Annotated in this window: 38 protein-coding genes, 3 tRNA genes and 2 pseudogenes (1 of these 43 only partly in view); 21 read left to right on the forward strand and 22 right to left on the reverse strand. The window is 70.9% G+C overall.

Annotated elements, in window-relative coordinates:
- Window positions 1–297 precede the first annotated feature (297 nt).
- The gene (locus tag V5O46_RS19055; RefSeq protein ID WP_332885829.1) at window positions 298–960 is read right to left on the reverse strand and encodes a lysophospholipid acyltransferase family protein; all 663 of its coding nucleotides are present in this window, start codon (window positions 958–960) and stop codon (window positions 298–300) included.
- A 123-nt stretch (window positions 961–1083) separates the two neighbouring features.
- Window positions 1084–2484 carry an aminopeptidase P family protein gene (locus V5O46_RS19060; RefSeq protein ID WP_332885830.1) on the reverse strand — a complete coding sequence of 467 codons (1401 nt, stop codon included), beginning with the start codon at window positions 2482–2484 and terminating at the stop codon, window positions 1084–1086.
- 243 nt (window positions 2485–2727) lie between these two features.
- Here V5O46_RS19060 and V5O46_RS19065 point away from each other — a divergent pair, with 243 nt between their 5' ends.
- Entirely contained in the window at window positions 2728–5181 is a 2454-nt protein-coding gene (locus V5O46_RS19065) for a collagenase (RefSeq protein WP_332885877.1), read from the forward strand.
- A 208-nt stretch (window positions 5182–5389) separates the two neighbouring features.
- Window positions 5390–6136 (forward strand): GntR family transcriptional regulator, encoded by a 747-nt coding sequence (locus tag V5O46_RS19070; protein ID WP_332885831.1) that lies wholly within the window; start codon window positions 5390–5392, stop codon window positions 6134–6136.
- On the opposite strand, the gene V5O46_RS19075 is transcribed toward V5O46_RS19070, so the two are convergent.
- A complete protein-coding gene (locus V5O46_RS19075) occupies window positions 6102–7262 on the reverse strand; it encodes an alkaline phosphatase PhoX (RefSeq protein ID WP_332885832.1) in 1161 nt (386 codons plus the stop codon). The genes V5O46_RS19070 and V5O46_RS19075 overlap by 35 nt on opposite strands.
- Window positions 7263–7419: 157 nt before the next feature.
- Window positions 7420–7890, reverse strand: a complete 471-nt coding sequence (locus tag V5O46_RS19080) for an excalibur calcium-binding domain-containing protein (RefSeq protein ID WP_332885833.1) — start codon at window positions 7888–7890, stop codon at window positions 7420–7422.
- A 202-nt stretch (window positions 7891–8092) separates the two neighbouring features.
- On the opposite strand from V5O46_RS19080, the gene V5O46_RS19085 reads away from it, so the two are divergent.
- The gene (locus tag V5O46_RS19085) at window positions 8093–9016 is read left to right on the forward strand and encodes an oxidoreductase (RefSeq protein ID WP_332885834.1); all 924 of its coding nucleotides are present in this window, start codon (window positions 8093–8095) and stop codon (window positions 9014–9016) included.
- An 88-nt stretch (window positions 9017–9104) separates the two neighbouring features.
- On the opposite strand, the gene nirD is transcribed toward V5O46_RS19085, so the two are convergent.
- The 3 genes from nirD to V5O46_RS19100 are packed head-to-tail and all read right to left on the reverse strand — an operon-like array spanning window position 9105 to window position 13389.
- Window positions 9105–9500, reverse strand: a complete 396-nt coding sequence (gene nirD, locus V5O46_RS19090) for a nitrite reductase small subunit NirD (RefSeq protein ID WP_332885835.1) — start codon at window positions 9498–9500, stop codon at window positions 9105–9107.
- Window positions 9497–12121: a nitrite reductase large subunit NirB gene (gene nirB, locus V5O46_RS19095; RefSeq protein ID WP_332885836.1), complete on the reverse strand. Its 2625-nt coding sequence runs from the start codon at window positions 12119–12121 to the stop codon at window positions 9497–9499. Before nirB ends, nirD begins: the two co-directional genes overlap by 4 nt.
- The gene (locus V5O46_RS19100) at window positions 12121–13389 is read right to left on the reverse strand and encodes an NAD(P)/FAD-dependent oxidoreductase (RefSeq protein WP_332885837.1); all 1269 of its coding nucleotides are present in this window, start codon (window positions 13387–13389) and stop codon (window positions 12121–12123) included. Before V5O46_RS19100 ends, nirB begins: the two co-directional genes overlap by 1 nt.
- 178 nt (window positions 13390–13567) lie before the next feature.
- Here V5O46_RS19100 and V5O46_RS19105 point away from each other — a divergent pair, with 178 nt between their 5' ends.
- Window positions 13568–14350, forward strand: a complete 783-nt coding sequence (locus tag V5O46_RS19105; protein WP_332885838.1) for a sulfite exporter TauE/SafE family protein — start codon at window positions 13568–13570, stop codon at window positions 14348–14350.
- Window positions 14351–14716: 366 nt separating this feature from the next.
- Window positions 14717–15850, forward strand: coding sequence for an IS110 family transposase (locus V5O46_RS32075; protein ID WP_456300721.1), 1134 nt, complete (start codon window positions 14717–14719; stop codon window positions 15848–15850).
- Between the two features lie 143 nt (window positions 15851–15993).
- On the opposite strand, the gene V5O46_RS19120 is transcribed toward V5O46_RS32075, so the two are convergent.
- Entirely contained in the window at window positions 15994–19047 is a 3054-nt protein-coding gene (locus V5O46_RS19120; protein WP_332885839.1) for a VCBS repeat-containing protein, read from the reverse strand.
- 421 nt (window positions 19048–19468) lie between these two features.
- On the opposite strand from V5O46_RS19120, the gene V5O46_RS19125 reads away from it, so the two are divergent.
- A complete protein-coding gene (locus tag V5O46_RS19125; RefSeq protein ID WP_332885840.1) occupies window positions 19469–25861 on the forward strand; it encodes an RHS repeat domain-containing protein in 6393 nt (2130 codons plus the stop codon).
- Between the two features lie 249 nt (window positions 25862–26110).
- On the opposite strand, the pseudogene V5O46_RS32080 reads toward V5O46_RS19125, so the two are convergent.
- The 3 genes and pseudogenes from V5O46_RS32080 to V5O46_RS19135 all read right to left on the reverse strand — a co-directional run.
- Window positions 26111–26328, reverse strand: a pseudogene (locus tag V5O46_RS32080) (hypothetical protein); the annotation flags it as partial.
- Between the two features lie 196 nt (window positions 26329–26524).
- Window positions 26525–27145 (reverse strand): class F sortase, encoded by a 621-nt coding sequence (locus V5O46_RS19130; RefSeq protein WP_332885879.1) that lies wholly within the window; start codon window positions 27143–27145, stop codon window positions 26525–26527.
- A gap of 108 nt (window positions 27146–27253) precedes the next feature.
- On the reverse strand, window positions 27254–27781 hold the full coding sequence (locus tag V5O46_RS19135; protein WP_332885841.1) for a hypothetical protein: 528 nt from the start codon (window positions 27779–27781) through the stop codon (window positions 27254–27256).
- A gap of 354 nt (window positions 27782–28135) precedes the next feature.
- On the opposite strand from V5O46_RS19135, the gene V5O46_RS19140 reads away from it, so the two are divergent.
- A complete protein-coding gene (locus V5O46_RS19140) occupies window positions 28136–28720 on the forward strand; it encodes an NADPH-dependent FMN reductase (RefSeq protein WP_332885842.1) in 585 nt (194 codons plus the stop codon).
- Window positions 28721–28866: 146 nt separating this feature from the next.
- On the opposite strand, the gene V5O46_RS19145 is transcribed toward V5O46_RS19140, so the two are convergent.
- A complete protein-coding gene (locus tag V5O46_RS19145; RefSeq protein ID WP_332885843.1) occupies window positions 28867–30510 on the reverse strand; it encodes a M4 family metallopeptidase in 1644 nt (547 codons plus the stop codon).
- 156 nt (window positions 30511–30666) lie between these two features.
- Between V5O46_RS19145 and V5O46_RS19150 the strand changes: the two genes are divergently transcribed.
- On the forward strand, window positions 30667–31137 hold the full coding sequence (locus tag V5O46_RS19150; RefSeq protein WP_332885880.1) for a gamma-glutamylcyclotransferase family protein: 471 nt from the start codon (window positions 30667–30669) through the stop codon (window positions 31135–31137).
- Between the two features lie 12 nt (window positions 31138–31149).
- Here V5O46_RS19150 and V5O46_RS19155 read toward each other — a convergent pair whose 3' ends face one another.
- Window positions 31150–33624 carry a molybdopterin oxidoreductase family protein gene (locus V5O46_RS19155; RefSeq protein WP_332885844.1) on the reverse strand — a complete coding sequence of 825 codons (2475 nt, stop codon included), beginning with the start codon at window positions 33622–33624 and terminating at the stop codon, window positions 31150–31152.
- Between the two features lie 116 nt (window positions 33625–33740).
- Window positions 33741–34427 carry a SanA/YdcF family protein gene (locus tag V5O46_RS19160; protein ID WP_332885845.1) on the reverse strand — a complete coding sequence of 229 codons (687 nt, stop codon included), beginning with the start codon at window positions 34425–34427 and terminating at the stop codon, window positions 33741–33743.
- A gap of 187 nt (window positions 34428–34614) precedes the next feature.
- Here V5O46_RS19160 and V5O46_RS19165 point away from each other — a divergent pair, with 187 nt between their 5' ends.
- The 4 genes from V5O46_RS19165 (at window position 34615) to dnaG (ending at window position 40097) form a co-directional block, all read left to right on the forward strand.
- The gene (locus V5O46_RS19165; RefSeq protein WP_332885846.1) at window positions 34615–35442 is read left to right on the forward strand and encodes a sirohydrochlorin chelatase; all 828 of its coding nucleotides are present in this window, start codon (window positions 34615–34617) and stop codon (window positions 35440–35442) included.
- A 36-nt stretch (window positions 35443–35478) separates the two neighbouring features.
- Window positions 35479–36783 carry a deoxyguanosinetriphosphate triphosphohydrolase gene (locus V5O46_RS19170; protein ID WP_332885847.1) on the forward strand — a complete coding sequence of 435 codons (1305 nt, stop codon included), beginning with the start codon at window positions 35479–35481 and terminating at the stop codon, window positions 36781–36783.
- 90 nt (window positions 36784–36873) lie between these two features.
- Entirely contained in the window at window positions 36874–38139 is a 1266-nt protein-coding gene (locus V5O46_RS19175) for an NAD(P)/FAD-dependent oxidoreductase (RefSeq protein WP_332885848.1), read from the forward strand.
- Between the two features lie 41 nt (window positions 38140–38180).
- Complete coding sequence (gene dnaG / locus V5O46_RS19180) at window positions 38181–40097, forward strand: DNA primase (RefSeq protein ID WP_332885849.1); 1917 nt, start codon at window positions 38181–38183, stop codon at window positions 40095–40097.
- A gap of 493 nt (window positions 40098–40590) precedes the next feature.
- On the opposite strand, the pseudogene V5O46_RS31965 reads toward dnaG, so the two are convergent.
- Window positions 40591–41164, reverse strand: a pseudogene (locus V5O46_RS31965) (hypothetical protein); the annotation flags it as partial.
- 179 nt (window positions 41165–41343) lie between these two features.
- Between V5O46_RS31965 and V5O46_RS19195 the strand changes: the two are divergent.
- Window positions 41344–42669, forward strand: coding sequence for an RNA polymerase sigma factor (locus V5O46_RS19195; protein ID WP_332885851.1), 1326 nt, complete (start codon window positions 41344–41346; stop codon window positions 42667–42669).
- A 3-nt stretch (window positions 42670–42672) separates the two neighbouring features.
- On the opposite strand, the gene V5O46_RS19200 is transcribed toward V5O46_RS19195, so the two are convergent.
- The 6 genes from V5O46_RS19200 to V5O46_RS19225 form a co-directional block, all read right to left on the reverse strand.
- On the reverse strand, window positions 42673–43089 hold the full coding sequence (locus V5O46_RS19200; protein ID WP_332885852.1) for a universal stress protein: 417 nt from the start codon (window positions 43087–43089) through the stop codon (window positions 42673–42675).
- A 1-nt stretch (window position 43090) separates the two neighbouring features.
- The gene (locus tag V5O46_RS19205; RefSeq protein ID WP_332885853.1) at window positions 43091–44584 is read right to left on the reverse strand and encodes an APC family permease; all 1494 of its coding nucleotides are present in this window, start codon (window positions 44582–44584) and stop codon (window positions 43091–43093) included.
- An 87-nt stretch (window positions 44585–44671) separates the two neighbouring features.
- Entirely contained in the window at window positions 44672–46600 is a 1929-nt protein-coding gene (locus tag V5O46_RS19210; RefSeq protein WP_332885854.1) for an ABC transporter ATP-binding protein, read from the reverse strand.
- Window positions 46600–48333, reverse strand: a complete 1734-nt coding sequence (locus tag V5O46_RS19215) for an ABC transporter ATP-binding protein (RefSeq protein WP_332885855.1) — start codon at window positions 48331–48333, stop codon at window positions 46600–46602. The genes V5O46_RS19210 and V5O46_RS19215 overlap by 1 nt, the downstream gene beginning before the upstream one ends.
- A 190-nt stretch (window positions 48334–48523) precedes the next feature.
- Window positions 48524–49978, reverse strand: a complete 1455-nt coding sequence (locus tag V5O46_RS19220; protein WP_332885856.1) for a xylulokinase — start codon at window positions 49976–49978, stop codon at window positions 48524–48526.
- A gap of 82 nt (window positions 49979–50060) precedes the next feature.
- A complete protein-coding gene (locus V5O46_RS19225; protein WP_332885857.1) occupies window positions 50061–50366 on the reverse strand; it encodes a YtxH domain-containing protein in 306 nt (101 codons plus the stop codon).
- A gap of 144 nt (window positions 50367–50510) precedes the next feature.
- Between V5O46_RS19225 and V5O46_RS19230 the strand changes: the two genes are divergently transcribed.
- From V5O46_RS19230 to V5O46_RS19255, 6 genes are all read left to right on the forward strand, one after another.
- Window positions 50511–50583, forward strand: a tRNA-Asn gene (locus tag V5O46_RS19230).
- A 5-nt stretch (window positions 50584–50588) separates the two neighbouring features.
- A tRNA-Asn gene (locus tag V5O46_RS19235) sits at window positions 50589–50661 on the forward strand.
- 190 nt (window positions 50662–50851) lie between these two features.
- Window positions 50852–50925: transfer RNA gene (locus V5O46_RS19240), tRNA-Ile, on the forward strand.
- Window positions 50926–51193: 268 nt separating this feature from the next.
- Window positions 51194–51349: a hypothetical protein gene (locus V5O46_RS19245; RefSeq protein ID WP_332885858.1), complete on the forward strand. Its 156-nt coding sequence runs from the start codon at window positions 51194–51196 to the stop codon at window positions 51347–51349.
- A 375-nt stretch (window positions 51350–51724) separates the two neighbouring features.
- Window positions 51725–51904 (forward strand): hypothetical protein, encoded by a 180-nt coding sequence (locus V5O46_RS19250; RefSeq protein ID WP_332885859.1) that lies wholly within the window; start codon window positions 51725–51727, stop codon window positions 51902–51904.
- A 288-nt stretch (window positions 51905–52192) separates the two neighbouring features.
- Window positions 52193–52663, forward strand: coding sequence for a hypothetical protein (locus V5O46_RS19255; protein WP_332885860.1), 471 nt, complete (start codon window positions 52193–52195; stop codon window positions 52661–52663).
- A gap of 63 nt (window positions 52664–52726) precedes the next feature.
- Here V5O46_RS19255 and V5O46_RS19260 read toward each other — a convergent pair whose 3' ends face one another.
- Window positions 52727–53020, reverse strand: coding sequence for a transposase (locus tag V5O46_RS19260; RefSeq protein ID WP_332885861.1), 294 nt, complete (start codon window positions 53018–53020; stop codon window positions 52727–52729).
- 483 nt (window positions 53021–53503) lie between these two features.
- Between V5O46_RS19260 and V5O46_RS19265 the strand changes: the two genes are divergently transcribed.
- Both V5O46_RS19265 and V5O46_RS19270 read left to right on the forward strand, forming a co-directional pair.
- Window positions 53504–54889 (forward strand): integrin alpha, encoded by a 1386-nt coding sequence (locus tag V5O46_RS19265; RefSeq protein WP_332885862.1) that lies wholly within the window; start codon window positions 53504–53506, stop codon window positions 54887–54889.
- 53 nt (window positions 54890–54942) lie between these two features.
- On the forward strand, window positions 54943–57671 hold the 5' portion of the coding sequence (locus V5O46_RS19270) for a LamG domain-containing protein (RefSeq protein ID WP_332885863.1). The gene runs 856 nt beyond the window's last position; only the first 2729 of its 3585 coding nucleotides appear in the window; it begins with the start codon at window positions 54943–54945; the stop codon falls past the right edge of the window.

The raw sequence follows: 57671 nt of genomic DNA on the forward strand, positions 1-57671 counted from the left end.
GTTCACCTGCTGTGCCAGTTTCGTCGGCGTCTCTCTGTGCTGGGTTCACCCTTGCGGTGTCCGTGGCGCGGGTCCAGTGCGCTTCTGATGGCTCTTGGTCGGCCGCCGGGGCGCGATCACCGACGCTGCGCGGACACCGTGTGAGGCACCGATGCTCTCTCCTGGCACGTCCGCGAGCCGCGCTCGACGCCGACCGGCGCCGCACGGGGATGCTCGACTCCGGCCTCGCGCTGCACACGCCCGAGGAGGTCGGTGCCGTGCTGTGCGGCTGATTCCGGCCCGGCGGCACGGGCGTTCTCAGGCGGCCAGTGCCGCGGGCTCACCCAGATGTGCGGCGGCGGTCCTCCACGCCGCGGTGACGGCGAGATGGGCCCGGGCCGTGACCGCGGGTCCGTCGCCCTCCAACCGCAGCGGGGACCCGACGTGGACGTGCAGGCGCGGGCGGCGCAGCGGGGCGGTGGCCAGGCCCGCGAGCTGCTTGGCTCGCGACCCGGAGGTGATGCGGCGAGCGCCGGCCTGGCCGACCGGGATGACGGGTGCGCCGGTGCGCTGCGCGAGCCGGGCGAGCCCGTGCCGGAAGGCGCCCGGCGCGGCTTCGGTCGCGTCCTTGCGGGCCGGGAGTCCGCCCTCGGCGTAGATGAGGAGGTGCCGGCCCTGTTCCAGCGCCTCGTGGGCGAGGTCGAGGGCCTGGGGTGCGCGGGGGTCGCCGCGGTGGACGGGGATGTGGCCTTCACGAGAGAGGGCACGGCCGAGCAGGGGCACGCGCCAGAGTCCGGCGGTCGCCATGATGACGGGCCGGACACCGAGGCGCTGCAGTCCGGCCAGGACGACGGCGGGATCGGCGAGCGAGCTGTGGTTGGCGGCGATGATGCCGGGCGGGAGGAGGCCGGTGCCCTCGTCGGCGGTGACCGTCAGCCGTCCGACGGCGGGGACCAGACGATCGGCGAGGCGGCTGAGCATGCGGGTTCTCCAGTTCGGTCGGGACGGTCCTCATCGTCGCCGACCGGTCCGCGGTGCGCCTGAGCACGCGTACTCATCCCTCGTGCGTACCGGTGCGCGGGCGCCGGGCAGGACGCCTGCGGCCTATCCCGGCAACAGGGTTCCCATCCACTCCTCCACGGCCTCCGGTGTCCGTGGCAGTGCGGAGGACATCAGGTGGGCGCCTTCCGCGGTGACCAGGAGGTCGTCCTCGATGCGGATGCCGATGCCGCGGAGCTCCTGGGGGAGGGTCAGGTCGTCGGGCTGGAGGTACAGGCCCGGCTCGACCGTCAGGACCTGGCCCGCCTCCAGGACGCCGTCCAGGTACGTCCGTGCCCGCGCCTGGGCGCAGTCGTGGACGTCCAGGCCCAGCATGTGGCCGCTGGAGCAGAGCGTGTAGCGGCGGTGCAGGTCGCCTTCCGCGTCCTTCAGCACGCCCCACTCGGCCAGGCCCTCCGCGATCACCCGCATCGCCGCCTCGTGGAAGTCGCGGAACCTCGCGCCGGGCCGCACCGCGGCGATGCCCGCCTCCTGGGCGGCGAGGACCAGGTCGTAGACCTGGCGCTGTACGGGGGAGAAGCGGCCGGAGAGCGGCAGGGTGCGGGTGATGTCGGCGGTGTAGAGGGTGTCGGTCTCCACGCCGGCGTCGAGCAGCAGCAGGTCGGAGGGGTCCAGCGGGCCGTCGTTGCGGGTCCAGTGCAGGACGCAGGCGTGGGCGCCGGAGGCGGCGATCGTCTCGTAGCCGAGGCCGTTGCCCTCCGCGCGGGCGCGCAGCCCGAACACGCCCTCGATCCAGCGCTCCCCGCGCGGGTGGGCGAGGGCCTGCGGGAGGGACCGTACGGCGTCCTCGAAGCCGGTCGTCGTGTGGTCGACGGCGAGTCGGAGCTGCTCCACCTCCCAGGCGTCCTTCACCAGGCGCAGCTCTGAGAGGGCCGCCGCCAGCTGCGGGTCCGTGCCCGGCTCGCGGCCCGGGGGCAGGGCGCCGCCCAGCTCGGCCAGGCGGGCGCAGCGGATCCCGGTCAGCCGCTCGGCCTCGGCGAGGTCGGGGCGGCGGCCGACCCAGAACTCGCCGTAGCGGCGGTCCCGGTAGAAGGCGTCGTTCCAGCCGCCGTCGCCGTCGCCGTCGGCCGTACGGGGGGAGCGGGGGCGGAGGTACAGCACCGCCTCGTGGCTGTGCGGGCCCGACGGCTCCAGCACCAGCACGTGCCCCGCCTGGTCCTCGCCGGTCAGTCCGGTCAGCCAGGCGTACCCGCTGTACGGGCGGAAGCGGTGGTCGACGTCGTTGGAACGGGTCCTCAACTCCCCGGCGGGGATGACGAGACGGTCGCCGGGGAACCGCGCCGACAGCCTCGCGCGGCGGGCCGGGGTGACCGCACGGGCCGGGACGCGGCGCTCCTCGGAGAGCGGGGTGGGCTCCCATCGCTCCGTCATGAACCGGGCCAGGTCGGTGGAGACGGACAGGTCGTGGCTGCCGGTGCGGCGGCGGTCGGCGGTGCTGTCGGTCATCGCGGGCTCCAGGGAATCGCGCTGAGGGGTTGTCAGTGCAATGTCACATTACTATGTTACGGGTCACATTGCAGTGGCGTGGACGCGTCAATACTCCCGTTCTCCTCAGGGACGATCCGGCGTCAGCTCGTCACCGCCATGCGGACGTCCGCGCCTCGGGAGGGGGCGGGGGCGACTCCCCACATCACCTCCCACTCACCCCACAGGAGCCGAAAGGTGTCCCAGAAACCGAGCGAACACCGCATGTCCCCGCGCCCGTTCCGCCCCAGATCCCTCCGCGTCGCCCTGCTCGCCGGGGCCCTCTCCACGGCGCTCTCCACGGCGCTGCTGGGCACCGCCGCGGGCGGCACGGCACACGGTTCGCCCTCCCGGGCCGCCGCCTCCGCCGCCTCCGCGGCCTCCACCTCCGCCTCCGCGGTCTCCACCCCCTCCACCGTCCCCACCGGGACGGCCGGTGCCACCGGGCCCGCCGCCTCCGGCGGTTCCGACCCGCACGACGAGGTGCTCCACCTCGGCAAGGCGCCCCAGCCGGTGTCCGTCAGCCGGACGTCCCCCGGCGACGGCGCCCTCGCCGACGGCCGGGTCCCCGGCCGGCACACCGGCGGCGAAGTCAGCGGCACCGCCGCGATTTCCCCGCACACCGCGGCCGCCACGGCCGTCCTCACCTCCGCCGACGTCCCCTGCACCCTCGACGGCGTCACCGGCCTCGCCCCCGAGGCCTTCGCGGACTTCCTCGGCGACCCGTCCGTCACCCTCGACTGCGTCGACCGCATCGTCTGGACCTGGGACGCCCGCCTCGCGCCCGTCATGTCGGACGGGCACGTCCAGGCCGTGTCCCACCGGGCCAGGGCCCTCGCCGCCGGACACGACGGCCGGAACGGCAGCAACCTGCTGGAGATGTTCACGTATCTCCACGCCGTCGCCTACCACGACTTCGCGCGCGACGAGATCGACGTCACCGATCCCCCGACCACCGAGGCGATGCGGCGCGCCATCCACTACTTCGGCACCGCGTCCCGCACCTTCGACGCCACCGGCACCAACGCCCGGACCCTGCGCGAGGCGCTCTACGCCGGCAGCGCGCCGGGCCTGCGCCACTCGCAGCTCGGCCTGATCCGCAAGGTGCTGGCCACCATGGACCAGTACCACCCCGAGACCAACCAGGACCCCGACTGGGGCGGCGCCGCCCTGGCCGCACTCTCCGTCAACTACCTCGGTATCTACCCGGGCAACGACGACCGTGCCTTCCGCGCCCTCGCCGCCCGCGACACCGCCTACCGGGAGAGCTTCCGGAAGTTCGCGCAGCACACCCACCTGCAGGGCACGCGCAACGAGTGGACCGTGCGTGACGCGCTCTCCGAGTACGCACGCTTCGGGCAGATCGACTCCCTCCGGGACGGGATCGTCACCGACCTCGGCGCCCTGCTCGCCCCGGTCGTCGCCGACTGGGGCAAGGGCAGCGAGCCCTGGGCCAAGATCGCGTCCTGGCTCAACCACTACGACGCGTGCGAACCGTACGGCGTCTGCCGGGACGACATCGAGCGGGAGCTGTTCCCGCACACCTACACCTACGACAACGGCGACCTGAAGGTCCGCACCGGGCTCGACCGCGCCACCGTCGACCAGCTGTACTACGCGAGCAAGCAGGTCGAGGCGCAGTTCCACCGCGTCCTCGGCACCGAGGAGCCGCTGGCCGGCGACCCCAACAGCACGCTGAACACCGTGCTGTACGCCTCCCGCGCCGACTACGAGACGTACCACCCGCTGCTGACCGGGATGGGCACCGACAACGGCGGCATCTACATCGAGCGCGGCGCCACCTTCTACACCTACCAGCGGCGCGTCCCGCAGGACTCGCGGCTGACCCTGGAGGAGCTGTTCCGCCACGAGTACGTGCACTACCTCAACGGCCGCTGGGCGGTGCACGGCTTCTTCGGCGAGGGCCCCTGGTACCAGAACGATCGCACCACCGCCATGGACGAGGGCACGGCCGAGTTCTTCGACGGCGCCACCCGCGACGACGGTGTCGCCGTCCGCAGGTCCCTGGTGCAGTCGATCATCGACGACACGGCCGGCGGCGGCCCGCGGATGACGGTCGACGAGATCCTGCACGCCACGTACGAGGGCGACGGCTTCCGCTTCTACAGCTACGCGGGCACCTTCTTCGAGTATCTGTGGACCGAGCGGCCCGGGGTCCTGAAGGAGATGTACCGGCACCTGCGGGCCGACGACCCGGCCGCCTTCGACGCCTGGCGCGGCCGGCTCGGCCGGGACCCGGCGGTCCAGCGCGAGTACGACGCCTTCCTCGACCGGCAGATCCCGCGGGTGGACGAACTCTTCGTCCCGGACACGAAGTACACCCCGAACGAGGCCCTGCGCGAGACCACGTCCGGCGCCGTGCGCTCGGCCTTCGCCGACGCCACGTACAGCACCCCCGAGTGCACGGCCAACGGCGACAGCGCAATGCCTCGATTCGTGTGCACCGGCCGCATCACGGCGCGCCTGACCCGGGCGGGCGACCCGGACCAGGTCTTCCAGGACATGTCCGAGACCGTGGACTACTTCCTCCTCGACCGGGCGGGCCCCGCGTCCCCGAACCTCGCGGACATGAACTGCTCGTTCGGTGAGGTGGAGATCTGGTCCGACCGCACGGCCGGCACCGCCCCGTACACCTGCGACGGCCCGCTCAGGCGGTGAACCGGGCCATGACCGGTCGGAGCAGGTGAACCGGGACCGGCCGATCACGGGCGCTCGACCGGGACCGGCCGATCGCGGGCGGTCCCGCCGTCGCACCCGGCGGGACCGTCCGTACTGTGCCGCCCGGCGCCCTCTTCCCTCTCGGGTGTCCTTACGCTGAGGTGCTGCGCATCGCAGCGGAGCAGAGGCAGAGAACGAGAGGCGGGCCATGGGTGGCCATCTGAAGCAGTCGAACCTCATCACCGCGCAGGAGCGCCTGCGCGACCAGGTCGCCCATGCCCTGCGCGCCGCCCTGATCTCCGGGGAACTCCAGCCCGGCCGGGTCTACTCGGCGCCGGCCCTCGCCGCCGACTTCGGCATCTCCGCCACCCCGGTCCGGGAGGCCATGCTGGACCTGGTCCGCGAGGGCCTGGTCGAACCTGTGCGGAACAAGGGCTTCCGGGTCACCGAGGTCAGCGAACGGGACCTCGACCAGTACACCGAGCTGCGTGCCCTGATCGAGGTCCCGACCGTCGGCGCGGTCACCCGCTCCGCCCGCCGCGAGGAACTGGAGGCGCTGCGCCCGGTGGCCGAGGAGATCGTCACCTCGGCCCGCGGGCACGACCTGATCGGCTACCTGGACGCCGACCGGCGCTTCCACCTCTCGCTGCTCGCCCTGCACGGCAGCGAACGGCTCGTCGAGACCGTGGGCGACCTGCGCAAACGGTCCCGCCTGTACGGGCTGACGGCACTGGACGAGCGCGGCAGGCTGGTGGCCTCCGCCGAGGAGCACCTGGAACTGCTGGACCTGATGCTGGCCGGTGACGCCCCGGCCGCCGAGGCCTGTATGTCCCGCCACCTCGGCCATGTGCGGTCCCTGTGGGCGGCCGACGACACCACGCCCGCGACCACCCCGGCGACCCCCGCGACCGCACCGGCAGCTACGACCGGAACGGGCCCGTCACCTCGTAGGTGATCCCGCCCGAGGAACTGCCGCTGGTGCCGCGCTGGCTGGAGAAGTACAGCCGGCTGCCGTCGGGGGAGAACGCCGGGCCCGTGATCTCCGAGCCGGACTGGCCGTCGATGCGCAGGAAGGGGGCCACCACGTCGTCGGGCGTGATGATGCAGATCTCCATGTTGCCGCCGTCCTCGGCCACGAACAGGTCGCCGGAGGAGGACCCGGTGACGTTGTCGACGCCGGTGAGCGGCGCCGAGCCGCCGGTCACCAGGGAGTCGTCGTAGGCCAGCTCGTAGGTGCCGGCGGTCAGGTCGACCTGCCAGACACGGTTGTCGCCCTTCGTGGTGAACCACACCGTGTCGTCGGCGTAGTGGCAGCCCTCGCCGCCGTTGAAGGACTTCGAGCCGGAGACCTGACTGCGCGTGCTGCGCGGCGAGCCGTCCGGGTCGGGCACGTCGGCCCAGCCGAAGGAACCGGACGTACCGGAGCCCGCGACCATGACCTGCAGGGTGCCGGAGGACAGGTCGCCCCAGGCCGCCGGGACGAACCGGTAGAAGCGGCCGTTCGACTCGTCCTCGGTCAGATAGATCACCTCGCGCACCGGGTCGGCGGCGGCCGCCTCGTGCTTGAAGCGGCCCATCGCCGGGCGGCGCACGGCCGCGGCCACGCCCCACGGGTCGGTCTCGTAGACGTAGCCGCGGGAGACCTCCTCGCAGGACAGCCAGGTGTTCCACGGCGTACTGCCGCCCGCGCAGTTCTGCCGGGTGCCGGACAGGATGCGGTACGCCGCGGTCACCGTGCCCGTCGAGGAGAACCTCACGGCGCTCGCGCCGCCCGACGGGTTGATCTCCGAGTTGGACACATAGATCCAGCCCGGCCCGTCGGCGTAGCAGGCGCCGCCGTCCGGCGCGTTGTGCCAGGTGTAGGACGTGCCGGGTACCGTCCGGCCGGACCGGGCGATCACCCGGCTGGAGAAACCGGACGGGAGCCGGATGCCGTTGGCGTCGGGCGAGCCCAGCGGCCCGTACGGGCCGGGGCCGGGCTGGGCGGGGGCGGCGTACGCGGCGCCGCGCCACAGGGTTCCGCCCAGCGCGGCGGAGGAACCGCCGAGGGCGACCGCACGCAGGAGGGTACGACGTTCCACTCTCACTCCAGAGGTGCCGTGACCGCCCCGCCGCCGGTCGGCGGCGGGGTCGCGCGGTCAGGGACCCTAGGGGAGCGCGGTGGACACGGCATGGACACGCCGTGACCGGTCTCCGTACAGCCGTCGCGCGTGCGCCCGGGCGGACTCTGGCGGCACGTCAGCCGTCGCCCCGCCGCCTGCGGGACGCCATCAGCAGACCGCCGCCCGCGACCAGCACGGCCACGCTGCCCGCCGCGATGTACGGCGTGGCGTCGGAGCCGCCGGTCGCGGCGAGGTCGGTGTCCTTCTGCCCGGCGGCCTCGGTCGTGTCGCCCGCTCCGGTGCCGGAGTCGGAGCCGGCGTCCTGGCCACTGCCCGAGTCGTCGCTGTCATCGGCGTTGTCGGCGTCCTCGGCGGGGACGAAGTCCGCCGGGGGGTTGTCGCAGCCGACGCCGTCGTTGTCGCGGTCGAGGTGCTTGCCGTAGTGCTCCTCGTCGCTCGCCGGGATGTTCGAGACCCCGTTCTCGTACGCCTCGGTGCAGTTCTTGAACGGGTGGTTGCCCTCGTGGGCCTGCGCGGTGGTGGCGGGCAGGGCGGCGAGGGCCAGGGCGGTGACGGCCACGGTGACGGGCTTGCGGAGCATGTGCACGGAAGATCCCTCGGATCGGTTCGGTGTGTGATTGCGGGATTTGAGGTGACGAACGTATTGAGGGACGGGCGGTGCGGCGGGGAAATGAAAGAGCCGTGATGCGAACGTGACGTGACCGGACGGTAGCTCTCCGCTCCGGTGGGCAGGGTCGTGGGCGTACGGTGAGGGGCGTCCGGCGCAGGCACTCGGGAAGGAGTCAGGGTTGACCGGCTGGAGTGTGCACGACATCCCCGACCAGAGCGGGCGCGTCGCCGTCGTCACCGGCGCCAACAGCGGGCTCGGCTATGTCACCGCGCGTGAACTGGCGCGCAAGGGGGCACGGGTGGTGCTCGCCTGCCGCAGCGAGACGCGCGGCGCGGCGGCCGTACGGCGGCTCGCGGCCGAGGTGCCCGGCGCGCGTGCGGAACTGCGCCGGCTGGACCTCGGCGATCTCGCCTCGGTACGGGAGTTCGCGGGCACCCTGCCCTACGGCCATGTCGATCTGCTGGTCAACAACGCCGGTGTGATGGCGCTGCCCTACGGTACGACCGCGGACGGGTTCGAGACCCAGTTCGGCGTCAACCACCTCGGCCACTTCGCCCTGACCGGACTGCTGCTGCCCGCGCTGCTCGCCGCCGGTTCCGGCCGCGTGGTGAACGTCTCCAGCCCGTTCCACGCGCTGGCCAACATCGATCTCGACGACCCGCACGCCCTGCGCCGCTACCACCGCTGGCCCGCCTACGGCCGGTCCAAGTCCGCCAACCTGCTCTTCACCCACGAGCTGGCCCGCAGGCTGGCGGCACACGGCACGGACCTGGTGGCCGCCACGGCCCACCCGGGGTACACGGCCACCGAGCTGCACACCGCGGGCTCGCGGGCGGAGGGGCGCCGGGCCGCGGAATGGACCATGCGGACGGGCGCCCGCCTCCTCGCCCACTCCGCCGACGTCGGCGCGGTCCCGCTCCTGTACGCGGCCACCGCCCCCGGCGTCCGCCCCGACTCCTTCACCGGACCGGCCTACATGTTCCGGGGCCGGACCCCCGCCCCCTCCTGGCGGGCCCCGTGGACCCTCGACGACCGGATGGGCGAGCGGCTGTGGACCGCCTCGGAGCGGATGACGGGGGTCGGGTACGACGCCCTGAAGTGAGAGCTACGACGCTCTGAAATGAGAGCTACGAAGCCTGCAGCGAGGGTTACGAGGTCTGGAGCGAGGGCTACGAGGCCTGAAGTGAGGGTTACGCGACCCCGCCGGGCCCGGCCGTCCCGGCTGCCTCGGCTGCCTCGGCTGTCGTCACCTCATACGTCGTCACCCGCACCGACTCGTCGTCCAGGCACTGCCCCGACGCCAGGTCGAAGCGCTGCTTGAGCAGCGGGGAGGCGACGAACGGGCGGCCCTGGTGGGTGCCGGTCAGGCCGCGGGAGAGGACCGCCGCCCCGGTGAACGGGTCGCGGTTGTCGATCGCGTACAGCTCGCCGGTGCGGTCGCGGAACAGGGCCGCCTGGCCGCCGTCGGGCAGCAGCACCGCCACGCCCCGGCCGGGGAGCAGGGCGCTCAGGTCGCAGGCCGTGAACCAGCCGTCCGACAGCCGCAGTCGGATCGACAGTTCGGTCGTCTCGGGTGCCAGGGTCATCGCTTGGCGCTTCCTTCCAGGACTTCGTCCGTGACGGCGGACGGCCGCATGCCGATGTCCAGCAGCGGCAGGTCGGGCTTCATCTGGTCGCGCTCGGGCACGAAGGCGACCACCGGGTCGGGGGTGTCGGGCGCGTTGACGAAGGACACGAACCGGGCGAGCTTCTCCGGGTCGTTGACGGTCTCGGCCCACTCGTCGCGGTAGTGCGCGACGTGCGCGCTCATCAGCCCCTCCAGCTCGTCGCAGATGCCGAGCGAGTCGTGGACGACCACGTCGCGCACGTGGTCCAGGCCGCCGGGGATCCGCTCGAGCCAGGTCGAGGTGCGCTCCAGCCGGTCCGCGGTGCGGATGTAGAACATCAGGAACCGGTCGATCAGCCGGACCAGTTCGGCGTCGGACAGGTCCTGCGCCAGCAGGTCGGCGTGGCGCGGGGTGGCGCCGCCGTTGCCGCCGACGTACAGGTTCCAGCCGTTGGACGTGGCGATCACGCCGAAGTCCTTGGACTGGGCCTCGGCGCACTCGCGGGCGCAGCCCGACACCGCCGACTTCAGTTTGTGCGGCGAGCGCAGGCCCCGGTAGCGGAGCTCCAGGTCGATCGCCATCCGCACGGAGTCCTGCACCCCGTAGCGGCACCAGGTCTGCCCGACGCAGGACTTCACCGTGCGGAGCGACTTGCCGTAGGCGTGGCCCGACTCGAAGCCGGCGTCGACCAGCCGGGACCAGATCAGCGGGAGCTGTTCGACGCGGGCGCCGAACATGTCGATGCGCTGTCCACCGGTGATCTTGGTGTAGAGCCCGAAGTCCCGGGCGATCTCGCCGATCACGATCAGCTTCTCCGGGGCGATCTCACCGCCGGGGATGCGCGGTACCACCGAGTACGAGCCGTTCTTCTGCAGGTTGGCCAGGAAGTGGTCGTTGGTGTCCTGCAGCGCCGCCTGCTCGTCGTCCAGGACGTAGCCGCTGGCGCCGATCGTCGGGGCGAGGGAGGCGATGATCGAGGCGACGGCCGGTTTGCAGACCTCGCAGCCGTCGCCGCCGCGGGCCTCCTCGCGGCCGTGCCGGTCCAGCAGGTCCCGGTAGGAGGTGATGCGCAGGGCGAGGACGATCTCGTAGAGCTCCTCGCGGGTCTGGCCGAAGCAGCCGCACAGGCCCTTGTCGACCTCGACGCCGCTCGCCTCCAGCTCCGAGCTGACCAGCTGGCCGAGGACCTTCACACAGCTGCCGCAGCCGGTGCCGGCCTTGGTGCACTTCTTCACCTCCGGCACGGTGGTGCACTGGTGCTCGGTGACCGCGCCGCGGATCGTGCCCTTGGTGACGTTGTGGCAGGAGCAGATCACCGCGTCGTCCGGCAGCGCGCCCGGGCCGAGCTGTGCCGGGCCGCCGGCTCCGGCGGGCAGCACCAGCGACTCGGGGGCGACCGGCGGCACCGAACCGGTCAGGGCGCGCAGCGTGCCGTACGCCTCCGCGTCGCCGACCAGGACGCCGCCGAGCAGCGTGCCGTCCCGGCCGATGACCAGCTTCTTGTACAGGCCGGCGCGGGAGTCGGCGTAGACCACGTCCAGGCAGTCCTCGGCGGTGCCGTGCGCGTCGCCGAAGGAGGCCACGTCCACGCCGAGCAGCTTCAGCTTGGTGGACAGGTCGGCGCCGGTGAACGACGCCTCCTCCGCCTGCGCGATGGCCGCCGCCGCGGTCTCCGCCTGCTCGTAGCCCGGCGCGACCAGGCCGTACACCCGCCCGTCGGCGGCGAGCGCGCACTCGCCGATCGCGTACACATGCGCGTCGGTGACGGTGCGGCACCGTTCGTCGACCGTGATGCCGCCGCGCTCGCCGACCGCCAGGCCCGCGTCCCGGGCGAGCTGGTCGCGGGGACGGACACCGGCGCTGAACACCACCATGTCGGCGGCGAGCTCGGAGCCGTCGGACAGCTTCATCCCGGTGACCGCGCCGTCCGGGCCGGTCACGATCTCCTGGGTGCCGGTGCCGGTGTGCACGGTCAGGCCCATGTCCTCGATGGTGCGCAGCAGCGCCGCGCCGCCGCCCTCGTCGACCTGCACGGGCATCAGCCGCGGCGCGAACTCCACGATGTGCGTGGTCAGCCCGAGTCCCTTGAGCGCGCCCGCGGCCTCCAGGCCGAGCAGCCCGCCGCCGACCACGGCACCGGTCTTCGCCCTCGACCCGGCGTACTCCTCGATGGCCAGGAGGTCCTCGATGGTGCGGTAGACGAAGCAGCCCTCGGCGTCCTTGTTGGGGACCGGCGGCACGAACGGGTAGGAGCCGGTGGCCAGCACCAGCACGTCGTAGCCGACGCTCAGACCGGAGCGGGCGGTCACCGTGCGCGCCTCGCGGTCGATGTGCTCGGCCGGGTCACCGACGTGCAGTTCGATGCCGTGCTCGTCGATGAAGGCCATGTCGGTCATCGACAGCTCCTCGGGCGTCCGCCCGGAGAAGTACGAGGTGAGCTGGACGCGGTCGTACGCCGGGCGCGGCTCCTCGCACAGCACGACCACGCGGTGCGTGCCGGTCAGGCCGCGCTCGGCGAGCGCCTCCAGGAAGCGCTGGCCGACCATGCCGTGCCCGACGAGCACGATCGTGGGGCGGGCACGAAGAGTCGTCGTGGACATCAGGAGCCTCCGTCATGGGTGAGCAGGTGGAGCAGGGGGCCGCCGTCGGACGGGAGCGGCTCTGCTCCCTCCCAGGCACGGGCGAGCGCGCCGACGGTGCCGAGTTCGCCGACGAGGACCCCGCCGACCAGGCGGTCGCCGCGGACGACGACCTTGCGATAGGTGCCGCGGGTGGCGTCGGCGAGTTGCACGACGTCGTCGCCGGGGCGGGCCTCGGTCTCGCCGAACGCGGCGAGGTCGAGCGGGCTGTGCGGGCCGGGGCCACCGGGGCCACCGGGGGTGGCCGGGAGGCCGGGCCGGTCCGGTCCGGTGAGGGTCAGCCGGGTCAGCGAGCGGGTGCCGGTGTAGCGGGCGCCGGGGTCGCCCGCGAGCTGCTCGGCGAGGACCTCGGCCTGCTCCAGCGCGGGTGCCGCCAGTCCGTACAGGGTGCCGTCGTGCTGGGCGCAGTCCCCGATTGCGCGGATGTGCGGGTCGGAGGTGCGCAGCTCGTCGTCGACGAGGACGCCCTGGTGCACGGCCAGGCCCGCGTCCCGGGCGAGTCCCACGCGCGGCCGGACGCCGCAGGCCAGCACCACCAGGTCGGCGTCGAGGGCATAGCCGTCGGCCATCTCCACCGAGCGCACCGCGCCGCCGGTGCAGCGCACGTCCCGCACCCGGCACTCGGTGTGCACCTCGACGCCGAGGCCGGTCAGATGCCGGTGGACCAGCTTCGACGCGGCCGGGTCGAGCTGGCGCTCCATGAGCCGCTCCGACTGCTGGGCGAGCACGACCTGCGCGCCGCGCACCGCCAGCGCGCGGGCCGCGGAGACGCCGAGCAGCCCGCCGCCGATGACGACCGCCCGCACCCCCGGCCGTACCGCCTTGGACAGGCCCAGGCAGTCGTCCATGGTGCGGAAGGCGTGCACGCCCTCGGGCAGCTCGCGCCCCGCGGTGAACAGACCGCGCAGTGGCGGCAGGACGGGGTTGGAGCCGGTGGCCAGGACCAGCGTGTCGTATGCGATGCGCGAGCCGTCGGCGCAGTGGACCGTCCGGCCGTCCCGGTCGATGCCGGTGACCCGGTCCCGCAGCAGTCCCGCGGGCGCCGGCAGTCCGATCACCTCGGGGCTGTAGCGTCCCGCCAGCACCTCGGCGAGCAGCACCCGGTTGTACGGGCGGTGCTCCTCTTCGCCGACGGCCAGCGCGGGCGTGCCGAGCTCACCGAGCCGCCGGGCGAGTGTCACGCCCGCGAGGCCGGCGCCGATCACCACCACACGCGTATTCGAGGTCATGGCATCGAGCGTGCGGTGCCGGTGTTACCCGGCGGCATCACCTCTGTTTCCCGCGGGGAACGCTGCCCTCAGCGGAGCAGGTCGAGGGATGTGAGTCTCCCGGACCCCGCAGGGGCCGACCTCAGAAGTACCTCATCTCGATGGACGCCACATCCATCTCCTCCGTAGGGTCGCGATCATGCCCGACATATCGCTGACCGTGGTGGCCCTGCTGTGCCTGGCGGCGCTCGCCGCCGGCTGGATCGACGCCGTGGTCGGCGGCGGCGGACTGCTGCTCCTGCCCGCCCTGCTGCTCGGCCTGCCCGCCGGCACCCCGGCCGCGCACGCCCTGGGCACCAACAAGGCGGTCGCGATCGTCGGCACCACGGGCGCGGCGGTCACCTACGCCCGGAAGGCACCGGTGGACGTCGGCACCGCCGTCCGGATCGGGCTGGCGGCGCTGGCGGGCTCCTCGGGCGGCGCCTTCTTCGCCGCCGGGATGAGCACCGACGTCCTCCAGCCGGTGATCATGGTCGTGCTCCTCGCCGTCGCGGCCTTCGTCATCCTGCGCCCCTCCTTCGGCACCGCCCCGGCCTCCGGTCCGGCCACCCGCCGCCGGAAACTCGCCGCGATCGCCCTGGCCGGCGTCGGCATCGGCTTCTACGACGGACTCATCGGCCCGGGCACCGGCACCTTCCTCGTCCTCGCCCTCACCGGCCTGCTCCACCTCGACCTGGTCACCGCTTCCGCCACCGCCAAGATCGTCAACTGCTGCACCAACGCCGGCGCCCTCGCCATGTTCGCCTGGCAGGGCGCGGTGCTGTGGCAGCTCGCCGCCCTGATGGCCGCGTTCAACCTCGCGGGCGCCACCCTCGGCGCCCGCACCGCCCTGAAGCGCGGCAGCGGCTTCGTCAGGGTCGTTTTGCTGACGGTGGTGCTCGCCCTGGTGGCGAACCTGGCGTACGAGCAGTGGGTGGCGTAGGACGCGAGCAACGGGGAAGGCGCACCGCCCGTGCCTACACGCCCCGCAGCAGCGTGGCGTCGTCCACGACCTGAATCGCCAGGACGCATTGTCGGTCATGAAGGTCAGGCCTGAACGTGGCGAATGGGTCTGACATTGATGCTGATAGTCAGGTTCCGGCGGCCGTGGCTCGGGGTCTGACTGACGCCCTGCTGGGCTGTCCTTGTGTTGTCTGTCCGGCCGCCGGAGTCTGTTCTCATGGCTCCGGCCGGGCGGAACATGACCTGATAGGAGCCCGGCCAGAAGCCCCACCGATGTCCTGTATGCGCCACCCGGCCGGTGCCCACCTCCGGTTGGGAAGGCACCATCAGCATGACATCAGAGGTTGTGGAAGACTCTGCGGACCAGGACGTGTTCGGCGGGGTCGACTCCCACGCCGACACCATCCACGTCGCGGTCATCAGCGACAAGGGTGGCCACCTCGCCGACGCCGAGTTCGCCACCACCGCTGCCGGATACACTGAGGCCCTGGCCTTTCTGAACACCCACGGCCGTGTGACCGCGATCGGCGTGGAAGGTACCTCCTCCTACGGCGTCGGCTTCACCCGCGCCGCCCGCTCGCAGGGACACCCGGTCATCGAGGTCAACCGGCCCGACCGGGCCGAACGGCGCCGCATCGGCAAGTCCGACCCCATCGACGCCTACGCTGCTGCCCGCGCCGCCCTGTCCGGGCGGGCCTGCGGCGTTCCCAAGGACGACACCGTCGCCGGTAAACGCGCCCTGCACAACGCCGCCCGCTCCGCCGTCAAGGCCCGCACCGCCGCCCTGAACCAGATCACCAACCTCCTCGTCACCGCACCCGAAGCCATCCGTGCCAGATACGTGCAGCTCAAAGGGACAGACCGCACGGATGTCCGGGCCCGGCTGCGGCCGACCGGGGACGCGGTGCACAGCGCGGTCCTCACCGCGCTGAAGAGCCTTGCCCGACGCGTCAAGGAGCCCACCCCCGAACACGAGGCCCTGACACGAGCCCTGGACCGAGGTCAGCGCGCACAACCCCGGTCTGCGAGCCGCCTACGGCGTCGGCCCCGACACCGCGGAGCAGCTGCTGGTCACCGCCGGAGGAAAACCCGAACGTATGCGGACCGAGGCATCCTTCGCAGCCCTGTGCGGCGTCGCCCCGGTCCCCGCCTCCAGTGGCAGAACGATCCGGCACCGTCTGTCCCGGGGCGCGGACCGGGATGCCAACGCCGCTCCTACCGCATCGCCCTCGTCCGCATGTCCAGCGACGCCAGAACCCGCACATACACGGCACGGCAGACCGCAGCCGGCCGGACGAAGAAGGAGATCATCCGGCTCCTGAAACGAGCAATCGCCCGGGAGATCTTCCGCTGCTTCACCACTACTGTCACCATCCCCGGCATCGCCGACCTGCGGCCCCTACGGCAAGCCCAGGAACGTCACCCTCGAGGACGTCGCCCAGCACTTCGGGGTCTGGCCCACCACTATCTCCAGACTTGAACGAAGCCTCAGCCGAGACGACGCCTTGCTCATGCCTACCACGACTGGATCCAGACTGCTTGACAGCAATAGGAGCTTCAATATCCCGGCCTACGACAGCAGGGCGGCTCCCGTGTAGGAGCCGCCCGGCGAGCGTCGTATTGTCAGCTCACTGCCTGGAAACCCTCGAAGTCCGTCGATGCTTCCTTGTAGGTGGTGTGGCCCGTGTCAGCTTCGTGGTTGCCGAGAAAGCGCAGCAGGCCCGATCCGGGGGTTGTGCACCAGAAGTCCAGCGGGTTGCCGCTGTGGTCCGCATCGGGTGTCAGGGTGAACAGGGGAACGGTGTTGGATCCCCAGTTCCAGCCGATCTTGGTGCGCTGCTGAAGGCTGATGTCGTAGTTCCCGAACTCGTTCTGTCCGGCGTGGAAGACCCAGAGCGTGCCCCCGATGTCGGACCGTTCGTAGCGGACCACCAGGTCGGCCAAGCCGTCCCCGTTCCAGTCTCCCGGCGCACCGAGAGTCACTTCGTTGATCGCGGAGCCATCCGCTGAGATCGGGTCGTCGGGGCCTGCAAGGAGTACGGGTTCGCGGTCGCTGTCGAGGCGCCTGTCGCGGTTTCCGTAGTAGAGCCAGATGAACTCGCCGTCGTTGACGAGGAGGTCGGGGTAGCCGGGGACGTCTTCGGTGCCGTCGCCGTCGGTGTCCATGCCGCCATCGACGTCACCGATGCCGAGGATCTGCTTGGCCCCGTCCTTCCAGTGGTTGTTGGCCGGGTCGTAGACCGTGAGCTCCTGGCGTGTTGAGCCGTGCGTGCAGGCGGTGCAGGCGTATCCGTAGCCGTTATTGGGCTGGATCCACAGGCGGTTGGTGTCGAGCGTGGAGTCGTTGCGCAGGGCGATCAGGTCTTCGTATCCATCGTCGGTCCAGTCGCCTCGGTGTGTGATCCTGGCACTGGTCCAGTTTTCGTTGGAAGCGTTTGCGTATGCCTCGGCCAGTTTGCCGTCGCCCGAGCCGTAGAAGCGGCGCAGTGTGCCGTCCTCGTCGATGGCCCACAGGTCGGCATTGCCGTCGCCGTTGATGTCACCGGGTTTGTCGGGGGTTTTGGGGCCGTTGGCGTAGAGGAGGTAGACGGCTGTGTCGGAGGAGTTCTGCGCCTTGTCATAGCTCTTGACATAGACCTGGTTGGCGCCCATGACCGTTGGCGTCAGTTCTACGGAGACGGAGCCGCCTGCCGAGCTGGGGGTGGCGGTGCGTCGGGTGCTGTCCCAGCTGGTCCAGTACTCGTACTTGGTGACGTCTGCGATACCGCCGCTGGTGAACGTGAAGGTGCCCTGGGAGCGGACGCTCGCCGTGTTGTAGGGCCAGCCGCCGCTTCCGTCCGGGAACTGTGTGGAGGCGACGCCGGGCGGGTTGCTGGGGCGAGTGGCGTCGAAGCTGAAGTGACATTGAGTGCTCCACGCGCTGACCAGAGCACCGTCTTCGGCACGGACCTGCCAGCTGAATGTTCCGGTTCCGGTGACTCCCGCATCTGTGAGGAGCTTCGCGAGTGCTGCTTTTGTCGCTTTGAGCTTGGCGACGGTTCCTGACGCCGCCGAGACGGTCTGGTTGATCTCGTTTTCGGCTCCGCCGTGCCCGGTGGGCCAGAGGAGGAAGCGGGCTTTCACGGTGCCGCCGTCACGGTCGGAGACCTTCGCGGCCAAGGTGACGTCCGTGTTGCCGATCACGGTGTAGGGCGTGGTGGAACCGCAGTTGGAACCGCTGCTCGGTGACGTGTAGAGGCCGGACGGCCTGTCCGGGACGGTGTTGTAGGTGGTGGACAGCACTGCGGTCTTGATGTCGAACTTCTTCCAGGCATACACGTCGGTCTCACTGGCTGCGCGCAGGCCCAGGGTGATGTTGTTCCACCTTTTGGTGACCGACTCCTTGGCCGCCGAGGTGACGTCGAAGGCCAGGTTGCCTGCCGGGCAGGAGGAGTTGTAGCCCTTGGAGTCGTTGACCGAGTCCAGCTTCCGTGCCCAGGAGGGCTGGTGGTTCCAGGTGGTGGAGGAGCTGATGGAACCGGTCAGCCAGACTTCCGCGGTCCGGTTCGAGCAGGACCAGGACCAGCTGTTCTTGATTCGGAAGATGGACTTGGAGATGACCTTGTTGGTGTTCCACAGGTTGTTGGAGTCCATCCGGAAGAAGGAGCGGGCGGTGCCGTTGGTGTGGTTCTCGTATCCGATGCGTGCCAGGGAGGTGCCGACCGAGCCATCGGAGTTGTGCCAGTTCTTGCCGTTGTAGTAGCTGGAGGTCGGATACCGCTTGTAGGCGATCGTCCAGGCCTCGCGCGATCCGCTGACCGAGGGGTCGATGTAGACCGGGTAGTTGGTGTCCTTGCCGGTCAGCAGCTCCTGGTCGGGGGTGAGCGCCAGGGTCTGCTCGGCGACTGTGACCGGTACTGTCGCTTCTTTGGCTCCGTTGCCCGCTTCGAACTCATCGCTGGGTGGTGCGACAGCAGCGGACCGCAGTGCGGGGAGACCTTTTCCCTTGCCGCTGTCCCACATGCGAGGTGGAGAGGCAGTGAAGAGTTCCTGCCCAGCCGGGTTGACGGCCTTGAGGTTGCCGTGCTTGTCGGTGGAGACCTCCACACCGTCGGCGTCGAGTGTGAGCCGGAGGCTTTTCAGATCCGGGTTGGCCGCGGCTGCAGTGTCCTTGACGACGAAGAGCTGACCGAAGCCCCCCGAGCCGGCTCGGAGCTTCAGGTCGACGCCGGGCATGACGTCTCGGTACGTGGCCTCGTTCAGCTCAACCTCGGGAACAGGCAGGGGCTTGGGCCAGGACCAGGACATGCTGCGACCGTCACGGGTAACCGTCACCAGTGGCCCGCTGCCCCCGCCGGAGAACTTCACCCCCACTTCCGTGGCTCTGGTGACGAGTGAGCCGTCGCTGCCCTTCCTCAGGGTCGGGTCGATGTCGACCAGCTTGTTGTTCTGCCTGACCCACTGCGGCACCACGTAGGTGTCCTGCGTGAAGCCCCCGTCCGGATTGGCGAACAGTTGCGATGTCTCCGTGCGCTGAGACACCACCTCGACCGGTGCACCCGAGTCCTCGGCCTTCTCCAGTGCTGCAGCCTCCTCCGTGCTGTGCTCCGCCCCGGCGGCGGAAGTGGATGGGGCTGCGTCGTTCGCAGTGGCCGGAACGACACACAAGGGTGCTGCCAACGCGACGACGAGCGTCACCCCTAGACATCTGCCGCGTCGGCGGGCCGGTTCACGCCTTCGTCCGCGCATTGCGTTCATTTTCGATCCCTTTTCAGTTCCTTCACGGGCTTGAGTGGTGGTTGACGCAGCAGACACGCGAGCCCGTCAAATGGTTGCCCTGCTCAATGGAACGTCCAAATATGTCCGTTAAAGTGTCGGTCGGGGTTGCCTGCCGGGAGTTCATGCGAATCTGCCCTGACCCCCGAGCCCTCTGGCCTGTATGGGGTCTCGAGTGAGTGTCGCCGGGAGCGCGAGGCGGAAGGTGACCATCCGATTCCGGATTGGAAAAGCCGACATTTGTGGCCTAGTTGCAGGAAGTCATTGCCCAGCTGGCTTTTGTGCAGCGACCCCCTTTCTTTCTTGTAGTGGATACTGTTACGGTCGCCGCTGCTTTTCATGTGTGATCATCCTGTGGGGGGAAGCGGTGCCCGGAAAGCAGCGTGCGGCGTTCCAGCGCCCTGTCCGTTCATTCGGCAGACGTGCGCGACTGGTTGCGTTCTCGCTGGTCGCCTACCTGCTGGCCGGCCTCTTGGGAGGTCCGGTGGCCGCGGCGGCCGAGTTGGAACTGCGGAAGCTGGCCAAGCCGGACCCGGTGCCTGTGGCCAAGGTGTCGGGCAAGGGCGTGAACAAGCCTGACGAGGTTGCCGAGAACTTGTGGAAGCCCGATGACAGGGCGGGCCGTTGGCCCACGGCCGGGACAGCATCTGTCGACGTACCGGAACCTGGCAAGAGCTCCCGGCAGAGGAACGCCGGTTCCGTTCCGGTGTCAGTGAAGACTCCTGGACGCGCTCAGCCAGCAGTGGGCGCTGCCGTGGCCGATCAGGTCCAGGTTCAGGTGCTGGACCGGTCAGCGGCGAAGGCAGCGGGCGTGGACGGCCTGCTGATCGCGGTTCGGGGACACGCGGGCACCGCATTGCCGAAGAACAGCGAACAGAAGAAGAGCCGCATCGGGCTGGAACTGGATTATGCCGACTTCGCCGGTATGTACGGCGGCGACTGGGCCTCGCGACTGACCTTTCGTGAGGTACCGGCATGCGCCCTGACCGCACCAGGCCAGAAGGACTGTGCCCCCGGCGATGTCATCAAGACGCATAATGACCGCAAGAACAAGACGCTGTCGGCCGAGATCGCTACGGGCGTAGTGGCGAAGCCTTCGCAGAAGACCGGCCGACTCGTGCAGCCGTCCTCCCTCACCAGCAGCAGCCGCATAAGTTCGCTGTCTCAAGGTACGACCCTGCTGGCAGTAGCCGCCGCACCCTCGGGCGCCACCGGTGACTTCACCGCCACCTCGCTCGCACCTTCAGGCCAGTGGGAAGTCGGCGGCTCCTCCGGAGGTTTCAACTGGTCCTACGGCATCAACACGCCGAGCGTTCCCGGAGGGCTGGAACCCAGCCTCGGCCTTTCCTACTCATCGCTGTCCGTAGACGGTCGTACGGCGGCCACCAACAACCAGGCCAACTGGGCCGGCGACGGCTGGTCCCTGTCACCCGGGTTCATCGAGCGCCGCTACGTGGCATGCGAGGACGACAAGAAGGACGGCAACAACCCGTCGAACAGAGTCGGCGACCAGTGCTGGAAGAAGGACAACGCCATCCTGTCGCTGGGCGGGTCAACAAGCGAACTGGTCAGGGACGACACCACCGGAGAGTGGCGGAAGAAGACCGACGACGGCACCCGCGTGGAGCTCTACCGCAGCTCCGCCAGAGCCAACGGTGACAACGACAACGAGTACTGGCGGGTAACCACCTCGGACGGCACCCGCTACTACTTCGGCTTCAACCGGCCCAAAGGCTGGAGCGAAGGCAAAGACGAGACCAACTCCACCTGGACCGTGCCCGTCTTCGGCAATCACCCCGGAGAACCCTGCCACTCGTCCGCGTTCAAGAACTCCTGGTGCCAGCAAGCCTGGCGGTGGAACCTCGATGCCGTCATCGACCCCGCCGGCAACGCCATGACGTACTACTGGGCCAAGGAGACCAACCACTACCAGCGCGCAGTCGACGTCTCGTACAAGGGCACACTCACCGGCTACACCCGCGGCGGCTACCTCAAGCGCATCGAATACGGCCTGCGCGCCAGCAACTTCTACGGCACCCCCGCAGCCAAGGTCGATTTCACGGTCGCCGAGCGGTGCCTGCGCACTGCCACCTTCGACTGCGCGGCTGACAAGTTCACCGAGACCAACGCGAACAAATGGCCGGACGTCCCCTTCGACCAGTACTGCACCGCCGAATCCGAGTGCGAGGGCAACTCCTCGCCGTCCTACTTCACCCGCAAACGGCTGACGAGCATCACCACCTTGGTGCTGGACGGCGGAACCCACAAGAAGGTCGACTCCTGGGCGCTGACCCACCAGTTCCCGTCCACCGGGGACGGCATAGACCCGGCGCTCTGGCTGGCCTCGGTCACCCGCACCGGCCACACCGCCGCCACCCCCGTCACGCTTCCGCCCGTGACCTTCAAAGGGCAGCAACTACCCAACCGCGTCGAAGGCGCGGTCGACCCGGTTCCCCCGTACAACCGCTACCGTGTCTACGCGGTCAACACCGAGACGGGCGGCACCGTCGGTGTCACCTACTCCGCACCTGAGTGCACAGCAATCAGCCTTCCCACGCCCGCAACAAACATCAAGCGCTGCTATCCGGTCATCTGGTCTCCGCCTGACGCGCCGGCCGACGGCTACGAGCCCTACCAGGACTGGTTCCACTCCTACGTGGTCACCCAGATCCTCGAGTCCGACAACACCTCCGGTGCCCCGATCAAGCGCACCGACTACTCCTATCCAGGTGGGCTGGCCTGGGCCAAAGGCGACGACGAGTTCACCAAAGCCAAGCACCGCACCTGGGGCGACCGCAGGGGATACGGACGTGTCCAGGTGCGCACAGGTGATCCCACTGAAGGCACCCAGGCACTGAGCGAGATCCGCTACTTCCGCGGAATCGAGGGGGTGAAGGTGGCCGACAGCCAAGGCAACGAACTGGTGGACCACCAAGCGTACGCCGGCATGGTGCGGGAAACCGCCACCTACAACGGCTCGGGCGGCGCCCTGGTCTCCGCCACAAGCCACACCCCGTGGCGCTCAGCGGCGACCGCCAGCCACTCTCGCAGCGCGGACAGCCTGCCGACGGTGCACGCCTATCGCACTGGCATCCAGAAGGACCAGACGCGCAGCACCATTACGGGCGGCAACCTCAGACGCACGGAAACAGTACGACAGTTCGATGAATTCGGCCTGATCTCGTCTCTCTCCGAAACGGGCGACACGGCCAAGAGCGGCGACGAGCGATGCACCACAACGTCGTACGCGCGCAGCACTGCCAGGAACATCCTGGGCTTGGTCGCCGAGACCAAGAAGGTCGCCAAGCCCTGTGGCATCGCCCCGACCCTGCCTGGTGACCTGATCAGCACCACGCGCTACTACTACGACGGCGCGACCACGCTCGATGCCGAGCCATCGGCCGGCAACGAAACCCGCCGGGACGAGAACGACGGCGTGGGCACAGGCCTCGTCACCGTGAACACAGCCACGTACGACTTCTACGGCCGCCAGACCTCGTCCACCGACGCCACGGGCGCGAAAACAACCGTTACCTACACGCCCAGCTCTGGCCAGAGTCCCACCAAGACTGTCTCCACGAACGCACTCGGACACACCAGCACCGAGTACACCGACCCCCGCCGCGGAGTGATGACGGCGGCCGTCGACGCCAACTCCAAACGGAGCGATGTCGAGTACGACGCGCTGGGCCGGGTCGTCAGGGTCTGGGGACCGGGTTGGATCAAGGCGGACCATCCCACCGTTCCTTCGGCCCAGTTCAGCTACCGCATCTCCCGCAGCGAGCCGAACGTGGTCACCTCCAAGGTGCTCAACCACCTCGCCGAGTACGACACCTCGTACACCTTCTACGACGGCATGCTGCGAGCTCGCCAGACCCAGACTCCGGCCATCGGAGCTCCCGACGGGCGCGTGGTGACCGAAACCCATTACGACACCCATGGTCTGGCCTGGAAGACCTACGGCTCCTACTACGCGGCAGGCAAGCCCTCCAGCACCCTGGTCGCCGGTGACGACACCAAAGTCCCGGCCGGAGTGGAGAAGGAGTACGACGGTGCGGAACGCGTCACCGCCGAGATTGCACTGAAGTACGGCGACGAGACCAAGCGCACAACCACCCAGTACGGCGGCGACCGCACCACGGTCATCCCGCCCAGAGGCGGCACCGCCACCACGACGATCCTGGACGTCCGCGGCCGCACGATCGAGCAGCGCGCCTACACAGACTCGGCACGTACCGCGTACCAGTCCACGAAGTACACCTACAACGAACACGACAGGCTGGCGAAGCTGACCGACCCGGCCGGAGTGTCCTGGGCGTGGACTTACGACGCCCGGGGCCGCCAGATCAAGGTGGACGACCCGGACAAGGGCCCGACCACGACCACGTACGACAGCGCGGACCGTCCGGTGAAGAGCAGCGACGCCCGAGGCATTGAACTCACCACCGCCTACGACGCACTCAGCCGCCAGAAGGAACTCAGGCAAGGCACCACCGTGCGCGCCTCCTGGACGTACGACACGGTGGCCAAGGGCAAGGCAGCTTCCGACACCCGATACGTGGACGGCCAAGCCTACACCACGAAGATCAACAGCTACAACGACCGCTACCAGCCCACCTCCTCCACAACCACACTCCCTGAGGCAGCGGGTTCGGTCGCGGGTAGCTACACCTGGACCTTCGGCTACAACCCGTACAACGGCGTCCAGGAGTGGACCAAGCACCCGGCCATCGGCAACCTGCCCGGCGAACGGGTCACCACCAATTTCAACAGCCACGGCCTGCCCACGCAGACAACAGCCGGCGGCGTAGCCCTGGTCAGCAACGTCAACTACGACGTGTACTCGCGCCCCCTGCGCACCGAGTACGGCACCCTCGGCCGCAAGGTGTACCACTCCCGGGACTTCGACGAACACACGGGCGCCCTGACCCGCAGCACTGTTGACGGCGACGTTGCCCTGCGTATCGAGGACACCCGCTACACCTACGACCCCGCAGGCAACACCTCCCGCATCTCCAGTACCTCCGGCCAGGACGAAGCAGCCGTCACCGACACCCAGTGCTTCGCACTCGACGCACTGCGCCGGATGACCGAGGCATGGACCACCAAGTCCGCAACGGACGACTGCACGACAGGCCCCTCGGCCACCACAGTGGGCGGCCCCGACGCCTACTGGCACTCCTACACCTACGACGTGACCGGTAACCGAACCAAGGAGACCCAACACGCCACCGGCGGCGCCTCCACCACCATCACCCGCACCTACAGCCTGGGCGAAGCCACGGAAGACGTACCGCACGCGGTGCGCTCAGTCTCCACGGTCGGCGGACCGGACAGCGGCAGGACGGAAACGTTCGGCTACGACGAGACGGGCAACACAGTCTCCCGTAAGGGCGGTTCACGTGACCAGCAGCTGAGGTGGGATGCCGAGGGACATCTCGCCGAGATCACCGAGAACGGCAAGACCACCGAGTACCTCTACGACTCCGACGGCGACCGGATGCTGGCGCGCAACGCCGACGGCTCCGCCATCGCGTACCTGCCCGGTGGCAACGAACTCAAGGTCACAGCCACGGGCTCGAAGACCGCCACCCGCTACTACACCCACGGCGGCGAAACCGTCGCGGTCCGCACCTCGGCCGGCTTCTCCTTCCTGTTCGGCGATCACCAGGGCACCGCGCTGATCGCGGTTGCCATGGGCGCTGCACAAGGGGTCACCCGCCGTAAGCAACTCCCCTTCGGCGGCCCCCGCTCCACCACCGGCAGCACCAGATGGCCCGGAGAGCACGGCTTCCTGGGCGGCACCACCGACCTGACCGGCTACACCCATCTCGGGGCCCGCGAGTACGACCCCGCCATCGGTCGGTTCATCTCCGTCGACCCACTCCTGGTCACCGACGATCCGCGGCAGCACAACCCGTACGTCTACGGCAACGCCAACCCCGCGACGTTCACCGATCCCACCGGCACGATCATCGCCGAATGCTGGACAGGCGAGATCAAGTGCAGCGGCGGAAAGCCGGTTACCAAGCCCAGTCCCCCCGGCAGCGACAACTGCTACACCGGCAATATGTCCGCGAGTTGCACCTGGGCGAACCCTGACCACAACAGCCCCGAAGGCAAGCGCCGGTCCAGGGAACTCGCGGCAGCCATCGATGCCCCGAAGTACTGCTACGGAGGCAGCCAGTCCGCCAGCTGCTTCGGCAACGGCTCGTCACCGTCCAAGCAGCAGTCGGACGCAGCGAAACGACGGGTAGACCTCGAACGAGCGATAGAGCAGCAAAAGAAAAATGAACAGGATGGCGACTACTGGAAAGGCTTCGGTCACCTCTGGGACAATACTGCTGGAAAGGCAGTAACAAACGTAGCGAACGCTGGACGAGCCGTCGGTGAGCACTTCTCCAAGCACTGGCGAGACTATCTGGCGAATGGTGTTCTGGTTGCAGGTGCTCTTGGCGGTCTGGCCTGCGTGGCCTCAGCAGTATGCGGAGTGGTTGCTGCTGTAGCGATTGGCTCCGCAACGGCCGCCGCTAATTACGCGGCATCCAATGCGGGGACGAGTAACTGGAACACCACGTCCTTCGTAATCAATACGGCTACCGGCGGGGCTGTTGGATGGCTCGGGGGGACGAGTGCTGCCGGTAAGATCGTGGCAAGTCGAATGTCGTTCGCCCGAATGGAACGAAGTGTGAAGCGAATTGAGAATTTGGTTAACCGGATGAAAGAAGATCAGTGAAGCCGCTGCGACATGAAATCTTGAAGGCTGTCGTTCCGCTGATTATCCTGACGGTAGTCGTTACCGTTATTTCTCGAGCCATCGGAGGGTGGATTGCAACCGCGGGCCCTCCTGTGATCGTAATAGGCGCAGGGATGCTGTGGGGGAGGGTGCTGAGGAATAGACGGGCCCATGACGGTGATGAGAAAGGTCTGCGCGAGTAGTTCCTGCGACGATGTCCCGTATGAGCTAGTGATCACCAAGTGGCCCGATGTCCGGAGGTTGGCGAAATCGCAGAGCGCCGGCCTCGTCCCACGCCTGCTGCCATCGCTGCACCGAGCGGACGCTCGCCCGCAGGTCTTTGGCGATCACGCGCTCGCCTCATCCCGGGCGAACCGTCCCGCGGCCTGGAGCCGTAGCTCCTCGCAGGATTGCCGGCGTTCGGCGGTCGACCCGCCCCCCTTGTGGTCACCGCATGCCCCGGTGATACCGCGGGGGGCGGCCAGCCGTCAGCCCCTACGGCACCAGGAGGTCAACCTCAGTAACTGGGAGTGCTGGCGTGACCAAGCCGGGCATCCCTCGCAGTCCTGACTTATCTGAACGCGGCCCGGGCCGCCGTCCGTGCATCGCCGGAGCGCGGGACGGTGCGCGAGATGGGCCTCCTGATTGGCTACTACATGCCCGTCAGCGGCTGCCGGTCAGGTGGGCGAAGACGACCACGTTGCCCTGGTAGCCGGTGGAGCGGGAGTAGCCGCCGCCGCAGGTGATGACCCGCAGCTCGGGGCGGTGCGCAGCGCCGTAGACCTTCTCGTCGGGGAAGTTCTGCGCCTCGTACACCTCGACGGCGTCCACGCGGAACACCGCGACGGAGCCGTCGCGCCGGTCCACCTCGATCAGGGCGCCCTTCTTCAGCGCGCCGAGCCGGTAGAAGACCGCGGGGCCCTCGGTGTTGTCGACGTGTCCGGCGACGATCGAGGTGCCGCGCTCGCCCGGGGTGGTGCCGGCCTCGTACCAGCCGGCGAGGTTGTCGTCCGCGGCGGGCGGTACGTCGAGGCTGCCCGTGCGGGTCAGGCCCAGCCCGGTCAGCGGGGCGTCCACGCCGATCGCCGGGATGCGGATGCGGTCGGGCGGCGAGGGCGGCAGCGCCGGGGCCGCGGGTGCCTGCCGGGCCTGCCCGGTGCGGGCCTCGGCGGCCGAGGGCTGCGGCGGGGTCGCGGTCTCGGAGCCGCTGCTCAGCAGCCACGCCCCGGAGCCGAGGGCGATCACGGTGACCGCCGCTATCGCGGTGTTGCCGACCCTGCGCATCACGACCCCTCTCCTTGCGGCCCCGGCCCCCTCCGGGCCGCGAGGGGCGTCGGACCCGGAGGGGGTTGGGAAGTGCGGTACCGGCGGACGGGCAGCGGAGGGTGCCCGTCAGATCCCGTCGCCTCTCGCCCGGCGATGCAGGAGCCAGGTACCGCCCGCGGCGGCGACGGCCAGAGCCGCCACACCGGCCGCGGTCTGCACGGGATCGGGGCCCAGTGCGCCGCCGACCCCCGTCTTCACGCTTCCTCTGGGGTGCACCTGACCGCGTACCGGGGTCAGCGTGACCACCAGGTCGCCCGCCACCTTCCGGTCGTCCGCGGCGCACCGGGCGACGATCTCGTACGTCCCCGGCTGCGCGCTCGGCGGCACCCTGAACCGCCCGACCGCCTCACCCGCGTGGGCACCCGGCGCCAGGGTGAACTGCCCGGCGCCCACCGCACCCGCGTCGCCCGCCGCCGTACCGCGCTTGCCGCACGCCGTCGTGGTGACGGTGGCGTGCTCGCCGGGGACCACCGAGGACGGGAACACCTCCAGGTCACCGGTGTGCGCACCGGCGCCGTACGCGGGTGCGGCGACCAGGCCCGCCGCGGCCAGGGCCAGGGCGGGACCGGTCAGCAGGCGGGCGGTACGGCGCATCGGTGCTCCTCGTGCTCTGCGGTGGCGTGGGGCTCTGCGGTGGCGTGGGGGAGTGCTCGTCGGCGGCCCTGCCCTACCGAGCAAAGTGGCAGCTGCCCCGGCCCGCTCCCCGAGAACGCGCCGCGAATGTGGTGAACGGGTGTCGCCCGATGCTCCGTCAGCCCCGCGAGGCACCCCGTTTCGCCAGGTCACCGACGTACGGCGGGCACCGTGCGGAAATGCACCCGAAGGGTGGCGCCGACGCGGGGTGAACGGGTGACCCCGGTGCCGTGCCGGATCCCGCCCCCGGTCACTCCGGATCCCGCGCCCCGCCCCGCTTGACCTCAATCATGGTTGAGGTACGAGGGTGGCGGCATGAAGACCTTCACCGATCCCCTCCGGGTGACCCTCGTCGTCGGCAGCAACCGCCACGGCCGCTTCGGCCCCGTCGTCGCCGACTGGCTGCTGGACCGTATCCGCGCCCACGAGGACCTCGCCCCCGAGGTCGTCGACGTGGCCGCCGCCGACCTGCCCACCACCCTCGCCCCCACCTCCGACGCCACCGCCGCGCTGGCCGGGATCACCCCGAAGCTGGAACGGGCCGACGCCTTCGTCGTGCTCACCCCCGAGTACAACCACTCGTTCCCGGCCGGGCTGAAGAACCTCATCGACTGGCACTACACCGAGTGGCGGGCCAAGCCCGTCGCCCTGGTCTCCTACGGCGGCATGGCCGGCGGTCTGCGCGCCGCGGAACATCTGCGCCAGGTCTTCGCCGAACTCCACGCCGTGACGGTCCGCGACACCGTCTCCTTCCACAACGCGGGCGCGTCCTTCGACGACGCGGGCACGCTCAAGGACCCCGCGGGCCCCGACGCCGCGGCCAAGGCGATGCTGGACCAACTGGTCTGGTGGGGGCGGGCGTTGCGGCAGGCGAAGGAACAGCAGCCGTACGAGGGCTGATCCGCTGCGCCGCCTCATCCGCTGTACGGGCCTCGGACACCCGACTTCGGCCCGGAGCCGCCCGGCCCGGCGCGGGACCGGCCGGCACCCTGCCACGAGGGCCAGGGTGCCGGCCGGTCCCACTGACCGCGTACCGCGTACCGCGGTCAGTGCACGTTCACCGCGCTCCACGCCGCCGCCGTCGCCGCGGTCTCGGCACCGTCCTCACCGTAGAGGTCGGCGGCGGCCCTCAGGGTCGCAGTCCGGGCCCCTGCATAGTCCGTGGACGAGGTCATGTAGACCGTGAGCGCCCGGTACCAGATCGCGCCCAGCTTGGCCCGGCCGATGCCGGTGACCGTGGAGCCGTCGCAGGTGGGGGATGAATGGCGGACGCCGCCCAGGGTCTTCGTGCCGCTGCCCTCGGCCAGCAGATAGGCGAAGTGGTTGCCGACGCCGGAGGAGTAGTGGACGTCGAGGTCGCCCACCGACGGGCTCCAGCAGTCCACCGAACTGCCGTCCCTGCTCGGCTCGTCCATGAAGCGCAGCGCCTCCCGGCCGAGACCGGAGCGGACGACCTTCTCGCCGATCAGCCAGTCACCCGGGTCGGCCGGGTTGCCGGCGTGGAACTCCACCAGCGTGCCGAACACGTCGGAGGTGGCCTCGTTGAGGCCCCCGGACTCGCCCGAGTACGTGAGCGCCGCGGTCTTCGACGTCACCCCGTGCGCCATCTCGTGCCCGGCGATGTCCAGCGACACCAGCGGGCCGAGGGCCGTCCCGTCGCCGTCGCCGTAGGTCATGCAGAAACAGGTGTCGTCCCAGAAGGCGTTGTTGTAGTCCGTGCCGTAGTGCACCCGGCTGTAGGCGCCCTTGCCGTCGCCCGCGATGCCGCTGCGCCCGTGCATGTCCTTGAAGTAGTCCCAGGTGACGTCCGTGCCGTACTGCGCGTCCACCGCTGCCGACGCCCGGTCGGACCCCGTGCCCGTGCCCCAGTGGTTGTCGGCGTCGGTGAACACCGTCGAGGGCGCCCGGCTCAGGCAGATGCCGAGGATGCACAGGTCGGTCCGGTTCGCCGCGTCGCCCGTGAACGTGCCCCCGCGCGTCGGGTCCTTCAGTTCGTACCCGGAACCGGACGGCGTCGTCGTCAGCGGAACCGTCCCGCTGTACAGCGACCTCCCGTCGCCGGAGGCGGTCTCCAGGCTGTCCCAGGCGTCGATCCGGGCGCCGGTGCGGGCATCGGTGAGCACGGTCCGCGCCACCGGGTTGCCCTGCGGGTCCAGGGCCACCGCGTCCGTGCGCCAGGCCAGCCGCGGGGCGCCGTGCAGAGCGTCGACGACCAGCCGGGGCCTGGCGGTCAGCCGCTGCAGCAGCGCGCCCGGGTGTGCGGAGCGCAGGACGTGCGCGGCCAGGCCGGCGGCCCTGGGCGCGGACAGCTTCGGGGTGACGGTGGGCAGTGAGACCGCCCGCCGCGTGGCGCGGTCCGCGCCGCGGAAGGTGCCGTCGGGGGCCAGATGGACCACGAAGTCGCCGCCCAGGACGGGAAGCCGGCGGTAGGTCCGGTCGTAGCGGATGTGCTGGCTGCCGTCGGGGTCGACCACGACGTCGCGGACCGTGGTGTCCTGAGCGTCGGTCAGACCCAGGCCGGCGGCGTGTTCCGCGAGGGCCGCGGCGGCGTTGCGCACCGCGTCGGCGCGGCTCGGCCGGCCGGCCGCCGCGGCGGCGGGGGCGAGGGCGGCGACCAGGACGGTCGCGGTGGCGGCGGCGACACCGGCGGTGGCGCGACGGGACCCCCGGACATGCCGTATTCGGCTCATGGGTCTCCTTGGGAAGAGCGCCTCGGAACGCGTGGGGTGCGTGGGGCGCATGGGGCGGCACTGGTGGGTGACTGAGATTCAAAGGGCCGCCGACATGGCATGTCCATAGCGATCAGGTGGAGACCGTGGGGGGAGAGAATCACTTCTGTGGAAGCTGTGCGACTGCCGTTCTTCGTCTACGGCACCCTGCGCCCCTCGGGCGCCAACCACGGCCGCTTCCTGCACGGTCGCACCCTGGCCGAGGAACCTGCCCGCCTCACCGGCGCCGTGCTCTACGACGGCCCCGGCTACCCGTACGCCGTGGAGGACCCGTCCGGCGTGGTGCGCGGCGAACTGGTCACCGCGCGGCCCGAGGCCTACGACGAACTGCTCCGCGCGCTGGACCTGCTGGAGGACTATGTGCCGGGCGACCCGCGCAACCTCTACGAGCGGGTGGCCAGGGACGTCCTGCGAGATGCCGGTGCCGGTGCCGGTGCCGAAGCGGGGGCAGGGGCGGGCGCGGGCGTCGCCCCCGCCCCGGTCCGCGCCTGGGTGTACGTCGCCGCCCCCGCCGTCGCCGCCCGGCTGCGGGCCCGCGGCAGCCGCATCGAGAGCGGGGAATGGCGCCCCCACGCGCCAGAGCGGTGAGGGGCACCAGCGCTACCGCGCCACCGCCTCCAATCGCACCGCGCACACCTTGAACTCCGGCATCCGCGAGGTCGGGTCCAGCGCCGGGTTGGTCAGCGTGTTGGCGCGGCCCGCGCCCGGCCAGTGGAACGGCATGAACACCGTGTCGGGACGGATGCCGGTCGTGATGCGGGCCGGCGCCACCGCCCGGCCGCGCCGCGACACCACGGCCACCGGATCGCCCTCGGCCGCACCGAGCCGCGCCGCCAGCCTCGGGTGCAGCTCCACGAACGGGCCGGGCGCGGCGGCGTTCAGCTCGTCCACCCGCCGGGTCTGGGCGCCGGACTGGTACTGGGCCACGACCCGGCCCGTCGTCAGCAGCACCGGGTACTCGGCGTCCGGCTCCTCGGCGACCGGGCGGTGCGAGACGGGCACGAAACGGGCGCGGCCGTCTTCGGTGGCGAACCGGTCGAGGAAGAGGCGGGGGGTGCCCGGGTGGACGGCCGCGGGGACGGTGGGCGCGGTGGGTGCCACCGCGGCGGTCACGCCGTCCGTGTCGTCCGCCTCATTCACGGCGGCCACACCGTGCGCGGTGGTCGCGTCGCCCGCGTCGTCCGCGCGGTGCGCGGTGGTCGCGTCGCCCGCGTCGGCTGCGGCCGTCACCGTCGCCGCTGCCGCCTCACGCGCCGGGTCGTCGGGGGCCACGTCCAGACAGGCGTCCTCCGCGTCCTCCCCGACGGGTGCGTTCTCCCCGACGGGTGCGCCGGCGCCGACGGGTGCGTTCTCCCCGACGGGTGCGCCGGCGCCGCCGGGCGTGTCCTCCCCGGCGGGTGCATCCTGCGCACGCCCCGTGCGGGCCGTCTCCTCCACCGGCGCCGGGCACGGCCAGAACACGCCGCTCTCGTCGGCCAGCCGCCGGTAGCTGATCCCGGAGTAGTCCGCGGGCCCGCCCGCGCTGGCCCGGCGCAGCTCCTCGAAGACCTCCTCCGGGTCGGTCGGGAACTTCTTCTCCAGCGCCCGCTCACCCCCGAGCCGCGCGGCCAGCTCGTGCAGCACCTCCAGGTCGCTGCGCACCCCGTCCGGCGGGGTGATCGCCCGCCGCCGCAGCAGCACGCGCCCCTCCAGGCTGGTCGTGGTCCCCGTCTCCTCCGCCCACTGGGTCACCGGCAGCACCACGTCCGCCAGCGCCGCCGTCTCCGACAGCACCACGTCGCACACGGCGAGGAAGTCCAGCGACCTCAGCCGCTCCTCCACATGCGCGGCACGCGGCGCTGACACCACCGGGTTGGACCCCATCAGCAGCAGCGAGCGGACGTCGGTGCCGAGCGCGTCGAGCAGCTCGTAGGCGCTGCGCCCCGGCCCCGGCAGCGAGTCCGGGTCCACCCCCCACACGTCGGCCACGTGCCGCCGTGCGGCCGGGTCGGTCAGCTTGCGGTAGCCGGGCAGCTGGTCGGCCTTCTGCCCGTGTTCGCGCCCGCCCTGCCCGTTGCCCTGCCCGGTCAGACAGCCGTACCCCGACAGCGGGCGCCCGGCCCGGCCGGTGGCCAGGCACAGGTTGATCCACGCGCCCACCGTGTCGGTGCCCTTGGACTGCTGCTCCGGCCCGCGCGCGGTGAGCACCATCGCGGCCTCCGGCTCGCAGAACAGCCGCACCGCCTCCCGCAGCTCCGGCACGGACACCCCGGTGATCCGCTCCACGTACTCCGGCCAGTGCGCCATCGCCGCGGCCCGCGCCTCCTCCCAGCCGGAGGTGCGCGCCTCGACGTACGCGTCGTCGACCCGGCCCTCGGCGACGACCAGGTGCAGCAGCCCCATGGCCAGCGCGAGGTCGGTGCCGGGACGGGGCGCGAGATGCAGGTCGGCCTGCTCGGCGGTCCGGGTCCGGCGCGGATCCACGACGATCAGGGTGCCGCCGTTCTCCCTGAGCTCGGTGAAGTACCGCAGCGACGGCGGCATCGTCTCGGCGGGATTGGAGCCGACGAGGATCACACAGCCGGTCCTGGGGATGTCCTCAAGCGGGAAGGGCAGTCCCCGGTCGAGTCCGAACGCCCTGATCCCGGCCGCCGCGGCGGACGACATGCAGAACCGCCCGTTGTAGTCGATCTGCGAGGTGCCCAGCACCACCCGGGCGAACTTGCCCAGCGCGTACGCCTTCTCGTTGGTCAGCCCGCCCCCGCCGAAGACACCGAGCGCGTCCGGGCCGTGCTCCGCCCGCACGCGCGCGAGCTGCCCGGCGATCCGGTCCAGCGCCTCGTCCCAGCCCGCCTCCACCAGCGTGCCGTCGGCGCCGCGCACCAGCGGCGAGGTCAGCCGGGTGTGCGAGGCGAGCACCGCGGGCGCGGTGCGCCCCTTGCCGCACAGCGCGCCCCGGTTCACCGGGAAGTCCGCGCGCTCGGTCACCTCGACGGTCCCGTCGGCGGCGGGCGTGAGATTCATCCCGCACTGCAGCGCGCAGTACGGGCAGTGCGTGGGCGTCGGCGAGGACGTCGGCGTGGCGGAACTCTGCATGTCATCCACAATGCGTCCGGTTTGTTACGCGACCGGGCGGCTCCCTGTTACACGGCCGGGACGGCGGCCTCCCCGCCGCCGTCCGCCGGCCGTGAGGTGACGATCCCGCCGTACGGTCACCCGCCCCCGGCCAGCGCCCGAGCCACCCCGGGCTCCCGCGGCCCGAGGAACACCGGATCCGGTTCGAACACGGCGTCCAGGGCCGCCTTGCCCGCCGCGAGGACCTCCCGTGCGCCGCCGTAGTACCAGGTAGCGTCGTGTACGGCGGAGACCCCGACGCCGTACGAGAGGACCCCGGCCTCCTCGCACAGTGCCACCGCCCGCCGGATGTGGAAGTCCTGGCTGATCAGCACCGCCCGGTCCACGCCGAAGATCTTCTTCGCCCGGACGCAGGAGTCCCACGTGTCGAAGCCCGCGTAGTCGCTGACGATCCGCCCGTCGGGCACGTCGTGCCGGACCAGGTAGGTGCGCATCGCGTCCGGCTCGTCGTAGTCCTCCCGGCTGTTGTCCCCGGTGACCAGCACCACCCGCACCCGGCCCGCCCGGTACAGCTCGGCCGCCGCGTCCAGCCGGTGCGCCAGATACGGCGACGGCTCGCCGTCCCACAGCCCGGCACCGAAGACGACGGCGACATCGGTGCGCGGCACGTCGGCGGTGCCGTGCAGCCGGCCGTCGGTCACCAGCCGCAGCCAGGCAGCCGGCAGCAGTGCCAGCACGCAGCCGGCCATCACGGCCTGCACCAGCCGCCGCTGCCCGGTGCGGGTGCGCGGCAGCCGCGGTCTGCCCGGTCTCCAGCGGCGCATCGGACGGTCTCCTCCCGGTCGGCTCTCGACACCGAGAGACGCCGGGCGCCGCCGTCCGGTTCATTCTCTGCGGCGAAACCACAGCTCAGCCCGGCTCACGCAGACGTACGGCACCCTGTGAACCACCGGAAAATTCCCGTGACGCCCGTGCAACGGGGAGGCAACGTCCCGGCGCCACCATCGCAGCATGACAGCAACGAGCAGCCCGCCCGCCCTGGTCGTCGTGGCGCACGGCAGCCGCGACCCGCGTGCGCTGCGCACCGTCCGCGCCCTGCTGGACCAGGTCCGCGCCCTGCGCCCCGGTCTTCCCGTGCACCTGGGGCACATCGAGCTCAACGAGCCCCTGCTCCCGGACACCCTCGCCGCCCTCGGCGACGCGTCCGCCGTGCTCGTCCCGCTGCTGCTCAGCCGCGGCTACCACGTGAAACGGGACATCCCCGAGATGGCCGCGGCGGCCCCGGCCCGCACGCGCGTGGCCGCCCCGCTCGGCCCGCACCCCCTGCTGGTGGACGCCCTCCACGATCGTCTGACGGAGGCGGGCCTGCCCGCCGACGCCCCGCGCGACGAGAGCGCCGTCGTCCTGGCCGCCGCAGGCTCCCGCGACCCCGAGTCCCGCGTCGACACCGCCCGCACGGCCCACCTCCTCTCCGCCCGCCTGGGTGTCCCGGTCCTCCCGGCCTACGCCTCGTCCGCCGCGCCGACGGTGCCCCAGGCCGTGCACGCCCTGGCCGCGCAGGGCCGCCCCCGGGTGGCCGTCGCCTCCTACTTCACGGCCCCGGGCCGCTTCGCGACCGAGTGCGCCGAGGCGGCCCCCGGGATCGCCGCGGCCCCCCTGGGCACCCACGCGTCGATGGCCCGCCTGATCCTGCACCGCTACGAGGAGACGGTGCGGGCAACGCCGGACGGCGGCGCGGGGCCGGGCCGGATCGCGGCTCCGCCCCGCGGCACGGCCCGCCACCGGACACCCGCACCCGCGCGACCGCAGAACCCGGCGGACGCTTTGGCGCACCTCTGACCACCGGATGTCACAGCCTGCCCGTACTGTCGAGACATGGCAGGCACCGCACGCGCACCCGAACCCCTTGCAGAACCCCCGAACGGCTACGACCCGGCGTCAGCCGACCGCTGGGCACCCGAACCGGACAAACGCCCCGGCCGCACCGCCTTCCAGCGCGACCGTGCCCGCGTCCTGCATTCCGCCGCGCTGCGCCGCCTCGCCGGCAAGACCCAGGTCGTCACCCCGGACGCCACCGGCCCGGTCCCGGCCTGGGACGCCAGCCCCCGCACCCGCCTCACCCACTCCCTGGAGTGCGCCCAGGTCGGACGTGAACTAGGCGCGGCCCTCGGCTGCGACCCCGACCTGGTGGAAGCCGCCTGCCTGGCGCACGACCTCGGCCACCCGCCCTTCGGGCACAACGGCGAGCAGGCGCTGAACGAATTCGCCGAGGACTGCGGCGGCTTCGAGGGCAACGCCCAGTCCCTGAGACTCCTCACCCGCATCGAGCCCAAACGCTTCACCCCGGAGGGCTCCGTCGGTCTCAATCTCACCCGTGCCGCCCTGGACGCCGCCACCAAGTACCCCTGGCCCCGCGGCACCCACCCCACCGACCCGGCCTCGCCCAAGTTCGGCGTGTACGAGGACGACCTGCCCGTGTTCACCTGGGCCCGCAAGGGCGCGCCCGGCACCCGCACCTGCTTCGAGGCGCAGGTGATGGACTGGTCCGACGACGTGGCGTACTCCGTGCACGACGTGGAGGACGGCCTGCACGCCGGACACATCGACCCCAACTGCCTGCTCGCCGACCCCGAACGGCACGCGGTGTTCGACGTCGCCGTCGGCCGGTACGTCCCCGCGGACACCGACCCCGCCGAGCTCGCCGCCGCCCTGGACCGGCTGCTCGCCGAGGAGTGGTGGCCGCACGGCTACGACGGCTCGGCCCTCGCCCAGGCCCGGCTGAAGGACGCCACCAGCCAGCTCATCGGCCGGTTCTGCCTGGCCGCCGAGGCCGCCACCCGCCGGGCGTACGGCGGCGGGCGGCTCACCCGGTACGGCGCCGAGCTGGTCGTCCCCCGCGAGACCCGCATGGAGTGCGCCGTCCTCAAAGCCGTCGCCGACCGCTACGTGATGCAGCGCGCCGAGCAGGAGCGGCTCCGCGCCGACCAGCGCATCGTCGTCGCCGAACTCGCCGAGGCACTCACCGCCCGCGCCCCCGACGGCCTGGACCCGCAGTTCCGCGCCCTGTTCGACCGCGCGGGCGACGACCGAGACCGCAAACGGGTGATCGTCGATCAGATCGCGTCACTCACCGACACCTCGGCGCGCACCCTGCACGCGCGCCTGACCGCCCGCCCGTGAGACTGACCTGATCGGGCCACTCCCCCTTCCCGCAGCCCGTTCGGTGCGGGACGCTCGCATGTGGCGAAACCCCGACGAGGAGGCAAACACGTGGTCGACGCGGATCAGACATTCGTCATCGTCGGAGGAGGCCTGGCCGGTGCCAAGGCGGCCGAGACGCTGCGCGCCGAGGGCTTCACCGGCCGGGTGATCCTCGTCTGCGACGAGCGCGACCACCCCTACGAACGTCCGCCGCTGTCCAAGGGATACCTGCTCGGCAAGGAGGAGCGCGACAGCGTCTTCGTGCACGAGCCCGCCTGGTACGCGCGGCACGACATCGAGCTGCACCTCGGCCAGACGGTCGACGAGATCGACCGCGAGGCCAGGACCGTCCACTACGGCGACGACGGCACCCGGATCCGCTACGACAAGCTGCTGCTGGCCACCGGTGCCGAGCCGCGCCGCCTCGACATCCCCGGCACCGGTCTGGCCGGGGTCCACCATCTGCGCCGCCTCGCCCACGCCGAGCGCCTCAAGGGCGTCCTCGCCGCCCTCGGCCGGGACAACGGCCACCTGGTGATCGCCGGGGCGGGCTGGATCGGCCTCGAGGTCGCGGCGGCGGCCCGCGAGTACGGCGCCGAGGTCACCGTCGTCGAACCCGAACCGACCCCGCTGCACGGCGTGCTCGGCCCGGAGCTCGGCGGCCTGTTCACCGAGCTGCACCAGGCGCACGGCGTCCGCTTCCGCTTCGGCGTGCGGCTGACCGAGATCGTCGGCCAGGACGGCGTCGTCCTCGCCGCCCGCACCGACGACGGCGAGGAGCACCCGGCGCACGCCGTGCTCGCCGCCATCGGAGCCGCCCCGCGCACCTCGCTCGCCGAGGCCGCCGGGCTGGAGATCGCCGACCGGGAGCACGGCGGCGGCATCGTCGTGGACGCGGCGCTGCGCACCGCCGACCCCGACATCCACGCCGCCGGCGACGTGGCCTCCTTCCACCACGCGCTGTTCGACTCCCGGCTGCGCGTGGAGCACTGGGCCAACGCCCTCAACGGCGGACCGGCCGCCGCCCGCGCGATGCTCGGCCGGGACGTCGCCTACGACCGGGTGCCCTACTTCTTCTCCGACCAGTACGACCTGGGCATGGAGTACTCCGGCTGGGCGCCGCCGGGGTCGTACGACGAGGTGGTGATCCGCGGGGACGCGGCCAAGCGCGAGTTCATCGCGTTCTGGGTGAGCGAGGGCAGGGTGCTGGCCGGGATGAACGTCAACGTGTGGGACGTCACAGAGCCGATCCAGCAGCTGATCCGCTCGCAGGCCCAGGTGGACACCGAGGCCCTGGCCGACCCGCACGTCCCGCTGGAGAGCCTGACCTCGTAGCGTCGGCCCGGGCTGTCGGCGGGTCCCCGTAGAATTCACGCGTGGCAGGACGGATCAACGACGAGGACGTGAAGGCGGTACGGGACGCGGTCCCGATCGACGCCGTGGTCTCCGAGTACCTCCAGCTGCGCGGCGCGGGCGGCGGCAACCTCAAGGGGCTGTGCCCGTTCCACGACGAGAAGTCCCCGTCCTTCCAGGTCAGCCCCAGCAAGGGACTGTTCCACTGCTTCGGCTGCCAGGAGGGCGGCGACACCATCACCTTCGTGATGAAGATCGACCACCTCTCCTTCTCGGAGGCGGTCGAGCGGCTGGCCGGCCAGGCCGGCATCACCCTGCGCTACGAGGAGGGCGGGTACAACCCCGCCCACCAGCGCGGCGAGCGGATCCGGCTGATCGAGGCCCACAAGATCGCCGCCGAGTGGTACGCGGAGCAGCTCGCCACCAGCCCCGAGGCCGACACCGGCCGGGTCTTCCTCGCCGAGCGCGGCTTCGACCAGGCCGCCGCCGTCCACTTCGGCGTCGGCTACAGCCCCCAGGGCTGGGACCACCTCACCCGCTATCTGCGCGGCAAGGGCTTCACCGACAAGGAGCTGGTCCTCTCCGGCCTCTCCCAGGAGGGCCGCCGCGGCCCCATCGACCGGTTCCGCGGCCGGCTGATGTGGCCCATCCGCGACATCGGCGGCGAGGTCGTCGGCTTCGGCGCCCGAAAGCTCTACGAGTCCGACAACGGCCCGAAGTACCTGAACACCCCCGAGACCCCGGTCTACCGCAAGTCCCAGGTCCTCTACGGCATCGACCTGGCGAAGAAGGACATCGCCAAGACCTCCCGCGCGGTCGTCGTCGAGGGCTACACCGACGTCATGGCCTGCCATCTGGCCGGGGTGCCCACGGCCATCGCCACCTGCGGCACCGCCTTCGGCGGCGAACACATCAAGATCCTCCGCCGGCTGCTGATGGACAACGGCAGCGCCCGCGTCATCTTCACCTTCGACGGCGACGCGGCCGGCCAGAAGGCCGCCCTGCGCGCCTTCGAGGACGACCAGAAGTTCGCCGCCGAGACCTACATCGCCATCGCTCCCGACGGCATGGACCCCTGCGACCTGCGGCTCGCCAAGGGCGACGACGCGGTCGCCGACCTGGTCGAGCCGCGCACCCCGCTGTTCGAGTTCGCGCTCCGCCAGATCGTCGCCCGCTACGACCTGGACACCCCGGCCGGCCGCGCCGCCGCCCTCGACGAGGCCGCGCCGGTCGTCGCCCGGATCAAGAACAGCGGCGCCCAGCACGAGGTCGCCGTGCAGCTCGCCGGCATGCTCGGCATCCTCGACACCCAGTTCGTGGTCAAGCGCGTCGCCCAGCTCGCCCGCTGGGCCCGGGAACGCGGCGGCAAGGGCCCCGCCCCCGACCGGCAGCGCACCCCCGGGCAGTACGCCGAGGAGCCCGCCCGTCCGGCCGCAATGCGCGGCCCCGCCCTCAACCTCCGCAACCCCGTCCACGCCACCGAGCGGGAGCTGCTCAAGCTCGCCCTGCAGCGCCCGGAGCTGGTCTCCCCGGCCTTCGACGCCTACGGCGCCGACGAGTTCACCGCCCCGCCCTACGCGGCCGTGCGCCAGGCCATCCTGGAGGCCGGCGGTGCCGAACTCGGCGTGACCGATCCGCAGGACTATCTCGTCCAGGTCCGGGACGCCGCCCCGGACGACACCGTGCGCGCCATGGTCACCGAGCTGGCAGTGGAGGCGATCATGCTGCGCCGCGAGGTCGACGAGACCTACGCCGGAGCCCAGCTGGTCACCGTCCGGCGCCGCGCCGTCGAGCGCCGTGTCCGCGACATCCAGGGCCGCCTCACCCGACTGTCCGGCGGCCACGGCGACCCGGCCGAACTGGCCTCCGTCCAGAACGAGCTGTGGGTCCTGCAGCAGTACGACCAGGCCCTGCGCGAACACGGCGCCGGTGCTCTCTGACCCGGATCAGCCGCCCGTCCCCGACCCTGCCCGAACGCCGGCGAGACCGCCCGCACCAGCCGGTCCGCGAACTCCCGCTCGGCATCCCGGAACCGCGGATACTCGGTGCGAGGTGCTCCCACTCCACATACCCGACGGCCTCCGCCACATCCTCCCGCAGGATCGTCCCGCGGTGCGGACACGGCCACTCGCCCGCCAGCCGGAACACCTCGTGCAGCAGCCCGGGGCGCAGCCCGTGCCGCTCGGCCGGCAGCACCGCGTCGTACAGTCCTTGCCCTGCGCGTACGGGTCGTTGATCAGCCACATCAGCTTCCAGGCCAGCGACAGCCGCGGCGTCGCGCCCTGCACGACCGCCCCGCCCGGCAGCTCCACCGGCTCGGCGGGCTCGGGCAGCGGCTCGTTGAAGACGAAGTCGAGCTGGACGTGGCGGCCGGGCAGCCCCGGCGCGCTCCACGGCAGCACCATGCGGCGGCCCGGCACCCGGTCGTGGGTCCAGTACGTCGAGCCCCTCCAGCTCCGCCGGCAGCCGCTCCAGGGCCAGCCCCGCGCCCTCGGCGTCCACCCCGCGGCACCGCCGGGTCACGAACCGCTCGTGCCGCAGACCGCCGCGCACCCGGCGGGCGTTCCAGGACAGATGCGCTCCGTGCGGCACCACCCGCGCCGCCGGCTCCGTCAGATCCGTGTCCGCCGCGAGCAGCAGCTTCACCTGGTGCTCGAAGTACCGGTCGGCACCGCCACCGCCACCGCCACCGTCACCGTCACCGTCACCGCCACGTCCACCGCCACCGCGCCGGCCGGGAACCTCCGGGGGCCCACGGCGTCGACTCGCCCTTCACCTGCACCGGTTCGAACCCGTCCGCTTGCAGTCGCGCCGCCACCTCACGGGCGCGCGCGAGTTCGTCGGCGCAGGACGGGGAGCCGGCCAGGGTGAGCATCGGCTGCTCCCGCATCCGGCCCCGGGCCAGCACGATGTGCGTCGGCTTGAGCCCGGCCGCGGCGGCCCACCGGTGCCGCCGCTCCGCCTCACCGGGGCCGCCGCAGCGGACCGTCGCATGAGTTTCGTACACCGGGGGACCCTCGTTCGGATTCTCGTTCGGAGAAGGGACACCCGGGAATCGTGCCAGCCCAGGCGCCCCTCGGGCATCCGGGACTCCGCCGGCGATGACCCCGGGGTCACGGACCGGACGCAAAAAGTCACCGCACGCCCCTCGTGGCAGCGATGTGTCGTACCCCACACTGGGTTCCGGTGCCTGAGTCCTCGGAGCGCGGCCGGTCCGTCCCCGACGGGTCCCCGACCCCCGCGGTTCCGCTCATCGCGTACGGGACGGACAGCGGCGAGGCCGCCGACTCCGCCCCCCGAGTACCGCTGTCGTCCGCCTTGGCAGCGTTCATCCTGGAGGTCGCCCCCGTGCAGACCCAGACCCTCACCCAGACCGACGCCCGCTCGACCGGCCGGGACGGCACGGAGCCGGACGCCGAGGCCGGCATCCTGGTCGCGGTGCCCGCGCAGAACCGGGCCGTGCTCCACCCGGAGACGCAGCCGGCGCACTCCCTCGCCGAGACCCCGGAACCGCCCGGCGCCCCCGCCCGGGCCGCGGAGCCGGAGCAGGAAGCGGTCCCGGAGCCGGTCGAGGCGCCGCCCTCCCGCGCCGACACCGGAAGCCCGTCCGCGGACCTGTTCCGCCAGTACCTGCGCGAGATCGGCCGCATCCCGCTGCTCAGCGCGGCCGAGGAGGTCGAACTCGCCCGGCGCGTGGAGGCCGGCCTGTTCGCCGAGGAGAAACTGAGCAACACCCCCGACCTGGACAGCCGGCTCGCCCACGACCTCGACCGCCTCGTCGTCATGGGCCGGGTGGCCAAGCGCCGCCTCATCGAGGCCAACCTGCGGCTCGTGGTCTCCGTCGCCAAGCGGTACGTCGGACGCGGGCTCACCATGCTGGATTTGGTACAGGAGGGCAACCTCGGCCTGATCCGGGCGGTGGAGAAGTTCGACTACGCCCGCGGCTACAAGTTCTCCACCTACGCGACCTGGTGGATCCGCCAGGCCATGTCCCGCGCCCTCGCCGACCAGGCCCGCACCATCCGCGTCCCCGTCCACGTCGTCGAGCTCATCAACCGGGTCGTCCGCGTCCAGCGCCGCATGCTCCAGGAACGCGGCTACGAACCGACTCCGGACGAGGTGGCCGCCCACCTCGACCTGCTCCCGGAACGGGTCAGCGAGGTGCTGCGGCTGGCCCAGGAGCCGGTCTCCCTGCACGCCCCCGTCGGCGAGGAGGACGACGTCGCCCTCGGCGACCTGATAGAGGACGGCGATGCCACCAGCCCGGTGGAATCGGCCGCGTTCCTGCTGCTGCGCGAGCATCTGGAGGCGGTGCTCTCCACCCTCGGCGAGCGCGAACGCAAGGTCGTCCAGCTCCGCTACGGCCTGGTCGACGGCCGCCCGCGCACACTGGAGGAGATAGGCCGCATCTTCGGCGTGACCCGCGAGCGGATCCGCCAGATCGAGTCCAAGACCCTCAACAAGCTCCGCGACCACGCCTTCGCCGACCAGCTGAGGGGCTACCTGGACTGATGCTCACTCCTCGGTCGGCACGCACAGCACCGGGATCCGGGAGAGGTGCAGCAGCTTGTGCGGGGTGGAGCCCAGCAGCGCCCCGCGCATCGGGCTCTCCCCCCAGCTGCCGACGACGATGACCCGCGCCCGGTGCCGGGCCGCGGCGACGAGCAGGGCCTGCGCCGGCTTCTCGTCGATGATCTCGACCGTGGTCGGTACGCCGGCCTCGTCGGCCACCTCGACGGCGTGCCGGAGCGCGCTGCGGCCGGCGTCCACCAGGGCCTGGTGGTGGGCGGCGTACTCCTCGCCCAGGGAGCCGGGCGCCGCGGCACCGTAGACCAGCACCAGCGGGTCGCCGAACGCGGCCGACACCTCGACCGCGACGTGCAGCGCACGGACCGAACCCGCGGACTCGTCGTATCCGAGGACGACCGTCATGTCAGTGCTCCTCGCCGTGCTGGGGCTCCGGTTCCGCGACACCCGGGCGCTCCGACCAGAAAGCGGGCGACACGAACCGCCATACGAACATCACGATCACGCCCGCCAGTGCGATGCCGACGCCGATGACCAGCGGGGGGCCGACCCCGAGCCAGGCGACGCCGCTGTAGGAGTTGGCGGGGTCGGACATGTCGACGACCGACTCCACCAGCAGCCAGGCCAGCAGACCCGCTCCGACGAGCGGGCCGAGGCCGATCAGCAGCAGGTTGTGCAGGCTCTCCGTCAGCCGGCGCCGGTAGTAGACGGCGCAGGCCAGGCCGGTGAGCGCGTAGTAGAAGGCGATGAGCAGCGACAGCGCGGTGAGCGAGTCGAAGAGGGCGTTCTCGCTGAGCTGGTAGACGATGAGATACCAGACGATGGCGATGCCGGCGACCCACCAGGTGCTGACGTCGGGCGTGCGGTACCGCGGGTGGATGCGGGCGAAGGGCTGCGGCAGTGCCCGGCGGCGTGCCATGGACAGAGCGGTGCGCGACGCCGGGATGATCGTCGTCTGCGTCGAGGCCAGCGCCGACGTGGACACCGCGAGCAGCACCACCCAGTGCCAGCCCCCCATCGCCTCGTCGGCCAGCAGGGCGAAGACGAACTCCTCCTCCCCGGCGTTGTCGGCCAGGAACGTCGTCCCGGCGTAGGCGACGACCGCGACAGCCACCGACACATAGGTCACCAGCAGCACGATCGTGGACCAGACGGCCGCCTTGCCGGGAGCGGTGGCGGAGTTCTCCACCTCCTCGGTGAGATTGACCGCCGACTCCCAGCCCCAGTAGATGAACACGCCCAGCAGCAGCGCCGCCGTCAGTGAGGCGCCTCCCGAGCCGAAGGGGTTGAGCCACTCGACGGACGGTCTGACGGAGTCCAGCGTGCCGGTGTCGGCGTAGACGCGGTACAGCGCCACCACGGCGAAGATCAGCAGGCAGGCGACCTGCGCGAGGATCAGGACGTTCTGCACACGGGCGGAGAGCTCCGTGCCGATGACGCACAGAGCCGTCATCACCAGGATGACCAGCACGGTGAGCACCTGACGCACGAGGTCGTTGTCGACCCAGCCGTCCAGTCCGAAGGCGAGCAGCGCGAAGGTCACGGCGACGTCCGCCAGTGAGCCGACCACCAGCACCCCGGTCATGGCGATGGCCCACCCGCCGAGCCAGCCGGCCCAGGGCCCCATCGCCCGGGTGACCCAGGAGAAGGTGGTCCCGCAGTCCTGGTCCACCCGGTTGAGGTAGTAGAACGCCGAGGCGATCAGCAGCATCGGGACGAACGACGCCAGCATCACCCCGGGCGCGTAGATGCCCACGAGCGCCACGACCGGGCCGATGACCGCCGCCAGGGAGTACGCCGGGGAGGTCGCGTTCAGCCCGATGACCAGCGCGTCGACGAAGCCGATGGCATTGGGCTTCAACCCGGTGGGGAGATCCGCGCTCCCTTCGGTGGTGGCCATGCTGCCTCACTCGCTGGTGCTCGGTGGCTCGGTGCTGCCGCGCGTCTCGGCACGGCAGCACGTCTGATTGACACCAATATGAGGCCTTCAGTCCACTTCTGCGACCGCCTGTGCGAACTGCGCCCGGTACAGCCCCGCATACGACCCGCCCGCCGCGAGCAGCTCCTCGTGCGCGCCCTGCTCGACGATCGACCCGTTCTCCATCACGAGGATGGTGTCGGCGTCCCGGATCGTCGACAGCCGGTGTGCGATGACGAACGACGTCCGTCCGTACGCCAGTTTGGCCATGGCCTTCTGGATCAGCACCTCCGTCCGGGTGTCCACGGAGCTCGTCGCCTCGTCCAGCACCAGGATCACCGGGTCGGACAGGAACGCCCGCGCGATGGTGATCAGCTGCTTCTCCCCGGTGCTGACCCCCGAGCCCTCGTCGTCGAGCACCGTGTCGTACCCGTCGGGCAGCGTGCGGATGAACCGGTCGGCGTGCGCCGCCCGCGCCGCCTCCTCGATCTCCCCGCGGGTGACCTCCCGCGCGGCGCCGTAGGCGATGTTCTCCGCGATGGTGCCGCCGAACAGCCAGGTGTCCTGCAGCACCATGCCGATCCCGGCGCGCAGCTCGTCCCGGGACATCCGCGCGATGTCCACGCCGTCGAGGGTGATGCGCCCGCCGGACACCTCGTAGAACCGCATCAGCAGATTGACCAGCGTCGTCTTGCCCGCGCCCGTCGGGCCGACGACGGCGACCGTGTGCCCCGGCTCGGCCTTCAGTGACAGGTCCTCGATCAGCGGCCTCTCCGGGTCGTACCGGAAGGACACCCGCTCCAGCTCCACCCGCCCGCGCAGCTCGGCCGGCCGCTCGGCGGGCAGCGGGTCGGCCGACTGCTCCTCGGCGTCCAGCAGCTCGAAGATCCGCTCGGCGGAGGCCACACCCGACTGCACCAGGTTCGCCATCGACGCCACCTGCGTCAGCGGCATCGAGAACTGCCGGGAGTACTGGATGAAGGCCTGCACATCGCCGATGGACAGTGAGCCCGAGGCCACCCGCAGACCGCCGACCACCGCGACCAGCACGTAGTTCAGATTGGACACGAACATCATCAGCGGCTGCATCATCCCGCTGTTGAACTGGGCCCGGAACCCGGCCTCGTACAGCGCGTCGTTCTGCTCGGCGAACTGCTCCGCCGACTCCTCCTGCCGGCCGAACACCTTCACCACGGTGTGCCCCGTGTACATCTCCTCGATGTGCGCGTTCAGCGTGCCCGTGGACCGCCACTGCTGCACGAAGTGCGGCTGCGACCGCTTGCCGACGCGGGTGGCGACGAGGAACGACAGCGGCACGGTCACCAGCGCGACCAGCGCCAGGATCCAGGAGACGTAGAACATCATCGCCAGCACGCCGAGGATCGTCAGCAGCGAGTTGATCAGCTGACCCATCGACTGCTGGAGCGTCTGCCCGATGTTGTCGATGTCGTTGGTGGCCCGGGACAGCACCTCTCCGCGCTGCCGCCGGTCGAAGTAGGACAGCGGCAGCCGCGACAGCTTCGTCTGCAGGTCCTCGCGCAGCCGGAACATGGTCCGGTTGACGGCCCGGTTCACCAGCCGGGTGGCCACCGCCATCAGCAGCCCGGCCACCGCGAACGTCGCCAGCGCCAGCAGCAGCACCTGACCGACCGCGGCGAAGTCGATGCCCTCGCCGGGGGTGAAGTCCGTGCTGCGCAGCATGTCCGCGACGTCACCCTCGCCGCGCTCCCGCATCCCCTCCAGGACCTGGTCCTTCGTCGCCCCGTCGGGCATGTCCCGCCCGACGATGCCGGCGAAGACCAGGTCGGTGGCGTGCCCGAGGATCTTCGGCCCGACGACGTTGAGGCCGACGCTGAGCACCGCACACACCAGGAGCAGGCCGATGGTCAGCCGCTCCGGCCGGAACCGGGCCATCAGCCGCTTGCCCGAGCCGACGAAGTCCATCGACCGCTGGTCCGGGCCGCCCCCGGCCATCATCCGTGCCGCAGGCCCGGCCATCAGGCTGCCTCCGCTTCCGTCAGCTGGGAGAGCACGATCTCCCGGTAGGTGTCGTTGGCCGCCATCAGCTCCCCGTGCCGCCCGGCGCCGACGACCCTGCCCTCGTCGAGGACCACGATCCGGTCGGCGTCCCGGATGGTCGCCACCCGCTGGGCGACGATGACGACGGTCGCCTCGGCGGTCTCCCGGGCGAGCGCCGTGCGCAGGGCGGCGTCGGTGGCGTAGTCGAGGGCGGAGAAGGAGTCGTCGAAGAGATAGATCTCCGGGCGCTGCACCAGCGTCCGGGCGATGGCCAGCCGCTGCCGCTGACCTCCGGAGACATTGGTGCCGCCCTGCGCGACCGGCGCGTCCAGCCCGCCCTCCAGCCGTTCCACGAACTCCCTGGCCTGCGCCACCTCCAGGGCGTGCCACAGCTCCTCGTCGGTGGCGTCGGGACGGCCGTAGCGCAGATTCGTGGCCACGGTGCCCGCGAAGAGGTACGGCTTCTGCGGGACGAGGCCGACGGTGCGCGCCAGCACCCGCGGATCGAGGGCGCGGACGTCCACCCCGTCGACCAGCACCTCCCCGTCGGTGGCGTCGAACAGCCGGGGGACCAGTCCCAGCAGGGTGGACTTGCCGCTGCCGGTGGAGCCGATCACGGCGGTCGTCCCGCCGGGCCGCGCCACCAGGTCCACGTCCCGCAGCACCGGCTCCTCGGCACCCGGGTAGCGGAACCCGGCGCCGCGGATCTCCAGATGCCCGTGCCGGCGCAGCTCCGTCACCGGCGCCGCGGGGGGCACCACGCTGCTCTCGGTGCCCAGCACCTCCTGGATCCGTTCGGCGCACACCTCCGCGCGCGGCACCATCATGAACATGAAGGTGGCCATCATCACGGACATCACGATCTGCATCAGATAGGCCAGGAACGCGGTCAGGTCGCCGATCCCCATCCCGCCGCCGGCGATCCGGTGGGCGCCGAACCACACCACGGCGATCGACGACAGGTTCACCACCGTCATCACGATCGGGAACATCAGCGCGAGCAGGTTCCCGGCGCCCAGGGCCACATCGGTCAGCTCGGAGTTGGCCCTCCGGAACCGGTGCTGCTCGTACTCGTCGCGGACGAAGGCGCGGATCACCCGGTTGCCGGTGATCTGCTCGCGCAGCACCCGGTTCACCGTGTCCAGCCGCTCCTGCATCGCCCGGAACAGCGGGCGCAGCCGCCGCACGATCAGCGTCACACACACGCCCAGCGCGGGCACGACCCCGACCAGCACCCCGGACAGCGGCACATCGAGCCCGAGCGCCATCACCACACCGCCGACGCACATGATCGGCGCCGACACCATCAGCGTGAACGTCATCAGGGCCAGCATCTGGACCTGCTGCACGTCGTTGGTGGTCCGGGTGATCAGCGACGGGGCGCCGAAGTGACCGACCTCACGTGCGGAGAACGACTGCACCCGGTCGAAGACGGCCGCTCTCAGATCCCGCCCGACCGCCGCGGCGGTGCGCGCGCCGTAGTAGACGGCGGCGACGTTGCAGACGACCTGCGCCAGCGAGATGCCGATCATCAGGGCGCCGTGGCCGAGGATGTAGCCGCTGTCGCCGCGGACGACACCGTTGTCGATGATGTCCGCGTTCAGGGTGGGCAGATAGAGGGTGGCGCAGGTCTGCAGGAACTGCAGAGCCACCAGCAGGGCGATGGGTCTCTTGTAGGGCCTGAGACAGGTCCGCAGCAGTCGTATGAGCACGCTGGTCTCTCGGAGTCGGCGGCAGGGGTCGGATGGTTGCCCCTGGCCCCTATCGTCGGACACGGCACCGGCGTTACCTCAACCGATTAATCCGACGGGCGTGTCCCGGCACACACGGCCGCACCCCGCCGCACCCCGTCGCCCAGCCCGAGCGGGGCCGACCGGACGGGCCGCCGCGCCGGACAGCCCGCTACATCCGGAGCGCCCCGGGATGGGTCTGCTCCCGCACGGACACGAACTGCTGCCGCACCGCCTGACCCACGGCGAGCTCCTCGCCCGGCTCCAGCACCTGCGCCACCGCGCCCTGCCAGGCCGGCGGCGTCCGCGGGTCCAGCGTGCCCTGCGACGCCCCCAGCGCCCACGCCGCCTGCCGCGCAGCGCCGATCGCCGCATAGTCCGCGGGCTGCGGTACGACGACCTGCGCACCGAACAGCGACGGGGCCGCCGCCTGCACGGCCGGCAGCTCGGCCGCCGCGCCGAGCAGGAAGACCCGCCGCACATCGACGCCCCGCGCACGCAGCACGTCCAGTGCGTCCGCCAGCCCGCACAACATGCCCTCGAACGCGGCCCGCGCCAGATGCTCCGGCTTCATCGACTCCCGCCGGAGCCCCGCCAGGGTGCCGGCGGTGTGCGGCAGGTTCGGCGTCCGCTCGCCCTCCAGATAGGGGAGCAGGACCAGCCCGTGCGCCCCCGGCGTCGACTTCATCGCCAGCTCGGACAGGCTCTCCAGGTCCGGCACCCCCAGCAGCTCGGCGGTGCCGCGCAGCGCGCGGACGGCGTTCTGGGTGGTGACCACGGGCAGATGCATGCCGGTGGCATCGGCCAGGGAAGTGATCATCCCGGTCTGGTCGACCAGCGCCTCCGGGTGCACCGCCATCACCGAACCGGACGCCCCGAGCGAGACCACCGCGTCCCCGAGCCCGATGCCGAGCCCGAAGGCGGCGGCCATCGTCTCGCCGGTCCCCGCGGAGATCAGCAGCCCCTCCGGCGTCGTACCGGCCGCCTCGGCGGGGCCGATCACCTCGGGCAGCATCGCCTGGTGGCCGAGGGCCAGCTCCACCAGGTCGGGCCGGTAGCCGCCGGTCGCCGCGGACCAGTAACCGGTCCCGGACGCACCGCCCCGGTCGGTGGTCCTGCGTACCGGCCGGCCCAGCAGCTGCCACACCAGCCAGTCATGAGCCTGCAGCAGGACGGCGGTGCGCGCGGCGGCCTCCGGCTCGGTCCGGGCCAGCCAGCGCAGCTTGGTCACCGGCTGCGCGGCCTGCGGCACACTGCCCACCGCCTGCGCCCACGCCTCGCGCCCGCCGAGGGCGTCGATCAGGTCGGCCGCGGCGACCTGGGCGCGCTTGTCGCTGCCCACCAGCGCGGGCCGCACCGTGCCGCCCTGCGCGTCGACCGGCACGATCGCATGGGCCTGCGCCGAGACACCGATCGCCTGCACGCCCTCCAGCAGCCCGCCGCCGGCCGCCTCGCCCAGCGACAGCAGCCACGTCTGCGGGTCGACGTCGGAGGGACGGCCGCCGCCCTCGGGGCCTTCCACCGGATGCGGCGCATAGCCCTGCCGCAGCACGGTCCCCGTGTCCGCGTCACAGACGACGATGCGAGTGAAATCGGGCGCACTGTCCAGCCCGGCGACTATCCCCATGGCGAAAATTCTGCCGCACGGCCGAGCCTGCCGGGACCATGGGCGCCGCAGGACATGGCGGCACCCGCACCCGGGGCGGCGATCAGGTGTTGCTGGTGCCCCAGTCGTCGCCCGCGCTGCCGTCGCCGTTGCGCTCGCGCAGGGAGCGGACCCGCTGCGCCACCGACTCCGGCATCCGGTCACCGACCTTGTGGCTCACCGCGTGGTACGCCCTGTCCGCGTAGTGGCGGCCCTGCTGCGCGGCCGACTCCGCGGTGTTGCGGACGGCGGGGTTCTCCGCGAACTGGCGGGCGGACTTCTTCAGCTGCTCGTAGCGCTCCCGCCCGGCCCTCGTGCCCAGTACGTAACCCACGGCGAGTCCGACGACGAACGTGAGCCGGTAACGCATGGCGGCCACCCTTCCCTGAGTGTCTACGGTGCCGGGGAGTACCGATTGGCGGAGCACCCCCCTGCTTGCGCTAATGTATGTGTCGCAGCGAGCGCGCGCCCCCTGGCGGATACCCGGGGAGGTCCGTTCGATGCGGCGAGGCAATCCTCGGTAGCTCAATTGGCAGAGCAGCCGGCTGTTAACCGGCAGGTTACTGGTTCGAGTCCAGTCCGGGGAGCTCGGTCCTCCGTAGCTCAATTGGCAGAGCAGCCGGCTGTTAACCGGCAGGTTACTGGTTCGAGTCCAGTCGGGGGAGCATGCTGAACGAGGACCCCTCCGGGGTCCTTTTTCATGTCCGGCCCTCGACCCGGGGAACCGCACGGCACACGGCGGAGTCCTCAAGGTCATGAGGGTGCCGTGGGAAGCCGACCATCCGAGGCAGGAGATCGTATGAGCGGCTATGCTGCGGCAGACGGCGCGCACACATGTACGCGACACGCCGCTATGGGGCGGTAGCTCAGCCGGTTAGAGCAGCGGACTCATAATCCGTCGGCCGTGGGTTCGAGTCCCACCCGCCCCACCGAGCGTCCTCAGGGAGAATCGTTCTGACCTGGGGAAACGTGGATTTCGTGGCGGTTCTTCGTGCGGTACTAGCCGCGCGCCGTGCGGTACTGGCCCGCCGTTGCAGCGTGTCAGCGCACTTTAGATGCGCCTGACCTGGCCTTTTGTGGCGGTTGCCCGAGAGAGCGTCGTGGCGCGGTCCCACGGCCGTCGAGAGGCTTCGCGCTCCGCCCACGCCTTGCCACATCGTATGACGTCCCCGCTATCCCTGTGGCCGCTCGGGCGGTGTGCTGTTCGTGTTCGCGGTGCTGGTGCTCGGCCTGTTCTCGGGCTTCAGTGACACCGTCGAGTCCCTGACGGAGGACTTCCCCGACGCGCTGAACGCGTTTGTGGGCGCGGGTGACGCACCCGGGGCTACGTGGTCGGCGAGTTGTTCAACCTGATCCCGCCTCTGTCGATCGTCGCCTACGCGGTCACCGGCGGGGCTTCGGCGGTCGCCGGGGAGGAGGCGAGGGCACGATGTCCGTGCTCTCCGCCCAGCCGGTCAGCCGCCGCCGCGTCCTCTTCGCCCAAGCGGTCGGCCTGTTCGCGTCCCCGGCCGTCGCGGTCGCGGCGTTCTGCGCGGGTGTCGTGCTGGCAAACCCCGCCTGGGACGCCGGACTTGCACTGAGCGGCATCGTTCGCAGTCTGCCTGCACCTGCTCCTGCTGGGCCTCGCTTTCGGAGCACTGGCCCTGGCCATCGGCGCCGCCACCGGCCGCTCGCCCTGGCCACCGCGTCACCGGTGCGATCGCCGCCGCCTCCTACGTCGCCGACGCCATGCTTCCGCTGGCCGGGCTCGACGGCTGGAGCGAGCTGAGCCCCTGGCACTACTACGCGGGCAGCGATCCCCTGGCCAACGGCATCAGCCCGCCCCACCTCCTCGTCCTGGCCGCGATCACCGCCCTCGCCGTAATGGCCGGCCTGCGCCGGTTCGAGCACCGCGATCTGAAGGGCTGAGCACACGACGTCCGCAACCACGACACCCTCCGCCCCCGACCGGAGCCGCGCCCGCCAGGGCACCGCTGTCTGGGCTCTGGTCGCCAAGGCGATCGGCGACCGGCTGCAGTTGGCGGTGATCGTCGGTGTTCTCCTGGCCGGGATGGGCCTGCTCGTCCCGTCGGGGCCCTGTGGCCGTCGCTCCAGGACACTTTCGTCGGCTTTCCCGAGTCCCTGCGTGACACTCTCGGCAAGGTCCTGGCGGGCGCCGATCTGACGACCCCGACCGGCTGGGCCGACGCCGAGCTGATGTCCGTCGTCGCACCCGCCGGGATGATCGCGGCGGCAGTCCTCTCCGCCGGCCGCGGTACCGCCGGCGAGGAAGAGGACGGAGCACTGGGACTCCTGCTCGGCGCACCGGTGGGGCGCGTCCCGTTCCTGCTGGCCAAAGCCGTTGCCATGGCCATACACGTCCTTGTGGTCTGCGGGCTCCTCGCGCTCGGGCTCGTCGCCGGAAACGCGGTCGGAGACCTGGGGCTGACCGCCGCCGGAATCGTCGGAGCCACGGTGCACCCCGGATGCTCGGCATCCTCTTCGGCGCTCTGGCCCTCCTCATCGATGCTGGCATCGGGAACCGGCGGCGGACCACGATCGTCTCGGCGAGGCCGGCCGCCGGCGCGTTCGCCGTCAGTGCCCTGTTTCCGCTCTCGGACTCTCGCCGACGGCGCACGCTTCGCGCATGTCGTCGCTGCGCTTGACGATCGAAAGGACGAACGTTGATCAGCTTGCCGCCGTCGAAACCGCGGCTGTCGACGGCGACCGCTTCGACGGACTGCGAGTCGATCACACCCGCACTCGGCTCCGCATCCCGGCCCAGCGTCTGGCGGACCTGTCCCCGCAGTCGGTCGTGGTACTCCCTGACCAGGCCGTGGTCACGCCACCGGCGAAAGCAGGCGTACACGCGGTCCCACCGCGAGAAGTCCGCCGGCATCGCCACTTGATGCCGTTGTCCATCAGGTAGCGGAGTGCGTCCAGCATCGCCCGGTGGCAGTACGCCTCCGGCTGCCCGCCCCGGCCCTGCATCCAGTCCGGCACCGGCAGCAGCGGCCGGACCGCCGCCCATTCCGCGTCCGTCATGTCCGACGGATACCGCCGAACATGTTCCGGGTGATCGGCCGCGTTGCCGAACCGGTAAGCGACACAATCACACGTCGGAGCAGTCGAGTTGAACTCCGCCGGCGCGAGCGCGTAGAACAGCGGCATGGCTTGAAACCGTCGCGTTCGGCTAGGTTGACTCGCCCTCAACATGGCTGGCTCCGTTGTGGCGTTGACGGATGGGTGCGTCACAGTGCGCCGAATGGGCATTGGCGTGAACGGATCACACCCCTTGACCGTGCACGCTCATGAGCGTTCAATCACCGGAACTTTTGGGTTCTGTGTGACTTCAGGGGCGGGGTTGTGTTGTCGGGGTGGGTAGGCCGTGACGTCGGCGTGGAGAGCGCAAGGCCGCGTAGCGGCGTGCGGGGGGCGGGCGCTGTCTCTTTCGCGCTGAGTGCCGTGTTGATGGTGGGGTTGCTGTCCTGGGCTGGTGTGGCTTCGGCTGCTGACGGTTGCTCGGGGGTGGAGTCGGATTACAACGGTGACGGGGTTCGGGATACGGCGATCGCCGATCCGGAAGCGTCCGTGGGCGGTAAGGCGGACGCGGGAAGCGTGACCGTGGTGTATGGCGGTGGCGCGGGCTCGGTGCAGGTGCACCAGGATCAGGCCTGGGTCTCGGGTGCGGCGGAGGCAGGGGATCGGTTCGGGCACGCACTGGCTCAGGCTGACCTTGACGGCGACGGCTGCAGTGACCTGATCGTCGGAGCACCGTACGAGGATCCGGGCGAGGTGCGGGACGCGGGAGCGGTCTACATCGTCTACGGCTCTCCCGAAGGTCTGGGTGGCGGCGCTGCTCCGACCAACTACAACCAGGCCCAGAGCCGCGTCTCAGGCGCTGCGGAGGCGGGCGATCTGTTCGGTTACGCGGTGGCCGCGGGCCACACGAGTTCCGGTGCGCCCTATCTCGCGATGGGCGTGCCGGGCGAGGATCTGGGCACGGTTCGTGACGCCGGGGGATTCTTCTACCTCCGGGGCAGTGTGATCATGTGGGTGGACCAGGACTCGCCGAGTGTTCCAGGGGCAGTTGAGCCCGATGACCGGTTCGGCGCGTCCTTGGCCGGGACGTCGGGTCATCTCGCGGTTGGCGGGCCGGGGGAGGCGATCGGAAGCGAGGCGTTCGCCGGAATGGCGGGGGTGTTCAGCCACACGGTCGATGGCGCAGGTCGGCCGACTCCGCTGGCGGGGCTGGACCAGTTGTCCCCGAAGGTGGGCGCGGCAGAGCTGGGTGACCGGTTCGGCACGTCGCTGGCGATGACACCGATGCCGGACACGTCGGGGACGTACAAGGGCGGTTCGTATCTGGTGGTCGGCTCATCCGGGGAGGATCTGGGCACCACGGCGGACGCGGGCAGTGCCTCGGTCTACCGGGTCACCGCGTCAGGCGGTGTGTCGCCCCTGGTTGCTGGACTTCATCAGAATGCCGCGGGCACGCACGGCAGCGCGCAGCCAGGTGACTTCTTCGGCCAGGAGCTGGCTGCCACGGTGCAGGGAGGCACCCTGAGGGTGGCCGCGGGTGTGCCGGGTGAGGAGTCAACAAATGAGCACCTGGACAAGGGCGGGGTGCAGATCTTCGATGTGGCCGCTGACGGAACGCTGACGGACGAGTGGCTGGACGCGGGGTGGGGCATTCCGGGGGTGCCGCAGCAGCAGATGTTCGTGGGGACGAGTCTGGCGGCGACGCCGGACGCTCTGCTGGTGGGAGTGGCCTACGGGCCGGGTGAGGTTCCTGGCGCGGTCTACGGCTACGGCTGGGCGGCGGAGAGCGGCGGTGCGCCCTCGGTGACCCATGTGCCCGGTGAGGGCGGCCTTCCGGCTGGCGGCAAGGCCTTCGGGGCTGAGGTCCGCTGAGTCAGCGACGGCGTACGAGGTGGAGAACAGGGGTGGGGATGGCAGCGGCAGGCATGGACAGACGCGCATGGCGCCCCGCCGTGGTGGTGGGTGCGTTGACGGCGCTGCTGGCGGCGGGCACGGCCGCATTGCCGGGGACGGCCGAGGACGCTGCGGCCGCGGGATTCGATGCGGCGGTGGCGAAGGCTCAGGGGAGCGGCGAGGCGCCGACGGAGGCTCTGGCCCGCGCCGCCGCGGCGAAGGCTGACCAGCCAGTCGAGGTGACCGGGCTGCGGCAGGAGCGCCGGGAGGTGTTCGCCAATCCGGACGGTTCGTTCACCGCGCAGGAGTACACGCAGCCGGTGCGGACGCAGCGTGGCGGCAAGTGGGTCACGGTCGATGACACGCTCGTTCCGCGTGAGGATGGCGGCTTGTCGCCCAAGGCGGCGGCGGTGGAGCTGGAGTTCTCCGGCGGTGGGGACGGTGCGTTCGCGCGTATGCGCAAGGCGGGCCGTGAGTACGCGTTGACCTGGCCGGCGGGCAAGTTGCCGAAGCCGCGGGTGGAGGGGAACACCGCACGCTATGCGGAGGTCCTGCCGGATGTGGATCTCGCCGTGCGCGCCGAGATCGAGGGCTTCAGTCACTATCTGATCGTCAAGAGTGCCAAGGGTGCGGCCAGTGCCGAACTGGAGGAGATCGAGTTCGGCCTGTCGACCAAGGGGTTGACGGTGGAGCGGACCGAGCAGGGGGTGCTGCGGGCCGCGGACACGACGGCGGGCGGCACGGTGTTCGAGTCGGCGCAGCCGGTGATGTGGGATTCCTCCGGCACGGGCGGAGCGGAGTCGGCGGCTGGGCCGCAGGCGAGGTCAGCGGTGGCGGGACCACAGGTAGCTGCGGCGGCTGGAGAGGTCCCACTGGATGCCGCTGACGGTGGCAGGGTCACACCGGTGGGGCTGTCTGTGGCCAAGGGCAAGCTCACTCTGAGGCCGGATGTGAAGCTGCTGCGGGCCAGCGACGCGGCCTACCCGGTGGTGATCGATCCGACTCCGAAGACGACGTCACGTACGGCATGGTCCTCGGTGATGTCGGGGATGCCGACGAACAAGGAGTGGAAGTACTCCGGCCACGCGGGTGTGGGCAAGTGCCCGTTGAACTACAACCCCACGCAGTGCGCGAACATCGGGGTGCGGCGGCTGTTGTTCACCTTCCCGATGTCGTTCTACCGGGGAAAGCAGGTCCTGAGCACGCAGTTCTCGGCGCGGGTGGGCAGTGTGTACTGGGCGGACGCGAGTGCCGAACCCCTTGACCTGTACCGGATCGGCGGCAAGAACTACAAGGTCACGTCGTCCAGTAACTGGTCGAACACCAAGGATGACTGGTCGGACTACCTGGCGACGGTGGACAAGAAGATCTCACCCACGTCCTGTTCCAGCCAGGCGAATCTCCACTTCAGCAATGGTGAGTTGCTGGATGAGGCGAAGGCTGCGGCGTCCGGGAGCTGGTCGAGCATGTCGCTCGGCCTGCGGGCCAAGAATGAGAGCACGTACGCGGGCTGGAAGCGGATCTGCGGCAACGCCTATCTGAAGATCACCTACAACACTCCGCCCAAGCAGGTCGACTACCGGCTCATGTCCTCCAACCCGGGCGGCCAATGCACCTGGGGCAGCGGGCGGCCCTACACCGATGTGCTGCCGCAGCTGCGGGCCGAGGCCCGCGATCCGGACCACAATTCCTCGGGCACGGACCCGGTGAAGATGCAGTTCAAGGTGGACTGGACGGACAAGAACGGGGTGGCGCAGTCGTACACCGCCGACACGGGCTACAAGTCTCCCAATCCGGGAACGGTGTTCGTCCATACGGTGAAGCAGCGTCCTGCCGGGACGCCGCAGATTCCGCAGAACACGGTGATCTACTGGTCGGCCAGGGCGTACGACGGTGATGCCTGGGGACCGTGGAGCTACGCCGACAGTCCGCAGCGGTGCGAGTTCATCTGGGACAGCACACGCCCCAAGGCGCCAGCGGTCGGCTCCGCGCAGTACCCGGCGGACGAGGCGTGGCACCACGGGGTCGGCACGGCAGGTGACTTCACGTTCACCGCGTCGGACAAGGATGTGAAGGAGTTCCGCTACTCCGTCGACGACCAGCCATGGAAGACCCTTCCGCCAGACAGTGAAGGTGCGGCTACGGTGACCTGGATGCCGCAGGCGGCGGGGCGCCACTGGGTGACGGTCGAGGCGTATGACAACGCCAACAACTCCAGTGCCCCGGCGCACTACGAATTCCTGGTAACGGATGGCAAGCAGGCCGCGGGACAGTGGAACCTGGCCGACGCGGCCGACAGTGAGCTGGCGCACGACGAGAGCGGGCGTCACCCGGGCAGGCCCGGGACCGGGGTGCTCTTCGGAGTTCCCGGGCCCGGTGGTGCGGCGGACAGCGCGGCCCGCTTCGACGGCACGGCGAACGCGTATCTGGACGCGTGGGGCACGGTGATGGACACCGGTGAGAGCTTCACGGTCAGCGCATGGGTGCGGCCCACCGCGCTGGACCGGGATATGGCCGTGGTGAGCCAGGACAGCACGGGCGAGCCCGGCTTCGTCCTGGGCTATGACGCCGCCGAGAAGGCCTGGGCGTTCTCGGCCCCGGACATGGACGTGGACGCCATGGTCCGCTGGCGGGCCACCGCCTCAGGGGTTGACGTCGTCAAGGACAAGTGGACGCAGCTGACTGGGGTCTTCGACCCCAATGCGGCCTCCGGTCCCGAGCTGCGGATCTACGTCAACGGCAACCAGGCGGGCAAGGCGGC

Source organism: Streptomyces poriticola (assembly GCF_036689765.1).
In the GTDB taxonomy this organism is placed as follows: Bacteria; Actinomycetota; Actinomycetes; order Streptomycetales; family Streptomycetaceae; genus Streptomyces; species Streptomyces poriticola.

What these genes read in the sequence shown, in the direction of transcription:
- V5O46_RS19055 (WP_332885829.1), bottom strand. Translation starts at nt 960, where the DNA reads ATGCTCAGCCGCCTCGCCGATCGTCTGGTCCCCGCCGTCGGACGGCTG.
- V5O46_RS19060 (WP_332885830.1), bottom strand. Translation starts at nt 2,484, where the DNA reads ATGACCGACAGCACCGCCGACCGCCGCCGCACCGGCAGCCACGACCTG.
- V5O46_RS19065 (WP_332885877.1), top strand. Translation starts at nt 2,728, where the DNA reads ATGTCCCCGCGCCCGTTCCGCCCCAGATCCCTCCGCGTCGCCCTGCTC.
- V5O46_RS19070 (WP_332885831.1), top strand. Translation starts at nt 5,390, where the DNA reads ATGGGTGGCCATCTGAAGCAGTCGAACCTCATCACCGCGCAGGAGCGC.
- nirD (WP_332885835.1), bottom strand. Translation starts at nt 9,500, where the DNA reads ATGACCCTGGCACCCGAGACGACCGAACTGTCGATCCGACTGCGGCTG.
- nirB (WP_332885836.1), bottom strand. Translation starts at nt 12,121, where the DNA reads ATGTCCACGACGACTCTTCGTGCCCGCCCCACGATCGTGCTCGTCGGG.
- V5O46_RS19100 (WP_332885837.1), bottom strand. Translation starts at nt 13,389, where the DNA reads ATGACCTCGAATACGCGTGTGGTGGTGATCGGCGCCGGCCTCGCGGGC.
- V5O46_RS19105 (WP_332885838.1), top strand. Translation starts at nt 13,568, where the DNA reads ATGCCCGACATATCGCTGACCGTGGTGGCCCTGCTGTGCCTGGCGGCG.
- V5O46_RS19130 (WP_332885879.1), bottom strand. Translation starts at nt 27,145, where the DNA reads ATGCGCAGGGTCGGCAACACCGCGATAGCGGCGGTCACCGTGATCGCC.
- V5O46_RS19135 (WP_332885841.1), bottom strand. Translation starts at nt 27,781, where the DNA reads ATGCGCCGTACCGCCCGCCTGCTGACCGGTCCCGCCCTGGCCCTGGCC.
- V5O46_RS19140 (WP_332885842.1), top strand. Translation starts at nt 28,136, where the DNA reads ATGAAGACCTTCACCGATCCCCTCCGGGTGACCCTCGTCGTCGGCAGC.
- V5O46_RS19145 (WP_332885843.1), bottom strand. Translation starts at nt 30,510, where the DNA reads ATGAGCCGAATACGGCATGTCCGGGGGTCCCGTCGCGCCACCGCCGGT.
- V5O46_RS19155 (WP_332885844.1), bottom strand. Translation starts at nt 33,624, where the DNA reads ATGCAGAGTTCCGCCACGCCGACGTCCTCGCCGACGCCCACGCACTGC.
- V5O46_RS19160 (WP_332885845.1), bottom strand. Translation starts at nt 34,427, where the DNA reads ATGCGCCGCTGGAGACCGGGCAGACCGCGGCTGCCGCGCACCCGCACC.
- V5O46_RS19165 (WP_332885846.1), top strand. Translation starts at nt 34,615, where the DNA reads ATGACAGCAACGAGCAGCCCGCCCGCCCTGGTCGTCGTGGCGCACGGC.
- V5O46_RS19170 (WP_332885847.1), top strand. Translation starts at nt 35,479, where the DNA reads ATGGCAGGCACCGCACGCGCACCCGAACCCCTTGCAGAACCCCCGAAC.
- V5O46_RS19200 (WP_332885852.1), bottom strand. Translation starts at nt 43,089, where the DNA reads ATGACGGTCGTCCTCGGATACGACGAGTCCGCGGGTTCGGTCCGTGCG.
- V5O46_RS19205 (WP_332885853.1), bottom strand. Translation starts at nt 44,584, where the DNA reads ATGGCCACCACCGAAGGGAGCGCGGATCTCCCCACCGGGTTGAAGCCC.
- V5O46_RS19210 (WP_332885854.1), bottom strand. Translation starts at nt 46,600, where the DNA reads ATGGCCGGGCCTGCGGCACGGATGATGGCCGGGGGCGGCCCGGACCAG.
- V5O46_RS19220 (WP_332885856.1), bottom strand. Translation starts at nt 49,978, where the DNA reads ATGGGGATAGTCGCCGGGCTGGACAGTGCGCCCGATTTCACTCGCATC.
- V5O46_RS19225 (WP_332885857.1), bottom strand. Translation starts at nt 50,366, where the DNA reads ATGCGTTACCGGCTCACGTTCGTCGTCGGACTCGCCGTGGGTTACGTA.
- V5O46_RS19250 (WP_332885859.1), top strand. Translation starts at nt 51,725, where the DNA reads ATGCTTCCGCTGGCCGGGCTCGACGGCTGGAGCGAGCTGAGCCCCTGG.
- V5O46_RS19255 (WP_332885860.1), top strand. Translation starts at nt 52,193, where the DNA reads ATGTCCGTCGTCGCACCCGCCGGGATGATCGCGGCGGCAGTCCTCTCC.
- V5O46_RS19260 (WP_332885861.1), bottom strand. Translation starts at nt 53,020, where the DNA reads ATGACGGACGCGGAATGGGCGGCGGTCCGGCCGCTGCTGCCGGTGCCG.